Origin of the sequence: Nocardioides fonticola (genome assembly GCF_039536805.1) — a bacterium.
GTDB lineage: Bacteria > Actinomycetota > Actinomycetes > Propionibacteriales > Nocardioidaceae > Nocardioides > Nocardioides fonticola.
On record NZ_BAAAZH010000017.1, the window covers coordinates 53268 to 110793 of the forward strand.

49 protein-coding genes, 1 tRNA gene and 1 riboswitch (1 of these 51 running past the window's edge) are annotated in these 57526 nt (G+C 73.0%); of the genes, 23 read left to right on the forward strand and 27 right to left on the reverse strand.

Going from position 1 to position 57526, the window contains the following annotated elements; genetic code table 11:
- From ABD671_RS12580 to ABD671_RS12595, 4 genes are all read left to right on the forward strand, one after another.
- The coding region (locus ABD671_RS12580) for a glycoside hydrolase family 3 C-terminal domain-containing protein (RefSeq protein WP_344733727.1) at positions 1 to 1077 on the forward strand (1077 nt) is incomplete at its 5' end.
- Positions 1078 to 1129: 52 nt separating this feature from the next.
- Positions 1130 to 2587, forward strand: coding sequence for a protein adenylyltransferase SelO (locus tag ABD671_RS12585; RefSeq protein ID WP_344733728.1), 1458 nt, complete (start codon positions 1130 to 1132; stop codon positions 2585 to 2587).
- 67 nt (positions 2588 to 2654) lie between these two features.
- Complete coding sequence (locus tag ABD671_RS12590; RefSeq protein ID WP_344733729.1) at positions 2655 to 3266, forward strand: TetR/AcrR family transcriptional regulator; 612 nt, start codon at positions 2655 to 2657, stop codon at positions 3264 to 3266.
- A gap of 17 nt (positions 3267 to 3283) precedes the next feature.
- A complete protein-coding gene (locus tag ABD671_RS12595) occupies positions 3284 to 4327 on the forward strand; it encodes an NADPH:quinone oxidoreductase family protein (RefSeq protein WP_344733730.1) in 1044 nt (347 codons plus the stop codon).
- A 13-nt stretch (positions 4328 to 4340) separates the two neighbouring features.
- On the opposite strand, the gene ABD671_RS12600 is transcribed toward ABD671_RS12595, so the two are convergent.
- The 4 genes from ABD671_RS12600 to ABD671_RS12615 all read right to left on the reverse strand — a co-directional run bounded on the left by ABD671_RS12600 (position 4341) and on the right by ABD671_RS12615 (position 8717).
- Positions 4341 to 5531, reverse strand: coding sequence for a lipase family protein (locus ABD671_RS12600; RefSeq protein WP_344733731.1), 1191 nt, complete (start codon positions 5529 to 5531; stop codon positions 4341 to 4343).
- A 20-nt stretch (positions 5532 to 5551) separates the two neighbouring features.
- A complete protein-coding gene (locus ABD671_RS12605) occupies positions 5552 to 7135 on the reverse strand; it encodes a M28 family peptidase (protein ID WP_344733732.1) in 1584 nt (527 codons plus the stop codon).
- A gap of 30 nt (positions 7136 to 7165) precedes the next feature.
- Entirely contained in the window at positions 7166 to 7852 is a 687-nt protein-coding gene (locus ABD671_RS12610; RefSeq protein ID WP_344733733.1) for a TetR/AcrR family transcriptional regulator, read from the reverse strand.
- A 97-nt stretch (positions 7853 to 7949) separates the two neighbouring features.
- The gene (locus ABD671_RS12615) at positions 7950 to 8717 is read right to left on the reverse strand and encodes a hypothetical protein (RefSeq protein ID WP_344733734.1); all 768 of its coding nucleotides are present in this window, start codon (positions 8715 to 8717) and stop codon (positions 7950 to 7952) included.
- Positions 8718 to 9010: 293 nt separating this feature from the next.
- Positions 9011 to 9115: riboswitch (TPP riboswitch) on the forward strand.
- Between ABD671_RS12615 and thiM the strand changes: the two genes are divergently transcribed.
- From thiM to ABD671_RS12640, 5 genes are all read left to right on the forward strand, one after another.
- Positions 9104 to 9910 (forward strand): hydroxyethylthiazole kinase, encoded by an 807-nt coding sequence (thiM, locus tag ABD671_RS12620; RefSeq protein WP_344733735.1) that lies wholly within the window; start codon positions 9104 to 9106, stop codon positions 9908 to 9910. It overlaps the preceding riboswitch by 12 nt.
- Positions 9907 to 10563 (forward strand): thiamine phosphate synthase, encoded by a 657-nt coding sequence (thiE, locus tag ABD671_RS12625; protein WP_344733736.1) that lies wholly within the window; start codon positions 9907 to 9909, stop codon positions 10561 to 10563. Before thiM ends, thiE begins: the two co-directional genes overlap by 4 nt.
- The gene (gene thiD, locus ABD671_RS12630) at positions 10560 to 11450 is read left to right on the forward strand and encodes a bifunctional hydroxymethylpyrimidine kinase/phosphomethylpyrimidine kinase (protein ID WP_344733737.1); all 891 of its coding nucleotides are present in this window, start codon (positions 10560 to 10562) and stop codon (positions 11448 to 11450) included. The genes thiE and thiD overlap by 4 nt, the downstream gene beginning before the upstream one ends.
- Positions 11451 to 11461: 11 nt before the next feature.
- Positions 11462 to 12109: a TetR family transcriptional regulator gene (locus ABD671_RS12635; protein ID WP_344733738.1), complete on the forward strand. Its 648-nt coding sequence runs from the start codon at positions 11462 to 11464 to the stop codon at positions 12107 to 12109.
- Positions 12106 to 12672, forward strand: a complete 567-nt coding sequence (locus tag ABD671_RS12640) for a hypothetical protein (RefSeq protein WP_344733739.1) — start codon at positions 12106 to 12108, stop codon at positions 12670 to 12672. The genes ABD671_RS12635 and ABD671_RS12640 overlap by 4 nt, the downstream gene beginning before the upstream one ends.
- On the opposite strand, the gene ABD671_RS12645 is transcribed toward ABD671_RS12640, so the two are convergent.
- Positions 12558 to 13361, reverse strand: coding sequence for a glucose 1-dehydrogenase (locus tag ABD671_RS12645; protein WP_344733740.1), 804 nt, complete (start codon positions 13359 to 13361; stop codon positions 12558 to 12560). The two genes, ABD671_RS12640 and ABD671_RS12645, sit on opposite strands and share 115 nt — an antisense overlap.
- Positions 13358 to 14428 (reverse strand): NAD(P)H-dependent amine dehydrogenase family protein, encoded by a 1071-nt coding sequence (locus ABD671_RS12650; RefSeq protein ID WP_344733741.1) that lies wholly within the window; start codon positions 14426 to 14428, stop codon positions 13358 to 13360. The genes ABD671_RS12645 and ABD671_RS12650 overlap by 4 nt, the downstream gene beginning before the upstream one ends.
- A 568-nt stretch (positions 14429 to 14996) precedes the next feature.
- Between ABD671_RS12650 and ABD671_RS12655 the strand changes: the two genes are divergently transcribed.
- Positions 14997 to 15560: a TetR/AcrR family transcriptional regulator gene (locus ABD671_RS12655; RefSeq protein WP_344733742.1), complete on the forward strand. Its 564-nt coding sequence runs from the start codon at positions 14997 to 14999 to the stop codon at positions 15558 to 15560.
- 7 nt (positions 15561 to 15567) lie between these two features.
- On the opposite strand, the gene ABD671_RS12660 is transcribed toward ABD671_RS12655, so the two are convergent.
- Positions 15568 to 16875 (reverse strand): D-arabinono-1,4-lactone oxidase, encoded by a 1308-nt coding sequence (locus ABD671_RS12660; protein WP_344733744.1) that lies wholly within the window; start codon positions 16873 to 16875, stop codon positions 15568 to 15570.
- Between the two features lie 105 nt (positions 16876 to 16980).
- On the opposite strand from ABD671_RS12660, the gene ABD671_RS12665 reads away from it, so the two are divergent.
- Entirely contained in the window at positions 16981 to 18279 is a 1299-nt protein-coding gene (locus tag ABD671_RS12665; protein ID WP_344733746.1) for an alanine racemase, read from the forward strand.
- A gap of 8 nt (positions 18280 to 18287) precedes the next feature.
- Here the strand turns inward: ABD671_RS12665 and ABD671_RS12670 are convergent, their stop codons facing one another.
- Both ABD671_RS12670 and ABD671_RS12675 read right to left on the reverse strand, forming a co-directional pair.
- Positions 18288 to 19406 (reverse strand): alpha/beta hydrolase, encoded by a 1119-nt coding sequence (locus ABD671_RS12670; RefSeq protein ID WP_344733747.1) that lies wholly within the window; start codon positions 19404 to 19406, stop codon positions 18288 to 18290.
- Between the two features lie 118 nt (positions 19407 to 19524).
- Positions 19525 to 20844, reverse strand: coding sequence for a PucR family transcriptional regulator (locus ABD671_RS12675; RefSeq protein WP_344733748.1), 1320 nt, complete (start codon positions 20842 to 20844; stop codon positions 19525 to 19527).
- A 205-nt stretch (positions 20845 to 21049) separates the two neighbouring features.
- Here ABD671_RS12675 and ABD671_RS12680 point away from each other — a divergent pair, with 205 nt between their 5' ends.
- Genes ABD671_RS12680 through ABD671_RS12690 form a run of 3 tightly spaced genes read left to right on the forward strand, consistent with a single transcriptional unit; the run spans position 21050 to position 25825 of the window.
- A complete protein-coding gene (locus ABD671_RS12680) occupies positions 21050 to 22537 on the forward strand; it encodes a class I adenylate-forming enzyme family protein (protein ID WP_344733749.1) in 1488 nt (495 codons plus the stop codon).
- A 1-nt stretch (position 22538) separates the two neighbouring features.
- Complete coding sequence (locus tag ABD671_RS12685) at positions 22539 to 24416, forward strand: DUF3556 domain-containing protein (protein WP_344733750.1); 1878 nt, start codon at positions 22539 to 22541, stop codon at positions 24414 to 24416.
- Entirely contained in the window at positions 24413 to 25825 is a 1413-nt protein-coding gene (locus ABD671_RS12690; RefSeq protein WP_344733751.1) for a phytoene desaturase family protein, read from the forward strand. Before ABD671_RS12685 ends, ABD671_RS12690 begins: the two co-directional genes overlap by 4 nt.
- A gap of 65 nt (positions 25826 to 25890) precedes the next feature.
- On the opposite strand, the gene ABD671_RS12695 is transcribed toward ABD671_RS12690, so the two are convergent.
- On the reverse strand, positions 25891 to 26802 hold the full coding sequence (locus tag ABD671_RS12695) for an alpha/beta hydrolase (RefSeq protein ID WP_344733752.1): 912 nt from the start codon (positions 26800 to 26802) through the stop codon (positions 25891 to 25893).
- Between the two features lie 120 nt (positions 26803 to 26922).
- On the opposite strand from ABD671_RS12695, the gene ABD671_RS12700 reads away from it, so the two are divergent.
- Positions 26923 to 27468: a TetR/AcrR family transcriptional regulator gene (locus tag ABD671_RS12700; protein WP_344733753.1), complete on the forward strand. Its 546-nt coding sequence runs from the start codon at positions 26923 to 26925 to the stop codon at positions 27466 to 27468.
- 39 nt (positions 27469 to 27507) lie between these two features.
- Here ABD671_RS12700 and ABD671_RS12705 read toward each other — a convergent pair whose 3' ends face one another.
- The 6 genes from ABD671_RS12705 to ABD671_RS12730 all read right to left on the reverse strand — a co-directional run bounded on the left by ABD671_RS12705 (position 27508) and on the right by ABD671_RS12730 (position 34720).
- Complete coding sequence (locus tag ABD671_RS12705; protein WP_344733755.1) at positions 27508 to 28386, reverse strand: hypothetical protein; 879 nt, start codon at positions 28384 to 28386, stop codon at positions 27508 to 27510.
- A gap of 142 nt (positions 28387 to 28528) precedes the next feature.
- Entirely contained in the window at positions 28529 to 29149 is a 621-nt protein-coding gene (locus tag ABD671_RS12710) for a TetR/AcrR family transcriptional regulator (protein ID WP_344733756.1), read from the reverse strand.
- 112 nt (positions 29150 to 29261) lie between these two features.
- Complete coding sequence (locus tag ABD671_RS12715) at positions 29262 to 30749, reverse strand: bifunctional 3-(3-hydroxy-phenyl)propionate/3-hydroxycinnamic acid hydroxylase (RefSeq protein WP_344733757.1); 1488 nt, start codon at positions 30747 to 30749, stop codon at positions 29262 to 29264.
- A complete protein-coding gene (locus tag ABD671_RS12720) occupies positions 30746 to 32632 on the reverse strand; it encodes an acyl-CoA synthetase (protein WP_344733758.1) in 1887 nt (628 codons plus the stop codon). Before ABD671_RS12720 ends, ABD671_RS12715 begins: the two co-directional genes overlap by 4 nt.
- Before the next feature lies 1 nt (position 32633).
- A complete protein-coding gene (locus tag ABD671_RS12725; protein ID WP_344733759.1) occupies positions 32634 to 33581 on the reverse strand; it encodes a fumarylacetoacetate hydrolase family protein in 948 nt (315 codons plus the stop codon).
- Positions 33578 to 34720, reverse strand: coding sequence for a VOC family protein (locus ABD671_RS12730; protein WP_344733760.1), 1143 nt, complete (start codon positions 34718 to 34720; stop codon positions 33578 to 33580). Before ABD671_RS12730 ends, ABD671_RS12725 begins: the two co-directional genes overlap by 4 nt.
- A gap of 129 nt (positions 34721 to 34849) precedes the next feature.
- Here ABD671_RS12730 and ABD671_RS12735 point away from each other — a divergent pair, with 129 nt between their 5' ends.
- From ABD671_RS12735 to ABD671_RS12750, 4 genes are all read left to right on the forward strand, one after another.
- Complete coding sequence (locus tag ABD671_RS12735) at positions 34850 to 35509, forward strand: TetR/AcrR family transcriptional regulator (protein WP_344733761.1); 660 nt, start codon at positions 34850 to 34852, stop codon at positions 35507 to 35509.
- Between the two features lie 253 nt (positions 35510 to 35762).
- Positions 35763 to 35954, forward strand: coding sequence for a hypothetical protein (locus ABD671_RS12740; RefSeq protein ID WP_344733762.1), 192 nt, complete (start codon positions 35763 to 35765; stop codon positions 35952 to 35954).
- Between the two features lie 156 nt (positions 35955 to 36110).
- Positions 36111 to 38303 (forward strand): HAMP domain-containing methyl-accepting chemotaxis protein, encoded by a 2193-nt coding sequence (locus ABD671_RS12745; RefSeq protein ID WP_344733763.1) that lies wholly within the window; start codon positions 36111 to 36113, stop codon positions 38301 to 38303.
- Between the two features lie 340 nt (positions 38304 to 38643).
- Complete coding sequence (locus tag ABD671_RS12750; RefSeq protein ID WP_344733764.1) at positions 38644 to 39462, forward strand: hypothetical protein; 819 nt, start codon at positions 38644 to 38646, stop codon at positions 39460 to 39462.
- On the opposite strand, the gene ABD671_RS12755 is transcribed toward ABD671_RS12750, so the two are convergent.
- A tRNA-Thr gene (locus ABD671_RS12755) sits at positions 39428 to 39503 on the reverse strand. The genes ABD671_RS12750 and ABD671_RS12755 overlap by 35 nt on opposite strands.
- A gap of 158 nt (positions 39504 to 39661) precedes the next feature.
- On the opposite strand from ABD671_RS12755, the gene ABD671_RS12760 reads away from it, so the two are divergent.
- Positions 39662 to 40603 (forward strand): TauD/TfdA dioxygenase family protein, encoded by a 942-nt coding sequence (locus ABD671_RS12760; protein WP_344733766.1) that lies wholly within the window; start codon positions 39662 to 39664, stop codon positions 40601 to 40603.
- Positions 40604 to 40639: 36 nt separating this feature from the next.
- Here the strand turns inward: ABD671_RS12760 and ABD671_RS12765 are convergent, their stop codons facing one another.
- The 7 genes from ABD671_RS12765 to ABD671_RS12795 all read right to left on the reverse strand — a co-directional run bounded on the left by ABD671_RS12765 (position 40640) and on the right by ABD671_RS12795 (position 50358).
- Positions 40640 to 42217 carry an alpha/beta hydrolase gene (locus ABD671_RS12765; protein WP_344733768.1) on the reverse strand — a complete coding sequence of 526 codons (1578 nt, stop codon included), beginning with the start codon at positions 42215 to 42217 and terminating at the stop codon, positions 40640 to 40642.
- Complete coding sequence (locus ABD671_RS12770; RefSeq protein ID WP_344733770.1) at positions 42214 to 43401, reverse strand: DNA polymerase III subunit delta'; 1188 nt, start codon at positions 43399 to 43401, stop codon at positions 42214 to 42216. Before ABD671_RS12770 ends, ABD671_RS12765 begins: the two co-directional genes overlap by 4 nt.
- Positions 43398 to 44066, reverse strand: a complete 669-nt coding sequence (tmk, locus tag ABD671_RS12775) for a dTMP kinase (protein ID WP_344733771.1) — start codon at positions 44064 to 44066, stop codon at positions 43398 to 43400. The genes ABD671_RS12770 and tmk overlap by 4 nt, the downstream gene beginning before the upstream one ends.
- Before the next feature lie 183 nt (positions 44067 to 44249).
- Positions 44250 to 46136, reverse strand: coding sequence for a CocE/NonD family hydrolase (locus tag ABD671_RS12780; RefSeq protein WP_344733772.1), 1887 nt, complete (start codon positions 46134 to 46136; stop codon positions 44250 to 44252).
- A 164-nt stretch (positions 46137 to 46300) separates the two neighbouring features.
- Positions 46301 to 47719, reverse strand: coding sequence for an adenylosuccinate lyase (gene purB, locus ABD671_RS12785; protein WP_344733773.1), 1419 nt, complete (start codon positions 47717 to 47719; stop codon positions 46301 to 46303).
- A 46-nt stretch (positions 47720 to 47765) separates the two neighbouring features.
- Positions 47766 to 49028: a phosphoribosylamine--glycine ligase gene (purD, locus tag ABD671_RS12790; protein WP_344733774.1), complete on the reverse strand. Its 1263-nt coding sequence runs from the start codon at positions 49026 to 49028 to the stop codon at positions 47766 to 47768.
- 31 nt (positions 49029 to 49059) lie between these two features.
- A complete protein-coding gene (locus tag ABD671_RS12795; protein WP_344733775.1) occupies positions 49060 to 50358 on the reverse strand; it encodes an adenylosuccinate synthase in 1299 nt (432 codons plus the stop codon).
- A gap of 173 nt (positions 50359 to 50531) precedes the next feature.
- Between ABD671_RS12795 and ABD671_RS12800 the strand changes: the two genes are divergently transcribed.
- Positions 50532 to 51464 carry a diacylglycerol/lipid kinase family protein gene (locus tag ABD671_RS12800; RefSeq protein ID WP_344733776.1) on the forward strand — a complete coding sequence of 311 codons (933 nt, stop codon included), beginning with the start codon at positions 50532 to 50534 and terminating at the stop codon, positions 51462 to 51464.
- Positions 51465 to 51547: 83 nt separating this feature from the next.
- Here ABD671_RS12800 and ABD671_RS12805 read toward each other — a convergent pair whose 3' ends face one another.
- Entirely contained in the window at positions 51548 to 52543 is a 996-nt protein-coding gene (locus tag ABD671_RS12805; protein WP_344733777.1) for a LuxR C-terminal-related transcriptional regulator, read from the reverse strand.
- Between the two features lie 142 nt (positions 52544 to 52685).
- Here ABD671_RS12805 and lysS point away from each other — a divergent pair, with 142 nt between their 5' ends.
- Complete coding sequence (gene lysS, locus ABD671_RS12810) at positions 52686 to 54410, forward strand: lysine--tRNA ligase (RefSeq protein WP_344733778.1); 1725 nt, start codon at positions 52686 to 52688, stop codon at positions 54408 to 54410.
- A gap of 156 nt (positions 54411 to 54566) precedes the next feature.
- On the opposite strand, the gene ABD671_RS12815 is transcribed toward lysS, so the two are convergent.
- The gene (locus tag ABD671_RS12815; RefSeq protein WP_344733779.1) at positions 54567 to 54989 is read right to left on the reverse strand and encodes a DUF3151 domain-containing protein; all 423 of its coding nucleotides are present in this window, start codon (positions 54987 to 54989) and stop codon (positions 54567 to 54569) included.
- 57 nt (positions 54990 to 55046) lie between these two features.
- Here ABD671_RS12815 and ABD671_RS12820 point away from each other — a divergent pair, with 57 nt between their 5' ends.
- Entirely contained in the window at positions 55047 to 56561 is a 1515-nt protein-coding gene (locus tag ABD671_RS12820; RefSeq protein WP_344733780.1) for an MFS transporter, read from the forward strand.
- Between the two features lie 91 nt (positions 56562 to 56652).
- Here the strand turns inward: ABD671_RS12820 and fbaA are convergent, their stop codons facing one another.
- Positions 56653 to 57526, reverse strand: partial view of a class II fructose-bisphosphate aldolase gene (gene fbaA / locus ABD671_RS12825; protein WP_344733781.1) — the 3' portion only. 161 nt of this gene lie beyond the right edge of the window; 874 of the gene's 1035 nt are visible here — the last part of the coding sequence; its start codon lies off the right edge, out of view; it ends in the stop codon at positions 56653 to 56655.

A 57526-nucleotide genomic window follows, 5' to 3' on the forward strand; every position in this document is an offset into this window, starting at 1 on the left:
CTGAAGAACGACGGCATCCTGCCGCTCGGCGACGGCCCGCAGGACGGCGGCCGCACCATCGCCGTCATCGGCTACGCGGCCAACCCGCTCGGCGCCGCCAGCTCCACCGGCGGCGGCGGCTCCTCCCACGGCTCCGGCCTGCCGCCCCGCATCGTCTCGCCGCTCCAGGGGATGCTCGACGAGGCCGCCACCCACGGCGACCGCATCATCTACGCCGACGGGTCGACGATCCTCGACGCCACCATCGCGGCCTCGGTGGCCGACCTCGCGATCGTCGTGGCCGCCGACGGCTCGAGTGAGGGATCGGACCGCTCCGACCTGTCGATGTCGCCCGCGGCCTGCGTGACGCTCGTGTGCCAGGACCTGCCGATCGATCAGGAGCGGATGATCAACGCGGTCACCGCGGCCAACCCGAACAACGTCGTCGTCCTCGACACCGGTGGGCCGGTGCGGATGCCGTGGCTGAAGAACGCAGCCGCCGTCCTGCTGCCGTGGTTCGGCGGGATCGAGCACGGGCGCTCGCTCGCACGCATCATCTACGGGGCCGACGAGCCCGGCGGCCGGCTCCCGCAGACCCTCCCGCGCGACGAGGCGCAGCACCCCTTCGCCGCGGCAGCCTATCCCGGGGTGAACGGGGTGGCGACGTACGCGGAGAAGCTCGAGGTCGGCTACCGCTGGTACGACGCGCAGGACGTGAAGCCGCTCTTCCCGTTCGGCTTCGGCCTGGGGTACACGACCTTCTCCTTCTCCGACCTCCAGGTGACGCGCGAGGGCGACGGCGCCGTCGTCCGGCTGCGGGTGCGCAACACCGGCGACCGGGCCGGTGCCGCGGTGCCGCAGGTGTACGTGTCGTCCCCGGACGCTGCCGGGGAGCCTCCGCGGCAGCTGAAGGGCTTCACGAAGATCCGGCTGAAGCCGGGCGCCTCGCGGGTGGTGACGATCCGACTCGACCGGCGCGCGTTCTCGCAGTGGAGCGTGGCGCGGCACGGGTGGATCGTCACCCCGGGCTCCTACGGCATCCTCATCGGCTCGTCCTCGCGCGACCTGCCGCTGCGCGATGCGGTGCGGATGGGCTGAGCCTGCATCCGGGAGACGGGGACATCCGACCGCGCCTGCGTAGGCTCGGAGCATGTCCCCGGCGCCGACGACCCTCGCCGTCCTCCAGCACCGTTTCGCCGACGAGCTGCCCGAGCTCGCCGTCCCGGTGCGGGCGGCGGCCCCACCGCAGCCGCAGCTGGTGGTGCTCAACGAGCCGCTGGCGCGTGAGCTCGGCCTCGACCCCGAGCGGCTCCGCTCCCCCGAGGGGCTCGGTCTGCTCACCGGCACCGAGCCGCCCGCGGGCGCCTCGCCGGTGGCGCAGGCCTACGCCGGCCACCAGTTCGGCGGGTTCGCACGTCTCGGCGACGGCCGCGCCCTGCTGCTCGGCGAGCTCGAGGACGCCGAGGGGCGGCTGCGCGACCTGCACCTGAAGGGATCGGGCCGCACCCCGTTCGCCCGCGGCGGCGACGGGTTGGCCGCGCTCGGCCCGATGCTGCGCGAGTACGTGATCAGCGAGGCCATGCACGCGCTCGGCATCCCGACCACGCGGTCGCTCGCCGTCGTCGCCACCGGGCGGGCCGTGCAGCGGGAGGAGACGCTGCCCGGCGCCGTCCTCGCCCGCGTGGCCTCCAGTCACCTGCGGGTCGGCACGGTGCAGCACGCCCGCGCCCTCGACGACGTCGACCTGCTGCGCCGCGTCGTCGACCTGGCCATCGCCCGGCACCACCCGGAGGCCGCCGACGACGAGCGTCCGGCCCTGGCGCTGTTCCGGGCGGTCGTGGCCGCCCAGGCCGACCTGGTGGCCCGCTGGATGCTCGTGGGCTTCGTGCACGGGGTCATGAACACCGACAACATGACGCTCTCGGGCGAGACCATCGACTACGGGCCCTGCGCCTTCCTCGACGCCTTCGACCCCACCACCGTCTTCAGCTCGATCGACCGCGACGGCCGCTACGCCTACCGCAACCAGCCCGGCATCGCGGCGTGGAACCTCGCCCGGCTCGCCGAGGCGCTGCTGCCGCTCGTCGACGAGTCCGAGGAGACCGCCATCGCGCTGGTCACCGAGGCGTTGCAGGGTTTCGGCACCACCTACTCCTCCGCCCTGCGTGCCGGCTACCGCGCGAAGCTGGGCCTGGCCGCAGCCGACCCCGAGGCCGCCGACGCCGTCATCGAACCGCTGCTCGATCTGATGGCGGCCGCGCGCGTCGACCACACCTCGTTCTGGCGCCGGCTCGCCGACGCGGCGCGCGGCGATGCGGAGCCGGCCCGCGGCCTGGTGCTCGACCTCGAGGCGTTCGACGCCTGGCTGGCCACCTGGCGGGCCCTCGGACCGGACGCCGCGGCCATGGACGCCGTCAACCCGGTGTACATCCCGCGCAACCACCTGGTCGAGGAGGCGCTGGCCGCGGCCGAGACCGACGCCGACCTGGCTCCGCTGCACCGCCTGCTCGACGCCGTCCGCTCGCCCTACGCCGCGCGCGACGGCTTCGAGCGCTACGCGGAGCCGGACCCGGCCGCCGCGCCGTACACGACGTACTGCGGCACCTGACCGGCACCCGACCGGCACCCGACCGGCACCCGATAGGTTCCCGCTGACCGATCGGAGTGGAGGAGCGATGGCTGGCAGCGGCGGGAGGCCCCGCGATCCCCAGGCGGACGCTGCGATCCTCGACGCCGTCCGCGCGCTGCTCACCGACGGGGGCTGGGAGGCCGTGACCTTCCAGCGGGTCGCGGCGCATGCCGGCGTCGGCCAGCCGACGGTGTACCGCCGGTGGCCGACGAAGCTGGCCCTGGTCGAGGCCGCGGTCTTCCCCGTCTCCGAGTGGACGCCACCGCGGCCGACCGGCGACCTGGAGGCCGACCTCGGCCGCCTCGGCGCCGATCTGGTCGAGAGCCTGCTGACGCCGGTGGTGCGGGCTGCGCTCCCCCAGATCCTCGCGGCCCACAGCGCCGACCTCGACGGCGCCGGCGAGCGGGAGTTGCGCGCGTGGGCGACCGATCCGGTGCGCGACGCCTACGCGGCCATCGTCACGGCAGCGCTGCCCGGGGTGGCCGACCGGCCCGATCTGATCGATCCGACCTTCGATGCCTTCCACGCGAGCCTCACCTATCCGGCCCTGGTGCGCAGCCCCGCGGAGGCGCGCGCCGGCGTCGCGGCGACCATCGCCGTGGCGGTCCGGACCGCGCGGGCGACCTGGTCCCCCTCCCTTGTTACGGAGACTCCGTAACGATACGGTCCCGCTGCATGGAGCAGATCAGTGCGCGCGCCTGGGTGGCGACCGCCCTCGGCGATCCCACGGCCGTCCTCGAGCAGCAGACCGTTCCGGTCCGGGCCCCGGGTCCCGGCGAGGTGAGGGTGAAGGTGGCGGCGTTCTGCGTGAACCTCAACGACGCCGACGTGGTGCGCGGGCGCTACGTGATGATGCCGCTCCCGCCCCCCTTCGTGCCCGGCATGGAGTCGGTCGGCGTCGTCGAGTCGGCCGGCGCCGGAGCCGAGCACCTCCTGGGACGCCGCGTGCTCGGCATCCCGGTCTTCGCGCACGGCGGCTTCGCCGAGTACGCCGTCGTCGACGCCGCCACCACGCAACTCGTGCCCGACTGGATGAGCGACGCCGAGGCCGCGGCCCTGCATTACCCCTTCCACCTCGGGTGGTTCGCCCTCACCGAGCGGGCCCGCCTCCAGCCGGGCGAGACCCTCCTCGTGCACGCCGCCGCCGGCGGCGTGGGATCCGCCGTCGTCCAGCTCGGCAAGGCGCTCGGCGCACGGGTGATCGCCACGGCGGGCGGCCCGGAGAAGGTGGAGTTCGCGCGCTCGCTCGGAGCCGACGTGGTCATCGACTACCGCAATGGCGGCTTCGCGGACGCCGTCAACGACGCGACCTTCGGGCACGGCGTCGACGTCGCGCTCGACACGATCGGCGGCGAGGTGACGACCGAGACCTTCCGCTGCATGGGGATGAACGGCCGGCACCTCATCGTCGGCTACAGCTCCGACATCACCCTCGACGGCCAGCCGATCGCGATGTCTCCCGCGCTCTACGGCAACTTCTCCCTCGTCGGCGTCTGCCTGGTCTACACGAACGATCCGCTCGGCACGAGGGCGACGCTCGGCTTCAACTGGCCCAGCCGCGCCGACGGACAGATCGCTCACCGGAAGCTGTTGGAGCTCATCGCCGCCGGCACGGTACGGACCGTCGTGACGGAGGAGATCGGCTTCGACGACCTCCCGGCGGCGATGGAGCGTCAGGAGCGCCGCGAGACCATGGGCCGCGTGGTGGTGCGCCTCTAGCCGGACCCGGCCCTCATCCCACTCCGAGCCGCGCGAGGATCCAGGCCGCGGCCGCGGGGACCGCGTAGGTTTCGCTGTTGGTGCCCGAATGGTCGGCGGCCCACCGCGCGAGGGTCACATCGACTCCGCGATCGCCGAGTTCGCGCGCCAGCAGTTCGGTGAAGGGAGCCGGGGCGACGGCGTCGAGGAGCCCCTCCTCGATCCGCACCGGCACAGGCCGCAGCGGCAGCCGCCGGACGTCGGTGCGGGCCAGGTGATCGCGCAGCAGCCGCGAGGCCTCCTGACCCCGAGGCCCGAGGATCTCGGCGGGCGCCAGACCACCCCAGGAGTCGGCCTCACCGAGCCCAGCCAGACAGCGTCGCTCGAGGTGCGGCCACACCGCGCGGGCCCGATCGCTCAGCCCGCCCTCCTGCAACAGCAGACGCTTGAAGGCCGGGCTCTGGACCGAGAGTCCCTTGAGCAGCAGTGCGGCCAGACCCGTCAACACCGGCGTCGCCTCGGGAACGACGACCGGCACACCCTGCAGCACCTCGATGAGGCGCTCCATGCGGGTGACCGGGGTGATGGCCTCGATGCCGACGAGCCGCAACCCCGCGGGGGACCGACGACGTCGATCCCCTGCATTCATGGCGGCGACGGCGCCCTCGGAGTGCCCGGCCGCGACCCAGCGCCCCTCGAGCGGCAGGACCCGCGACGTCGCCGCGACCATCGCGACCATCGACTCGCCCAGCGAGCCGCCCATCAGGTAGGGGTGGCCACCAGCGACGCCGAGGCCCTCGAAGTCCGGGCGGGCGACCGCGACCCCAGCAGACAGCAGTCGGGTCGTCAGAGCGTCGCCCTGTTCGGCCCGTCGCAGATCGTCGCCGGGCGGCACGCGACCGCTCGAGGGCGCACATCGGTCGGCCGCCCCGGTGGTCATGTGGCCGTAGACCACCAGTGGCCAACCCGCGGCGGGCATCGGCCCGGGCGGCACCAGCACGAGCCCCGTGGCCGGTCGTCGTCGCCCGTCCGCGGCGTCGACCTCGTAGCGCAGCACGAAGGCGCGTCCCGCACCCTCCGGAACCGTGCCGGGGACGGCGGGCGCAGTGACGCCGGAGGGTGACCAGGACGTCGTCCCGTACGCCGCACCTGCGGGCCGGACGGCGACCGGTGCCGTGACGGCGGCCAGGACGGCGGCCAGGACGGCGGCCAAAACAGCCGCCACCCCCGGGGCGATCCGACCACTCACGTCAGACCCGGGACCGCGGGCAGCAGACCGATCCGATCGGACGGCGTGGCGAGCATCCAGTCCACGATGTCGCGATTGGCACGCAGGACGGGCACGAGCTGGTCCTGGGCGACCGCGTCGAGGTCATCGGCCTCGTCGTAGAGGTAGATCGGCCCGGCGATGAGACTTGCCGTCGGGACGCCGGCCGCCATCACGAACGAGGCATCCGTCGGGATGCCGACCGGTTGGAGCGGGGTGGCGTTGAGCAACGTCGCCGCGCCGAGGTCGTGATCCAGGAGTGCCTGGATGAGCATCGCCTTCCCGGGCAGCGAGAGGTTCTCGAAGTAGCCGCGCGGCTCTGGCTCGTCCAGCAGTTGCAAGGAACGATCCGGGCCGATCCGCCCCTTCTTGGCGACATGCTCGATCGTGAGGTTGGCGACGATCCGGTAGGGGGTCGCGGGGTCCTTCACGTAGGCGTCCACGAAGTGCATGTGGGCGTGATAACCGGTGAAGTGGGTGTCGAAGGTCGTGAACATCAGCGTCTTGCCGCTGCGCCGACCACGCCGGGCCAGGCCGCCGTAGTACTCCGCGAGAGCCACCACCTGCGAGGTGCCGGTGCCGTCCTCGACCGCGCCCGGCCCCAGGGAGTCGTGATGCGACTGCACCATCACCGTCTCCGGCGCCGCGTCGGGCGAACGCTCGGTGCCGTACAGGATGCCGATGGGCTGGCGGGCGACCACCTTGCGTCGCACCGTGGTCATCCGCATCGTCGCGGTCGGCTCCTCGGCCAGCAGTCGGCGCACGCGAGCCGCTTCGCGGCGGGTCACCCACATGCCCGGGATCGTCATGGGCGAGCGGCGGTAGTACTCGTTGTGGTAGCGATCGGACTCGAAGTAGTCGGCCAGAACGCCGATCATGCCCGCCGCGCCCGCGGCCTGCAGGGCGTCGATCGTCTGGGGCAGCGTCGTGATGTAGGGGTTCGGCGAGAGCAGGGTCTGCGCGTCGAGGATGCCGCCGTCGGGGTCGTTGATGAACTCCATGAAGGGAGTGAGGGCGACCAACGGCGTCAGGAACTTCAGGTCGACCATCACGATCTTCCCCGCGACCCCGAGACCCGCGAGGGCGCTCAGCGGCAGGCCGCCGAGATCGACCACCTCGGCCTCGAGACCGCCCGGGCCGAGGGTGCGCCGTCCAGTCGCCTCGGGGCCGCCGATGAAGGAGAACGACACCGGGTGCTGCCGGATGCGTCGGCCCGCGATCTCCAGGCTCGCCTCGGTCGCCTCCCAGGAGTAGGAGACCGAGGGCTCGATGTAGACCTCGTCCAGGCCGGCTCGACGGAACCGCTCGGCGACGTACTCCGCGGCCCGGCGACCACCCGGCGTCCCCGTCGCGCGGGGGGCGAGGGAGACCAGATGCTCGACGGTGCGCATCATCGAGGCCCGGCCGGGGAGCAGACGATCGCGAGGCGCGGTCGCCAGGGCCGCGGAGGACGGGAGGACGGCAGCGCCGAGGGCGAGGGCGCCGAGGGTCGGGACGGCGGCGACGACCCCGCGCCGCGAGAGGGCGGCCGACGGGGTGGTGGCCGGAGTGACGTCGCTCATGTTCTGAGTAACGATCATTACATTCGAGAGCTATCCCTGGTCTGGACCGGCCCCGAACATCAGGCTCACCCAGGCGGTCGCCTGCTCCGCGAGCGCCGGCAGGTCGCTGACGCGTCCCTCCTCGAGCAGATCGGCGGCCAACTGCCGGATGCCGTAGACGCCCGACAGGTAGGCATCGAAGGGGAGCCGACCCACCGCAGCGGGCTCCCAGGCCACATGCTTGTCGTGGAGCAGGCGGGCGATCGCCGAGAGGGCGGCGCGCCGCCGGGCCCGCGCCGGCTCGCCCATCGCGTCCATCTGCACCTGGAAGGCGCGGCCGACGACGGGGTCGGCCTCCAGGGCACCGAGATAGGTCGCCAGGATGGCGCCCATGTAGGCCCGCCAGGACAGTCCGGCGCCATCGATCGCGATCAGCCGCCCGAGCAGTACCTCGATGAATCGGTCGTAGGCGGCGAAGACGCAGGCATCGCGCGAGGGGAACATGGCGTAGAAGGAACTCAAGGAGACCTTCGCCCGTAGACAGATCTCCTTCGGGCCCACCTCGGCCGCCCCCGAGGCCGCGAGCAGTTCCGTGGCGGCGATGAGGATGCGCTCGCGCTGTGCGGCGGCGACCTGCTCGCGCGGAAGCGCGTTGCGACCCCGCGGCAGCGATCCTGGCGCCGTGAAGAACACGCCGTCCGTCACGACGTCGATCGACGCAACGGGGACTCCACTCACGCGGCACATGGTGACATCAGTCCGCCCCGCAGGGTCGAGAACCGCGGTCCCCGCCGGCGTCCGACCCGGCCTCCGACCCCGGCGTCCGACCCGGCGATCAGGCCGACCGGGACGACGAGCGCAACGGCGGGTTCCAGCGCATCGCCCAGCCCTCGGCGGGGTGGTCCTCGGCACGGGTGATCGCCTCGATCAGGGCCTGGCCGAGGTGGCGGTGGTCGGCGGCGAGTCCGGCGATCTCCGAGCGGCGCGGATGGCCGGCCGGGACGACGTCCGGGCGCTCCAGCAGTTCGTGGAGGGGGAGGGCGTGGCTCTGGGCCAGCCAGGCCGCGAACGGAGCCGACCGCACGGGACGGTCGAGCACGGGCAGCGTCTCGCCCCAGCGACCCCGCAGCAGCCGCCGCACCTCGACGAAGGGCTGGCGCGGCTCGGCGGGGAGGCCGACCACGACGACGCCGAGGAGCCGGGGCCCCGCGACCTCGGCGCGCGGGCCGATGTCGACCTCGGCGATCAGCCGCTCGATCGCCTGCGGATCGGGGGCGGTGAGGAGGACGACGTGGTCGGCCACGGCCGCGACCGCCTGACGTCCGGCCGGCCCGGCACCGGTGTCGAGGACCACGAGGTCGGCCGACCGGCCGTGGACGCGCGCGGCGTCGGCCGGGGCGCGCAGCAGCCGCAACCCGGGCCGGACCTCCAGCGGGCCGCCGGTGACGGCGTCCGGGCGCGCGCCGAGGCGTTGCGCGAGCACGCCGTCCTCGACCGCGTCGAGGAGCAGCACGCGGTTGCCGGCACGGGCCGCGAGCGCGGCGACGCCGACCGCGACGCCGGTCGCGCCCACGCCCGGGCGGGCGCCGGCGAACGCGACCACACGACCCGTCGGGACGGCGGGGCCGGAGCTGGGGGCTATGGGGGCTGGTGCTGCGTGGGAAGGGTGGACAGGGGGAGGGGGAGGTGCGGTCATCACGGCTTTCGGGGGGATCCGGGACCAGACCGACGAGGAGCAGTCGTCGGAGGACCAGTATCGCCCCTCGGGAGGTCGCCGGTCACCCGCTCGACGCAGTCGGCGGCGACGCTGCGACCCCGTCCGCACCATCCGTCGCAACCGCCGCAGCCGCCCCATCCCAGGGGACGGCGGGCGGTCACCAGCGCGCGGGTACCGTCGATCTCGGCGCGGGGCGCCGTGCCGGTCGTCGACCGGCAGGGCTGAGAAGCACCCGTCGAACCTGTCTAGGTAGTGCTAGCGAAGGGACGCCCATGACCACCACCGCACCGACCCCTGCCCTCGGGCTGGCCGACGTCGTCGACCGCGTGCGTGCGCACGCACCCCTGGTGCACTGCATCACCAACAGCGTCGTCACGAACGTGACGGCCAACGTGCTCCTCGCCGCCGGCGCCTCCCCGGCGATGGTCGACACCGCGGAGGAGGCCGGCGTGCTCGCCGGTGTCGCCGGCGGGCTGCTGGTCAACCTCGGCACGCTGACGCCGGTGCAGATCGGGGGCATCGACGCCGCGGTGGGCGCCGCGGCCCGCGCGGGCGTGCCGTGGGTGCTCGACCCGGTCGCGATCGGCGTGCTGCCGGTGCGCACGGCGCTGGCCGGCGAGCTGCTCGGACGCCGTCCCGCGGTCGTGCGTGGCAACGCCTCGGAGATCGCCGCACTCGCCGGCGGTGCGGGCGGACGCGGCGTCGACTCGTTGGCCGCACCCGACGACGTCGCCGACATCGCGCGCGACCTCGCGCGCCGTCACACCACGGTGGTGGCGGTGAGCGGGCCCCGCGACCTCATCACCGACGGCGACCGGGTCGTGCGCATCGCGGCCGGGCACTCGCTGATGACCCGCGTCACCGGGGTCGGATGCGCACTTGGGGCACTGGTCGCCGCCTGCGCCGCCGTCGAGGACGACGCCGTGCTGGCCGCCGCCGCGGCGACCGCGTGGCTGTGCGTCGCCGCCGAGGAGGCGGCCGCCGCATCGTCGGGGCCCGGCACGTTCGCCGTCGCCCTGCTCGACCGACTCGCCGCCGTCGACGCCGGGAGCGTCGCGACGCGTGCGGGGTCGGCGTGAGGGCGCGCGTCGTCCTCGATCCCACCCTCTACCTCGTCACCGACACCGCCCTGTGCGGCGGCCCGGACGGCGTCCTGGCCACCGTGCGCGCGGCTGTGGCGGGCGGGGCGACGGCGGTGCAGGTGCGGGATCCGCGGGCGACGACCCGCGAGCTGGTGGCGTTGGGCGAGGCGCTGCTGCGCGACCTCCGGGGCACCGGGGTGCCGCTCATCGTCGACGACCGCGTGGACGTCGCGCTCGCGATCGGCGCGGACGGCGTCCATGTGGGGCAGTCCGACCTCGACCCCGTGACCGCCCGGCGACTGCTCGGCCCCCGCGCCCACCTCGGACTGTCGGTGCACACCCCGGAGCAGGCGCAGGAGGCGAGCGCGCTGCCGCCCGGCACCGTCGACCTGCTCGGGGTCGGGCCGGTGCTGGCGACCGCCTCGAAGCCGGACGCCGCTGCGCCCTGCGGCCTCGACGGCCTGGCCCGCGTCTGCGCGGCCACTCCCCTGCCCTGCGTGGCGATCGGGGGCGTCGACCGCGCCGATCTCGCCGCGGTGCGCGCGGCCGGAGCCCATGGGATCGCGGTCGTCTCCGCGATCTGCGGACGACCCGATCCGGGGGCGGCGGCCGCCACCCTGCGGGCGCGCTGGCGGGAGGCGGCCGCATGAGCGCACGGATGCGGCCGGCCGGCCATCCGGTGGTGGCGCTGACGATCGCGGGCTCGGATCCCAGCGGCGGTGCGGGCATCCAGGCCGACCTCAAGACCTTCGCCGCCCTCGGCGGCTACGGCTGCGCGGTGCTGACGGGGCTCACCGCGCAGAGCACGCTCGGGGTCACCCGGGTCTTCGCCGTGCCCGCCGACGTCGTCGCCGACCAGCTCGCCACCCTGTGCGCCGACGTGGCGCTGGACGCGGTGAAGATCGGGATGACCACCGATGCCGAGGTCGCCCGCGCGATCGCCGCCGCGCTGCGCGAGCTGCGGGCCGGCGCGCGACCGCCGGTGGTGGTGCTCGATCCGGTCATGGTCGCGACCTCCGGCGACCGGTTGCTCGCCGCCGAGGCCGAGACGGTGCTGCGCGAGGAGCTGCTCCCCCTCGCCGACCTGGCGACCCCGAACCTGCCCGAGGCCGCGGTGCTGCTGGGCGCCGAGGTCGCGCGGACGCCGTCCGAGGCCGCCGACCAGGCGCGTGCGCTGCGCGACCTCGGGGTCGGCTGGTGCCTGGTCAAGGGTGGGCACCTGGACGGCGCGGAGGCGGTCGACCAGTTGGCGGGCCCAGACGGCGTCGAGGCGATCTCGGCGCCCCGCGTCGCGACCGCCAACACCCACGGCACCGGCTGCACGCTCTCCTCGGCGATCGCGGTCGAACGGCCGCGACAGCCCGACTGGCCGAGCGCCGTCCGCGCGGCGAAGGACTACCTGACGCGGGCCCTGCGGGCCGCCGATGGCCTCGTGATCGGCGGCACCGGCACGGCGCCGGGCCCCTACACCGGGCACGGGCCGGTGCACCACGGCGTCAGACGCTCCGATGTTGACGGTGACTCCCATCCTGGATGAGGCTCAGGGCCGTGGAGTCCGACGCCGACGACCGGCCGATCCCGCTGCGTGAGCGGCAGCGGCTGGCGCTGCGCGCGGAGATCGAGCAGACAGCGCTGCGCCTGTTCGCCACCCACGGCTACGACCAGGTGACGACCGAGGCGATCGCGGAGGCCGTCGGCATCTCGCCGAGCACCTTCTTCCGCCACGTGCCGACCAAGGAGCAGCTGCTGCTCGGTGCCACGCAGCGCGGGCGGGCGCAGATCCTCGCGCGCTTCCACGAGCGCCCCGACGACGAGGACGCCGCCGCCTCGGTGGCCGCGGCGATCCTCGCCCGCACCTCGCAGTTCGTCGACGACGACGAGTGGGCCGAGCTGTGGCGCCGGGCGAAGGCCTCGGCACCCCTGGAGCTGCGACGGGCCTCGCTGCTCAGCAGGGAGGAGCGCGACGAGCTGATCGCCGCGGTCGCCCGACGGCTCGGTCGCCCCTCCCGGGCCCGGCAGCTGCAGGCAGGGGTGCTCGTGCGCTCCCTGCTCGCGGCCGTCGAGTACGCCTACGAGCTGTGGCTGGCCGACGACGGCGGGCCGTCGCTGCACGACCTCACCGGCAGGGCGCTCGACCTGGCCCGGCACGGGTTCGAGGAGACCGCACCGCGGCGTCCCTCGCGGGCGGCGCGATGACGGCGCGCCGGAGCCGGTGGGACGTCGTCCTGCTGCCGTCCTACGCGCTGGGCATCCTCAATGCCCTGGTGCTCAGCCTCCCGGAAGCGCTGGGGGTGCCGGTCGCTCCGGACAGCCCGTGGCCGCCGCTGCGGGCCCTGCACACGTGGGCCGTCGAGCAGGAACCGCAGCACCTGGTGATGCCACCGACCCTGCAGGCGTCCCTGCTGTACGACGCGTTCGTGCAGTTGCCGCTGCTGGTCGTGCTGCTCATCGGCTACGGCCTCCGCAAGGACTGGCCCTGGCTGCGCACAGCCGCGATCGTCTACGCCGTCAGCGCGATCGTGAACATGTACTTCTACTTCATGCAGACGTTCCTCGGCCCCGACAGCCCGCCGCACCTGGCGACGTACGTGCCGATCAACCTGCCGTGGCTGCTGGTGCCCGTGCTGGTGCTGCTGCGGGTGCGTCAGGACGACGGCCGCAGCGGCGGCGCCGGGACGTCGATCGCCGGGCGCTCGCAGCCCCCGTCGACCTTCATGAGCGACCCGGTGACCCAGGACGACGCGGGCGAGGCGAGATAGAGCGCGGCGCACGCGATGTCGCGCGGGGTGCCGGGACGCCGCATCGGGGTGTTGGCCTCGAACTGCGCGCGCAGCGCGTCGTCGGTGAGCACCACCTCCAGGCCCTGCGTGGCGACGCCGCCGACGAGGATCGCGTTCACACGCACGTGCGGTGCGAACTCCCCGGCGAGGTCGCGGGTGAGCATGTTGAGCGCGGCCTTGCCCGCGCCGTAGGCGGCGAACGAGCCGAGCACCATGTCGGAGGAACGCGAGGAGATGTTGACGATGGATCCGCTGCCCGCGGTGTCGACCATCGCCTGCGCGGCCGACTGACACAGGAGGAACGGCGCGGTGACGTTGAACCGCAGCGCGGTCTCGAAGAACCGCTCGGAGGTGGCCATCGCGGGCCGCGGTCCGGTGCCGCCGGCGTTGTTCACCAGCACATCGAGTCGCCCGTAGGTCTGTACCGCGGTATCGATGAGGCGGCGCCGGTCGTCGTCCACGAGCACGTCGGAGACGACCGCGGTGGCCCGCCCGCCGGCGTCCTCGATGGTGGCGACCACCTCGTCGAGGTCGGACGCCGTCCGCGCGCCGACGACGACCTGCGCACCCGCCTCGGCCAAGCCGATCGCGATGCCGCGCCCGATGCCCTGGCCGCCGCCGGTGACGACGGCGACCCGGCCGTCGAGGCGGAAGTCGTCGAGGATCACCGCCGGCGTCCGGTGCCCAGGTGCGGCGCGGCGCGACCGGCCAGCAGCGGCAGGTCGAGGTAGGTCTTGATGCCGGGCTCGGCGGCGACGACGTAGGGGATCGCGCTCACACAGTGGTTGGCGGTGACGACGATGCCGGGGTTGCGGATCAGCCCCTCCTCGATCGTCTCCGGCTGCAGGCCCTTGAAGGTGAGCAGCACATCGGGGTCGCCGCTGATCTCGACCTCGAACCGCTCGCCGGTCGGCCCGAAGTCCCACGCCGGCTCGAGGTGCTCCTCCCCCATCAGCCAGTTGACGCTCGCGGTGACCACCGGGACGCCGTCCACGACCGCACGCCAGTGGAAGCGACGCGCCGCCACCTGCCCGGGCTCGATGACGCCGACCGGGCACTCGATGGGGGCGGTGGCGACCGCGACCTCCTGCTCGGTGACGAGCTCGGGGTCGGCGTCGAAGCCCATCTCGGCCACGATCATGCGCACCGAGGCCTTGAAGCCCGCACCGAGCAGGCCGACGATCGGCCCGGCCATCGCCTCCTCGGGGCCCACTCCGAAGCCCATGATGTGCCGGACGACGTCGGGAGCGTTGTAGGTGCGCAGGTCGCTGAACTCCTCGGCCCGCACGTGCGTGACCGAGGCGCTGAGCGCGGAGACCATGAGCGGGAACCGCTCGGTGATGCCGCCGGGGTGGATGCCGGTGCCGTGCAGCGTCGTCCCGCCCTCCTCGCAGGCCTCCAGGATCGCGCCGCACGCGGCGAGGTCGGGGTAGATCCAGCCGACCGGGGTGACGACGTCCTTGCCCGAGCGCAGCAGCGCGACGACCTCGGCCTCGTTCGGCAGCAGCGGGCTGTAGACGACGCAATCGGCATCGAGAGCGAGGATCTCCTCCTGGCTCGTGGTGGCCGCGACCCCGACCGGCTCGATGCCGAGGATCTCCCCGACGTCCTTGCCGTGCTTGGCATCGGAATGCACCCACGTGCCCACCAGCTCGAGATCGGGATGCGCCAGCACCGCCTCGATCGCCGCCTTGCCCACCCCGCCGGTCGCCCACTGCACCACTCGGATCGCCATGCGCCGATTCAGACACTTGTGGGAGTCACTGTCAACGGGCAAGTGGCTCCCAGTGGAACGGGCGGTTGAGGTGCGAGCGCAGCGAGCCCACCCGGTGGTTGAGGTGCGAGCGCAGCGAGCCTCGAAACCCCCGCACCCGCACGACCCCCAGTACCGGACGCCGTCCGACTCACCGGGTCTCGCGGCTCGTCGCCAGCGCTCCTCGCACCTCGACCACCGACGCCACCCGGCGGTTGAGGTGCGAGCGCACCCGGCGGTTGAGGTGCGAGCGCACCCGGCGGTTGAGGTGCGAGCGGAGCGAGCCTCGAAACCCCCGCACCCGCACGACCCCCAGCACCGGACGCCGTCCGACTCACCGGGTCTCGCGGCTCGTCGCTAACGCTCCTCGCACCTCGACCACCGACGCCACCCGGTGGTTGAGGTGCGAGCGCAGCGAGCCGAACCGGTGGTTGAGGTGCGAGCGCAGCGAGCCTCGAAACCCCCGCACCCGACCACCCACCGGCACCGGAGACCGCCCACCGACTACCGTTCGCACCAGGCGCCCACGCGCCGAGGGCCAGGAGGTGCGGTGAGCGAGGTACGTGAGCGGATCCTCGCGGTCACGCTCGACCTCATCGGCGAGCACGGCATCGCTGGCCTGAGCAACCGCCTGGTCGCCAAGGCGGCCGGCGTCTCCCTGGGCACGTTGACCTATCACTTCGCCAGCCAGGACGACCTGCTCGCCCGCACACTCGAGGCTTTCGTCGACGGCGAGGTCGCCCGCCTCGAGACGGTGGCGCAGGCTCTGGAGGGCACGACCCTCTCGCTCACGGAGGCCCTCGAGGTGACGCGGGAGATCATCGAGGACCAGGCCGGGCGCCGCGCCCAGATCGCCCAGTTCGAGCTGAACCTGCACGCCACCCGCAACCGCGACCTCGCGGCGGCGTCCGCTCGCTGCTACGCCGCCTACGAGCGGGTGGGGGCAGCGGCACTGCGAGCGATCGGCGTCCCGGACGCCGAGCGGGTGGCGCCGCTGCTCGCGGCGATGGTCGACGGCCTCGAGCTGCGTCGGCTGGCGATCGGCGAGGGCCCCTCGCTCGACGACGCGATCGCGCGCTTCCTCGCCGGCCCGGGCGCCGGCGCGGGCCCCTAGCCCCGGGTCACACGGACGGCGGCCCGAGCACCCGGCGCACGTAGTCGTTGGTGAAGACGCCCTCGGGGTCGAGGTGGGCGCGCACCGCAGCGAAGGCCTCCCAGCCGGGGTAGCGCGGTGCGAGGGTCGCGGCGGTCTGGTAGTGCCGCTTGCCCCAGTGCGGGCGGCCGTCGTAGTCGTCCATGATCGCCTCGACCGCGCGGAAGTAGGTCTCGAACTCCGCGCCGACGACCTGGTGGACGGCGATGTACCCGGTCTCGCGACCGTGCGCAGTGGAGAGGAACGCGTCGTCCGCGGCGGTGAAGCGCACCTCGATCGGGAACAGCACGGGCAGGCGGCGATCGGCGATCACCGCCATCACCCGACTGAACGCCTCGGCGAGGTGCTCGCGCGGGATCGCGTACTCCATCTCGGTGAAGCGCACCCGCCGGTCGTGGGCGAAGACGCGGTGGCTGGCGTCGAGCTGCTCGTAGCGACCAGCGACGCGCGCCATGAGCCGGGCGATGCGCGGCACCTGCGTCGGCACGCGGCGGCCGAGTCCGGCGAGAGCGCCGACCACCGTGTTGGGCACGAAGTCGTCGTTGAGCCAGGCCTCGAAGCGGCCGGGCGGGTCGGCCGGCTCGTCGGTGCGGCGCGAGGCGAGGGTGAGCGCGGTGTCGGTGTGCGGCAGGGCGAGCATCTCGAAGTGGTCGTGGCCCTCGACCAGCTCGTCGAGGTGCGCGAGCACCTCACGGATCGGGCGCGGCTCGTCGATGCGGTGGATGCGGAAGGCGGGCACGCACTGCAACGTGTACTGGGAGATGACGCCCAGGGCGCCGAGGGAGACCCGGGCCGCGCGCCAGGCGTCGGGGTCGCTGGCCTCGTCGATCTCGAGCACCTCGCCGGAGGCGGTGACCAGGCGGCAGCCGAGCACCTGCGCGGAGAGGTTGCGGAAGCGGGCGCCGGTGCCGTGGGTGGCGGTGGCGAGCGCGCCGGCGAGGGACTGGGCGTCGATGTCGCCCTGGTTCTCCAGAGCCAGGCCGTGGCGGGCGAGCTCGGCGGTGAGGGTGTGCAGCTTGATGCCGGCCTCGACGGTGACCCGGCCGGTGGCGGTGTCGACGTCGAGGAGGCGCTGCATGTGGGTCTGGTCGATCATCACGCCGTCGGTGAGACAGGTGTCGGTGAAGGAGTGGCCGCTGCCGACGGGGCGCACGCCGCGGCCCTCGGCGGCGGCCTTCGCGACGGTCTCGGCGAGCTCGTCCTCGCTGCCCGGCCGCTCGACGCGCGCGGGCGCGCACACCTGCTGTCCGGCCCAGTTGCTCCAGAGCTCGCCCATCGTCTCCCCTTCTCGGTCGTTCGAACGAACGGGAGGATGCTACCCTCCCTCATCGCCTCGCGACAGCCCCACGTCGGAGGCGCGACCCCCAGCTGGAGGCTGTCGATGACCCCGTCCGCCGCAACCCCGTCGCTGCCCCTGCGCACGCTGCGCTTCGCCGACGGCGGTGCGGCAGCGCCGACGCTGTCGCGACGATCCGAGCCGCTGGCGCGCGCCGTCCGGCTCGAGCAGCTGGCCCGGGCCACCGCCGACCTCGACCCCACCTACGCCGTCCTCGACCTCGACGCGCTGCACGCGAACGCGCTGGCCATGCGCGAGCGGGCGGCCGGCACGCCGATCCGGGTGGCTTCGAAGTCGGTGCGGTGCCGGGCGGTCCTCGACGCCGTCCTCGGCCTCGACGGGTATCACGGCGTGCTCGCGCTGACCCTCGGCGAGGCGCTGTGGCTGGCCTCGGGACCGGCGCCGATCGAGGACGTCGTCGTCGGCTACCCCTCGGCCGACCGCGCCGCGCTGCGGCACCTGGCGGCCGACCCCGACCTCGCCGCGCGGGTCACGATCATGGTCGACGACGTGGCCCAGCTCGCGTTCATCGAGCGCGAGGTCGGCACGCCCGCCCGGCCGCTGCGCGTCTGCCTCGACATCGACGCCTCCCTCGAGCTGCTCGGCGGACGCGTGCACCTCGGCGCGCTGCGCTCTCCGGTGCACAGCGTCGCGCAGGCCGAGGCGCTGGCGCGGGAGGTGGTGCGGCGCGACGGGTTCGAGCTGGTCGGCCTGATGTCCTACGAGGGACAGATCGCGGGCCTCGGGGACGCCGCGGGATCACGCCTCACGCAGGTGCAGATCCGCGCGATGCAGCGGGCATCGGTGCGCGAGCTCGCCGCGCGCCGGGCCGCGATCGTCGCCGCCGTCCGCGCGATCGCGCCGCTGGAGTTCGTCAACGGCGGCGGCACCGGCAGCCTGGAGACCACCTCCGCCGAGGACGCCGTCACCGAGATCGCCGCCGGCTCGGGCCTCTACAGCCCGGCGCTCTTCGACCACTACCGCGCCTTCCGGCACCTGCCCGCCACCTTCTTCGTGACCTCGGTCGTCCGTCGTCCCGATGCCGCGACGGCCACGGTCGCCGGCGGCGGGTGGCCGGCGTCCGGGGCGGCGGGAGTCGATCGCCTGCCCACCCCCTGCTGGCCGCCCGGCCTGCGGCTCACGCCGCGCGAGGGTGCCGGCGAGGCTCAGACCCCGCTCGTCGGCCCGGGCGCCCGCGGGCTCGCGGTGGGCGATCGCGTGTGGTTCCGCCACCCGAAGGCGGGTGAGATCTGCGAACGCACCGACACCCTCCACGTGGTCTCCGGCGAGCAGCTCCTCGGCGGCGTCCCGACCTACCGGGGTGAGGGGAAGGCCTTCCTCTAGGCGAGCTCCTATCCCGCCAGCAGGTCGATGATCTGCGGGATCGCCCACCGCATCATCGGGTCGAAGTAGGGCCAGTTGTGGGCGCCGCCGACCGCGATCCGGGCGCGATAGGGCACGTCGTGGGCGGTGAGCTGGGCGAGGAAGCCGCGGTGGGTCTCCCACAGGCTCTTCTCGAAGTCGCCGGTGAAGACCGCGTCGGAGTTCGGGTCGCCGGTGTAGCCCGTACCGCAGGTGACGAAGAGCGAGACGTCGCGCAACGCGTCGACGTGCAGGGTCGGGTTGTGGGCGTCCCAATTGGCCCGGTCGAGCACCGGGTCGCCCCACACGCGACGCAGGTCCGGCCGCTCCGCCGGCGTCCCGAGCACCGACTCCTGGGCGAGCAGGGTGGTGTCGGGAAGACCCGAGACGCTCAGCACGGCGCGGAACAGGCCCGGGTGCCGGATGGCGTAGTTCAGCGCGCCGATGCCGCCCATCGAGGCGCCAGCGGACGCGCGGGCCCCGGGGATCGTGCGGTAGTGCTCGTCGACCCAGGGCACGAGCACCTGGGTGTGGTAGGTCTCCCAGTCCCAGGTGCCGTCGGCCCAGTCGCTGAACATGCCGGCCTGCTCCAGCTTGCCGCCGGCCGGCATCACGAAGATCGCCGGCCACGCGCGGGAGTCCCGCAGGATCTCGGTCTTCAGCGTCCAGGCGTCGTGGTCGTTGCGCACGCCGTTCCACAGGAAGATCACCGGGTAGCGGCGGTCGCGGTTGCGCGGCGCGCGGTAGCCGACCGGCAGCAGCACCCGTACGAGGTTGCTGGTGATCTGCACCCCCGGCGGCACCGGCACCCGCCGATCGGAGCAGCGCGGCGGCGGGCAGTCGTCCGCGCCGGTGGCCAGCGGTGCGGAGGAGCGCGGCCGAGCGCCGCTGTCGATCGACGGGAGCGCCATCAGGCGTGCGTAGTCGACCGCCGCGGACAGGGGCCGGTCGGAGGCGGTGCTCACCAGGGTGACCGGACCCTCCTCCGCCGGCGCCACACGGTCGGCCGCCGCGCCCATGGGCGCGAGGGCCAGGGTGAGCAGCATGGCGAGGCTTCCGGCGCCGACCACGCCGAGTGCACGGCGGCGCCACCTCGTGCGAAGCCCCATCGCTCCCGGTCCTCTCCTTCTGCCGCGATCGCTCGGCGACCACCCGCCACACGGTCGTGGTCCGACGAGGATGACACGGACCGCCGCCTGCCATCCGCCGTTCGTTCCCGAGCGGACCTCAGGAGCCCGTGCGCTCAGGACGCGCCTGGCCGTCCGTGCGGCGCAGGACGGCGGCTCCGAGCCACCGGCAGCCCACGAGCGCCAGTTCAAGGTCCAGCCGATCCTCCTCCAGCGGTCGTCCGCGCAGCGCGACCGCCCGGTCGACCCGGTACTTCACGGTGTTCTTGTGCACGTGCAGGCGCCGTGCGGCGGCCAGGTAGCTGCCGCGCTCGGCGAGGAAGACCGCGAGGGTCTCCCGCAGGCGGGCGACCGGCTCGGAGTCCTCGGCCAACCCACCGAGCGCTCCGGCCACCAGCTCGCGAGCAGCCTCGAGGTCAGCCGCGAGCAGGCCCGCGGCGCGCAGCCCCGGATCGAGGTGGCTGACGACGGCGTCCCCGCGCTCGCCCGCGGTCGAGGCGACGGCGAAGGCCCGCAGGGCATCAAGGTGGGTCGTCCGGAAGCCGTTCACACCGGACGCCGGGGCACCGAGCGCCACGCGGACCGATCTACCGATCGCCGCCCTCACCCGGGCGAGCGCGACGTCGTCGAGCACGACGGCGGCGTCCAGCGGCACCCAGGCCCAGCCCGAGGACGCGTCCTGCGGTACGAAGAGGGGCGCGCCCACGGCGCCCACGGCGTCCGCGACGGCGTCGGCGGCGTTCTCCAGGCGTCGCAGCTCGTGGGTGGAGCCGTCGGCGTCGCGGCCCCAGACGACGAACCCGAGATGCTGCTGACGTAGCCGGTAGCCCAGCGCCCGCTCGCCGGCGGCGACATCGACCTCGTCGCCGTCGACGAGGGCCGCGAGCAACGCGGCCCGCACAGTGTTGCGGTTGGCGAGCCAGCGGTCGCGCTCGGCCTCGTACTCGGCCACCACCTGCTCGGCCATCCGGTCGACGTAGTCGAAGGAGATCGCCTGCATCACCTGCACCGCGGCCATCGCCACGACGGGGTCGGCCTCCTGCCGGGCGATCTCCTCGAAGGTCCAGTCGAGCACTCGCTGCTGACCGACACGGTAGGAGCGCACGAGGGCATGGGAGGAGATGCCCCGCTGCGCGAGACGGCGGGCGTACTCGACGGCCGCCGACGGCGGCCGCAGCTCGGCGACGTCGAGGGTGTACTGCGCCATCCGGAAGAAGGACTCGACGTTGCTCTCGGTGCTCGCGCCGAACAGTTCGACGATCGTCGGATCGCCGCGCAGCTCGGGGACGGCCTCGGCCAGACCCGCCTTGAGGGCCGGTGCCCGAGCAGGCAGGCCTACCAGCATGGCCGCAGCCACGGCCGACACCCGGACCCGGGCCGCATCGACCACTTCGACGTCCTCCTGCACCGCTGCCGCCACCTCTCGTTCCTCGGGCCAGACTGGGCGCTCGCACCAACATCGCGGACGACCAGGGCCGCTGCTGGGCCTCCCACCACGAAACCGGACGCCGTCTTTGGTCTGCGCGCACAGTGTCACACGTCACGTCCGCCTTCTAAGTTCGGGCTCCGACACCCCGTCCGCCCCGACCGGACCCATCGGGCCGGGCCGACCCGAGAGGCGCCCCATGACGATCGCCCCGCAGAGCTACCTGCCATGGAGACAGCCCGCCGGCGGCCGCGCCGATCGGCCCTGCATGCGCGATGACCGCATCGAGTTGACCTATGCGGAGTTCGCCACCCGCGTCGAGGCAGTGGCCGAGCAGTTCGCCGAGCACGGTGTGGGCACGGGGTCGGTGGTGGCGATCATGCTGCCGAACCGCGTCGAGCTCCTGGTGTCCCTGGCCGCTGCCTGGCGACTGGGGGCCGCGGCCACGCCCGTCAATCCGGTCTTCACCGCGACCGAGGCGACCTACCAGATCGAGGACGCCGACGCCACGCTCGTCGTGGCCGCCACCGACGCCCTCGCCGGCGTGCGTCCGGTCCTGCTCGTCGACCACCTGCGCGCGTCGCCGCACACCTCGACCGCACCGCACCGCACTCGGGACGACGACCTCGCGCTGCTCATCTACACCAGCGGCTCGACGGGCCGTCCCAAGGGCGTGATGCTCGACCACGGCAACATCGCGGCGATGGCCGGATCGATGGTCGAGGCGCTGCACCTCGACGACTCCGCCCACTGCCTGCTGGTGCTTCCGCTGTTCCACGTCAACGCCATCTGCGTCAGCTACCTCGCCACGATGATCGCCGGCGGGCAGCTCTCCGTGCTCGCGCGCTTCCACCCGGTGGAGTTCCTCGAGGCGATCGCGCGCCTGCGCCCGACGTACTTCTCCGCCGTCCCGACGATCTACGCCCACTTGCTCGCCCTGCCCGATGGCGTCGAGGCCGACACCTCCTCGGTGCGATACGCCATCTGCGGCGCGGCGCCGGCGTCGGTGCAGGTGCTTCGCGGCATCGAGGAACGCTACGGCTTCCCACTGCTGGAGGGCTACGGGCTCACCGAGGGCACCTGCGCATCGACCGCCAACCCCCTGGCCGGCCCGCGCAAGCCTGGCACCGTCGGAACCGCACTGCCCGGGCAGATCGTGGCGATCATGGGGAAGGACGGCGCCCTGCTGCCCGCCGGCGAGCGCGGCGAGGTCGTCGTCCGCGGACCGAACGTGATGCGCGGCTATCTCAACCGCCCCGAGGCGACGGCCGAGACGCTCATGGACGGCTGGCTGCACACCGGCGACGTCGGCATCCTCGACGAGGACGGCTACCTGCGCCTGGTCGACCGGATCAAGGACATGATCATCCGCGGCGGGGAGAACATCTACCCCAAGGAGATCGAGAACGTCCTGCACGGTCACCCCGCCGTCCTGGAGGCGGCCGTGGTCGGTGCACCCGACGAGGTGTACGGCGAGGTGCCGGTCGCCGTCGTGGCGTTGCACCCCGAACGGCAGGCGGATGTCGAGGAGCTGCTCGGCATGTGTCGGGAGCACCTGACCAAGGTGAAGGTGCCCACCGCGATCCGCATCGTCGGGTCCATCCCGAAGAACCCCGTCGGCAAGATCGACAAGCCCACCCTGCGTGCCGACATCGCCGGCCACGCCCGCGCCCACCACGGAGCCTGACATGGGATTCCTCGTCCCCTCCCCTCCGCCGGTACCGCCCGCCGAGTTCGTCCGGATGCCACTGCGCGAGCGGCTGCGGATCCTCACGACCACCTGGGTCGACGAGGGCTTCGGCACACCTCGTGCCCTGACGTTCGTCTACATCGTCAAGATGCTCGGGCTCTACTTCGCCGTCGGGCTGCTCATCACCTCCCGGACCACCGAGTTCGTCGAGTTCGCCTCGCCCACCACCTGGTTCGACAACATCGTCGTCTACCAGAAGCTCGCCATCTGGCTCATGCTGCTCGAGGTGGTCGGCCTCGGCGGAGCCTTCGGCCCGTTGTGCGGCCACTTCATGCCGTTCCTCGGCAACATCCGCTACTGGCTCCGGGCGGGCACCATCCGGATGGCGCCGTGGCCCGCCCGGGTCCCCGGCACCGGCGGCGACGAGCGCACCGTGCTCGACGTCCTGCTGTACCTCGGCGTGCTGGCCTCGCTCGCATTCCCCCTCCTGACCCCTGCCGAGCAGGTACGCGAACTGCCGGCCGGCACCGGGACGCAGGAGCTGGTCCCCGCGCTGGCCTTCGTGCCGATCCTGGTGCTGATGCCCCTGATGGGCCTGCGCGACAAGGTCGTCTTCCTCGCGGCCCGCTCCGAGCAGTACCTGCCGATCATGCTGTTCTCGGCCGTCTTCGGCGGCCTCGCGCTCGCCGACGACGCGACCAGTGCGGACTTCGTGGACCTCGTCGTGGTCTTCAAGATCGTCATCTGCATCGTCTGGCTGGGAGCCGGGTTCTCCAAGCTGGGTCTGCACTTCGAGAACGTCGTCCCGCCAATGGTCTCCAACAGCCCCGGGATCCCGAAGGCATGGAAGCGTGCGCACTACCGCGACGCGGCGGGTGGGGACCTACGGCCGAGCCGCCTGGCGTGGTTCATGGCGCACGTGAACGGCACGACCGTCGAGCTCGGCATTCCGCTCGTCCTGCTGCTCACGGTCGACGACACCCTCGCCCGGATCGCGGCCGTCTGCATGCTGATCTTCCACATCTACATCACCTCCACGTTCCCGATGGCGGTGCCGCTGGAGTGGAACGTCTACTTCGGCTACATCGCGATCGTCCTGTGGGGCGGCTTCGGGGACGGCTTCGACGCCTCCGCCTACAACATCTGGGACTTCTCCGAGCCCCTGCTGCTCATCCCGGTCGTCGCGCTGCTGGTCCTCTGCCCGATCTGGGGGACCCTCCGACCCGACCAGATCTCCTTCCTCCCCGGGATGCGGCAGTACGCCGGCAACTGGGCCACCGGCATCTGGGCGATGCGTCCCGGCGTCGAGGACCGGCTCGAGGAGATCCGGTGCGTCGAGACCCAGGGCCACCAGCTCGAGCGGATGCTCGGCATGCCGTACGAGCACGACGACGCGGAGATGACGCTGCAGAAGGTCAACGCCTGGCGAGCCATGCACAGCCAGGGCCGCGGCCTGTACTCCGTGCTCTATGAGCACCTCGACGACATCGAGGAGCGCACCGTCCGCGAGGGCGAGTTCATGTCGAACGTCCTCCTCGGCTGGAACTTCGGCGACGGCCACCTCAACGACGAACGCCTGGTGGCGGCGGTGCAGCGGCGGTTGCAGCTCCGGCCGGGGGATCTGGTGATGGTGTACGCGGAGTCCCAGCCGACACCCTGGCGTCACGCCCGGCCGCAGCACTACCGCGTCATCGACGCCGCGCTCGGCGTCGTCGAGCGCGGCACCTGGGACGTGCGCGACTGCGTCGCCGCGCAGCCCTGGCTGCCCGACGGCCCGGTGCCGCTCACCGTCACCTGGTCGGCGCCCGGCTTCGCCCGCCAGCAGACCCTCACCCGTGGCCCGGCCCCGGATCCGGCCCAGGAACAGCCCGCGTGACCTCGGCCGTCGTGGTCGGCAGCGGACCCAACGGTCTCGCTGCCGCCCTCACGCTGGCCGCCGAGGGAATCGAGGTCACGGTGCTGGAGCGGGCCGCGACCATCGGGGGCGGCACTCGCTCGGGCGAGGCCACCCTGCCCGGGTTGCTCCACGACGAGTGCAGCTCGGCCCATCCCCTGGCGCTCGACACCCCGTTCAGTCGGCGCTTCGACCTCGCGGGGGCGGGCCTACGCTTCGCCTCCGCTCCGATCGAGCATGCACATCCGCTGGACGGCGGCCGCGGTGCCGCCGCGCTCCGGTCGGCGGCCGACACGGCGACGTCCCTCGGCCCGGACGCTGGCGCCTGGCGTCGGCTGTTCGGCACGCTCGATGCGCGGTTCCCGCGGATCGCCGAGGACTTCCTGCGCCCGATGCTGCATGTTCCGGCCCACCCGATCCTCCTCGCGCGCTTCGGCGCCTACGCCGCCCTCCCCGCGACGGCGATCGCCCGACGCTTCGCCACCGACGAGGGACGGGCCCTGTGGGCCGGGCTCGCCGCTCACGCCTTCCGCCCGTTGAACGCTCCGTTCTCCTCGGCCATCGGCGTCGCGCTCGGCACCGCCGCGCACACCTACGGTTGGCCGGTGGCCGTGGGCGGGTCGCGCTCGATCACCGACGCGAGCGCGCGCCTCCTCCGGCAGCACGGCGGACGCATCGAGACCGGCGTCGAGGTGACGTCGCTCGACGAGCTCGGCGGGTACGACGTCGTCCTGCTGGACACCTCGCCGCGGGCTGCCGCCGGGATCCTCGGCGACCGGGCGCCGCACCGCGTCGCCCGCGCGTACCGGCGCTTCCGGCACGGCACGGCGGCCTTCCAGGTCGCGCTGGCGGTCCAGGACGGCGTCCCGTGGACCTTCGAACCAGCCCGACGTTCGGCCACCCTGCACCTGGGCGGGACGTTCGAGGAGGTGGCGCGCTCGGAGCAGGAGACGTGGCAGGGCCGGATGCCCGAGCGACCGTTCGTGCTGCTGAGCCAGCAGTACCTGGCCGATCCCTCGCGGTCGCAGGGATCGGTGCACCCGATCGACGCCTACGCTCACGTTCCGCATGGGTTCACCGGCGACGCGACCGAGGCGATCCTCGGCCAGATCGAGCGGTTCGCCCCCGGCACCCGCGAGCGGATCGTCGCCCTGGCGATTCGCACCACCACCCAGATCTCGACGCTCAACCCCAACTACGTCGGCGGCGACATCACCACCGGCGCCAACCTCGGTCGTCAGCTCGTGCTGCGCCCGCGCGCCGCACTCGACCCGTACACGACCGGCGTCCCAGGGGTGTACCTCTGCTCGGCCGCCACCCCGCCGGGAGCCGGGGCCCACGGCATGTGCGGCTACAACGCCGCGCTCTCGGCGCTGCGGCGGTTGGGCTGACACCGCCGAGCCGGGTCACCGTCTGAGAGTCCCGCCCCACGGCGCGACATCGGGCCGGGTCACCCTCAGCCCCAGCCCGGCGGCACGTGGGTCGCCAGGAACTCGATCTGGTCGGAGACGACGGTGTCGAAGTACGGGTCGAGGTAGGGCTCGAAGTGCTGGCAGTCGTAGGTGACGACCTCGCCCCGGGGCAGCCGACGGGCGGCCTTCATGGCCACCTCGAACGGGGTCACGGTGTCGCGCTCGGCGATCTGCACGAGGGTCGGCGCGGTGATCCTGCGGGCGAGTCGGCCGGGAGAGTAGAACGGCACCCGCAGCGCGATGCGGGCGGCGACGTCGTTCTCGGGCAGCAGCTGCTCGTAGAGGTCGCCGGCCAACCGGATCGCCATCGGCGCGGCGTCGGGCGAGGTCATCATCGCCAGGTCGCCCGGGTAGCCCGCCGCTGCGACGCGGTACGGCTCGCGTCCGAGGGCTGCTCGCGCCTGGTCGCGGAGGCCGGCGGCGATGAGCCGCGCGACCAACCGAGGCGGCTGGGAGAACGCGGAGGCCGGGCCGCTGATGTGCGGCACCTGGGCGACGACGGCCGCGACGCCGAGGTCCTCGGCGGCGAGGTGCAGCGCATGGCCGCCGCCGAACGACGTCCCCCAGAGCACGAGCCGGGTCGCGTCGACGCCGTCGAGGCTGCGGGCGTAGGCGACGGCGGCCCGCCAGTCCCGGTGTTGGGCGCGGATGTTCAGCACACGCCGCGGCTGACCGGCACTGTCGCCCCAGCCGCGGTAGTCGAAGACGAGGACGGCGTAGCCCGCCGCGGCGAAGCGCTCGGCATAGGCGTCGAGCCGCAGCACGCGGATCGCGGCGAAGCCGTGCGCCATCACGATGATCGGCGGATCGACGACGCCGGTCGGGCGGTAGAGCCAGGCGGCGCACGGCGTCCCGTCCGAATCGAACGTGACGTCCTCGCGGGTGTGGGTGCTCACGGCGGATCCTCATCGGCTGTTGAACGGCATTCAAGAACTGTGCGAGGACGACCGTAACCCTTTCTTGAACAGTGTTCAAGAAAGGGTCGGCCGGGCCGATCCCGCCGGTAGGGTCGCCCCGTGCCCGCGAACAAGCGCCGCCAGGACCGCGAGGAGAAGCGCGCGGAACTCCTCGCCGCCGCCCGTCGACTCTTCGTCGAACGCGGGTACGAGGAGACCTCCATGGCGGCGCTGGCCCAGGAGGCCGGCGTCGCCGGGAACACGCTCTACTGGTACTTCACCGACAAGGACGACCTCCTGCTGGCCGTGCTCGACGCCGTCGTCGGCGAGGCGCTCGCCGACTACGAACAGCTCGCCGACGCCCCGTTGGAGGACCGGCTCGTCTGGGTCGTCGACCGCCTGCAGCAACTGCACCGCCTCGTCAGCACGGTCCACAGCCGCGCCGCCCACTCGGAGGCGATCGACGCGTGGCACACGGGCTTCCACCTGCTCACCGAGGGCATGTTCCGCGCCGTCCTCGAGGAGAACGGCGTCGACCACGCCCACCTCGACGCCGAGATCAAGATCGGCGTGTTCGCCGTCGAGGGCCTGCTCAGTCATCGGCTCGAGGAGGCCGAGCAGCGGGCGATCTGCGCGCGGCTCGCCGCCCAGTGGAGCGGGGCCTGATCGGCGAGCCGCCCCGACCACCAGGCCCGACCCTCCGCTTCAGACGCCGCTCTCGCGCGCGTAGGCCTCGACCCAGTTGGAGAACTCGCACGCCAGGTGCCAGCGGTGCTCGGAGACGAACCAGAACGGGAGGGTCCGCGGGAACGCCACATTGAGCGAGAGCTCGAATCCTCGGCGGAGGTCGCGGGCCTGATGCGAGACGCTGCCGATCACCGTGCCGCCGGCGTTGGCGCTGCCGACGATACGGCGCGGATAGCGCGGGTCGGGTGGCACCGACACATGATCCGCGTCGTCGTAGGCGACGACGAAGCGGCTGGCGAGCATCGAACCGCCGGTGACCTCCACGACCTCCTGCCCGCCGTCGGGCGACGTGGCCAGGCGGTAGTGGTCGGGACACGCGACCAGGCCGTCCATCGGCCGGTTCCTGAGCACCATCTCCCGGTACCACCGCACGAAGCCGGCGGCCGACCCACGATCCGAGGCCAGCTCGATGTGGCTGATCGACCACCTCCCCACGGCGGCGGCGAGCGGAGTGACCGCGCCGGAGACGGCGAGATCGGTTGACACCGCCCGCATCACGGCGTCGTCCCCCATCTCCAGCTTCGACTCGGCCAGCCGACGCCGATCGCGGACGACGTCCGCCGTCGAGGTCGCACGTCGGAGCACGAGGGCGTCGAGGTCTCCCAGCAACGCTCCCACGGCCTCGCCCCGCAACTTGCGGGCGGCGACCTGGATGCGACGCGCCTCCCACTGGAGGACCTCCTCGCGCGGGCGCCAGCGGCCGCCGATGCGCGCCCGCAGCACAGGGACCGGATCGACCGACGCGCGACGCGGGCCGGCGGCCGACGCAGCGCCGAACGAGGTCGCGCCGGACAGGCCCGTGACCGCAGCCCCGAGGATCATCGTGCGCCGCTTCATCGTCTGCTCCGGAGCCGCGCGGAGGCCTCCGGGCCGCCGCACACCTCGATGGTCGTGCTCATGCCGGCACCTCCCGGTCGCGCAGATCCGCTCGGACGGCGTCCGTCGGTGCACTGACTATCGCAACTCCAGTTGCTTTATGTCAATCGTCATCCGCCTCCCGCCGCCTCGAGGCGTCCCGCCGTGCGAGCGCCGCGAGATCGACGTCGTCGACGTCCTCGCCGATGACCAGGGTGCGGAGGTAGAGCGGCCCGAAGATCTGCTCGAGGTAGCGGCGGGGATCGGTGTCGGTCGGCAGCTCGCCGCGACCGATGGCCCGCTCCACGATGATCGAACTGCGCGCGTACCGGTCCTCCCAGAACGCTGCGCGGGCCGCGCTAGTGCCCTGATCGGCCCGGTCGAAACCGATCGCCGCCCGGATGATCTCGACGACAGCGCGCGTGCGCAGCACCCCGGCGACCTCCCCCAGGAGCACCTCGAGGTCGCCGACCAGCGTGCCGGTGTCGGGGGTCGACACCCCGAGCGCGACGAGGTCGCCGAGCAGCTCCGCGACGAGGTCCTGCTTCGTGGGCCAACGCCGGTAGACCGTCGTCTTGTTGACACCTGCGCGAGCGGCGACATCGGTCAACAGCAGCCGCTCGTACCCGACCTCCTCGAGGAGCCCGACGGCCGCCTCCTGCACCGCCGTCCGGACGATCGCCGACCGTCCACCCGGACGACGCTTGACGACGGTCGCGTCCGGCTCGGGCTCCGGGATGGTCATGCCGGGATTCTCCCCCACCTGTCCCCGGGCCGGCCCGCCCTCCGACGCGACGGCGGCGGGGCGACGCACGGCCCGGGATCGACGGGCCCGACGGCTGCCGCCGCGAACCCCCTCAGCCCCCGGCAGGCAGGACGGCGTCGGCCGCCCGCGGTCGCAATGCCACCAGCGTCCCGTGAGCGCCCGGCGGCCCGGACTCCGCGACGACGCCGTCCGGGCGCAGGCGCACCCAGGCGGCGCGGCCCATCCAGGCCACCAGCTCGCGGTGTCCCGCGACGTCGACGACCGGGCAGCCGTGCGGCGGCGGGGCGCCCCGGCGGACGAGGGTGCGGTGGCCGGGGGCGTCGTCGAGCCGCGTGCCGTCGAGGAGCGTGACGTTGGGGCAGAGGGATCCGGCGAGCCGGTCGCCGCGGCGGCGGGCGACGAGCGCCGAACGGCTCAACCGCGGGGTCGTGCTGTCGAGCAGGCGCGAGCGCAGTCCGGGTAGGTGCGGGAGCACGGGCACGACGACGCCGCGCAGAAGGTCGCCCACCCGGCCCCCGCCGGTCATGGCGACGCCGACCATCGAGGCGAGGCGGATCATCGCGCGGGCGTGGGGCGCCCGCTCCTGCTGGTAGCTGTCGAGCACCTGCTCGGGCAGGCGGCCCTCGAGGACGTCGGCGATCTTCCACGCCAGGTTGTGGGCATCGCGCAGGCCCGCGCCCATGCCCTGGCCGATGAACGGCGGCGTCAGGTGCGCGGCGTCCCCGAGCAGAAGGACGCGGCCGTTGCGCCAGCGGTCGGCGATCTGCGCGCGGAACTCGTACTCGGCGCAGCGCAGCACCTCCAGACCGTCGGCCGATCCCACCCAGGGGGCGATGAGCGGTTCGAGCCGCGAGACGTCGGCGAAGTCGACGGCGGTCTCGTCGTCGTGGAGGCGGAACTCCCAGCGGTAGCGGCGCTCGCCGATGCGCATGTAGGTGCCGGCCCGGGTGCTGTCGCAGACCTGATGGACGCCCTCCCACTGGCCGAGGTCGCGATCGGTGGCGACGTCCACGACCAGCCAGCGCCGGGCGGGGAAGCCGAGATCGCGCATCGAGGCGCCGATCGCGCTGCGCACCAGGCTGTTGGCGCCGTCGCAGCCGAGCACGACCTCGGGTCGCAGCTCGTGCTCGACGCCGGCCTCGTCGCGGTAGCGGACGATCGGCTGCGCCCCCGCGACGACCTTGTGCACCTGGGCACCGCCGATCAGTCGGACAGCGGGCAGCTCGGCCAGACGGCGTCGCAGGAGGCGCTCGAGCTCCGGCTGGTCGAACATGGTGGCCTGCGGGAAGCCGTTCGAGGTGCGCTGCACGAGGCGGTCGAACTGCGCCAGCGTGCGATGGTCGGGACCCATCAGGCGCAGGCCGGCGCCCGGGCGCGAGACGGCCGCGAACTCCTCGGCCACGCCGAGGGTCGCCAGCAGCCGGTAGACCTCGTCGTCGAGGTGCACCGCGCGCGGTTGCGGGAAGACGTCGGGCCAGCGGTCGAGCACCAGCGTGCGGACGCCGCGCTGCCCCAGCAGGATCGCGGCGGTGACGCCGGTGGGGCCGGCGCCGACGACGACGACCTGCGGCTCGCTCACGCCTGGTCCTCCAGCCGCACCTCGAGCGCGTAGCGGTCGGTGATCGACCGGATGCGCTCATGGACCTCGGCCGGTGCGCGCACGGTGACGACCACCGACCCGTCGACGATCCCGCCGACGACCTGCTTCTCCTCGACGTCGGACCCGAGCGCCTCGGCGAGGGCGCGGGCGGCGGCGTCGGCGCGCAGCGGGAGCTTGAAGGGCTTGCCGACGTCGGTGAGCGGGAGGGCCGGCCACACGGTCACCTCCTTCGGGACGGCGGCCGGCTCCAGGCCGGCGTCGGCGACCCAGCGCAGCAGTTCATCGCCGGTGAGCAACGCCCCGGCGACGAGGCTGACGTAGGCGACCGGCAGCTCGCCCGCGCGCGGATCGGGCCGGCCCACGGCGGCGGCGTCGACCACCTCGGGGTGCTCCAGCAGCGCCGCCTCGATGGTGGCCGGCTCGATGTTGTGTCCGCCGCGGATGATGAGGTCCTTGCTGCGGCCGACGAGGTGGACGAACCCGTCGGCGTCGATGCGGGCGAGGTCGCCGGTGTCGAGCCAGCCGTCGCGGATCGTGCCGAGCGGGTCGAGGCGCCACTCGGTCGCGTCCCGGCCCGTGACGTAGCCGGGGAAGATGGTGGGGCCGCTGATCACGAGCGTGCCGACGCCACCGGGCTCGACGTCGCGCCAGGCGCCGTCGACGTCCCGCACGACCCGCATGCGCTGGTAGGGCAGGCGCTTGCCGACCGACCCGGGGCGCGGATGCTCGACGTACCCGCGCGCGCTGGCGCAGGTCGCCTCGGTGAGTCCGTAGCCCTCGAGCAGCGGCACGCCGACGTGACCCTCGAAGCTCTCGCGGACGGCCTTGGGGAGGGCCGAGGCGCCGACGATCGCGACCCGCAGCGAGGAGATGTCGGCGTCGACGGCGCAGCCGGCGAGGACGGCGTAGACGGTCGGGACGGCGCTCAGGGAACCGACGCGGAAGTGCTCGACGATGCGCCAGATCTCGGCGTACAGCGCGGGGTCGCGGAAGCCGAGGGGCCCGGCCCACACGACGGCGCGGCCGCGCATGAGCGGCGCCAGCAGGGTCACGTGCAGCGCGTTGACGTGGAAGAGCGGCAGGGCGGCCAGGATCGTGGCGTCCGGCTGCGCGTCGAGGGTGGTGTCGGCCGCGATCATCCAGGCGTCGCTGACCTGGTTGTGGTGGGTGTGGGCCGCCAGCTTCGGGACGCCGGTGGTGCCGCCGGTGTGGAAGATCGCGGCCAGGTCGTCGGGGCCGTGGGGGTCGGCGAAGTCGATCGGCCGACCGGCTGTGGCCTCGGCGAGCCAGGCGACGCGCACGCCGGGCAGGATGACCTCGGGGGCAGGGTCGCTGCGGTCGTCGGGCGAGGTCGGGCGCAGCAGCCAGACGGCGTCGAGCAGGCCGGCGGCGGCGAGATCCGCCACCCGCTCCCAGGCCCGGGCGTCGAGGTCGGGCCCGGCGGCGATGACGTGTCGCACGCCGGCGGCCGCCACCAAGCGCGCCAGGACGTCGGGGGCGAGGTTGGCGTTGAGCGGCATGACGACGCCCGCGGCCTGGGCGCCGAGCAGGGCCGGCACCAGTTCGCGGCAGTTCGGCGCGAGCAGCGCCACCGGCGTCGTCGGGCTCACCCCGGCCTCGACCAGCACGTGCGCGACGCGCGCGGTCTCGGCGGCGAGCTCGGCGTAGGTGACCGGCTGGGCCTGCGCCCACCGGGCCGCGTCGGGCATGACGTGGAGGGCGACGGCGTCCGGTCGGCTCCGGGCGGCCAGCCGCAGGATCTCGGTGGTCGTGGCCGGCAGGGGACGCTCGGCCAGCGGGATCCGCTCGATCTCCTCGACGTCGTCGGGTCGGCTCCATCGGGGCCACAGCGCTGCGGTCACCTCACTGCTCCGATCCGGGAGCGAAGCGGACGACGGTGCGCTGGCGTCCGAGGTGCAGCCCGCCGTCGTCGGTGGCGATCTCGAGCTCGACGACCGCGCCGTCTCGCAGGTAGTGAGGGTTCTTGGCCTGGCTCTTGAAGAACGCCTTCCACTTCGTCGCCGGCGGCAGCAGGGCGCCGATGATCTCGATCGGCTTGGGCGGTGCCTTCAGGGCGGTTCCGCCGGGGGTTCCGGTGACGATGAGGTCGCCGGCGGCGAGCGGCTGGAAGCGGTTGAGCGCACGAAGGGTCTCCAGCGGCCGGTAGATCATGTCGTCGGCGACGACGCCGTCCTGGCGCAGCTCGCCGTCGAACCAGGTGCGCAGTCGCAGGGCGCCGAGCCGGTCGAGGTCGCCGTCCTCGAGGATCACCAGGCGCGGCCCGACGGGCGTGAACGTGGGGTAGGACTTGGCCTCGAAGAACTGGGTCTTGGGCAGCTGGAGGTCACGGGCGGAGACGTCGTTGGTGACGACCAGCGCGGCGATCACCCCCTCGAGGTCCTCGATGCCTGCGTCCACGGGAAGGTCGCGACCGATGACCAGGCCCAGCTCGACCTCGTAGTCGAGGAACCGCACATGGGCCGGCTTCACGACGTCGTCGGTGGGGCCGCTGATCGAGTGCGACGTCTTGCGGAAGAACGTGAGCGGCACGGTCGCGGGGTCCATGCCGGAGTCGCGCACGTGGCTGACGAAGTTGGTCATCTGGGCGACGACACGGCACGGCGCGGTGACCGGCGACTGGCGGCGACCGCTCGGGAGGTCGATCGCGGCGGCGGTGACGGCGGCGCCGATCGCCGCACGGTCGGCCAGCAGGGCCGCCGTCGTGGCGGCATCGGTGTCGACCCGGGTGCCGGTGGTCGGGGTCTTCTCGACGTACCACCGGTCGTCGATGCGCAGGACGTTGATGCTCATGAGCGGGCCACCTTCAGCAGCCCGCGCAGGCGGGCCAGGTCGAAGTCGTTGTCGGATCGCAGCGAGGTCACGAGGGAGAAGAGCTCCTCGAGCGACTCGCGTCCCGGGGCGATGCCCAGGAAGTCGGCGGTGGCGGGCGGCCCCCACTGGGCCAGCCCGGAGGCGGTCATCGGCGCCCACCCGGGTTCGAGGGTGGCGTCGAAGAGGTCGCCGTCGGTGAAGTGCTCGACGAGGAAGCCGTGCTCGTCACGCCAGTAGTCGAAGATCTGGCTGCCCTGGATGTGGCGGCCGATGCCCCACGACCGGTCGTACCCGGCGTCGGCGAGGTACTCCCCGCCGGCGGCGAGGACGTCGAGGTCGGCGACCTGGTAGGCCGAGTGCACATAGCGGGTGCGCGGACCGAGCGTCATCGCCAGCGTGTGGTGGTCGGCGGGTTCGGCGCCGCGGTCGCAGCGGATGAAGCTCATCGTGGGCCCCCGCTCGCGCTGACCTTCGTAGTAGAGGAAGTCGCTGACGATGAGGCCGAGGTTCTCCAGGTACCAGTCGAGCGCCGCTCGGTAGCGGGTGGTCTGCAGGACGACGTGGCCGAGCCGCTCGACGGCGGCCGGTGCTCGGGGCGGCCGCTGGGTCGCGTTCAGGCGATCGCGGCGGGTGCCGCGGTTGAGCGGCAGGGGGACCGGGCTCGGCAGCGCCGGCAGCACGTGCTGGCCGGCCACCACCCGCACCCGCGCGCCGCTGGGATCGATCAGGTCGACGGTGGCACCGCCCAACGACTCCGGCAGCGGCGTGACACGGACGCCGTGATGCTCGGCCACTCGCATCAGGTCGGCGTCGGAAGCCGCCTGGAAGGCGGGACCGACGAAACGCGAACGGCGTCCCTGCCGGATGACGACGGCCGGCGGGCCCTCGAGGGTGCCCCGCAGGTGGAGCTCCCCCGGCAGGCGCAGGCTGGTCACGAAGCCGAACGCGTGGGCGAAGGCCTCGGCGCCGTCCAGGTCGGGCTTCTCGAACTCCAGCCAGGCGAGGTCGCGCACCTTGACGACCGGATTGCGCGCCCGGCCCGGGTGTTCGCCGGCGAGCGCGCCGTCCTCGCTGTGCAGGTCGTGGTGGACGTCGTGGCGCCCGGAGACGTCGGTCATGGCACCCCTTCCTCGTGATTGACGAAATCGTCATATACAAAGGAGGGGCACGTCAAGATAGAATGACGAAATCGTCAGATGAGCGGTCGGCCTATCCTCCGGGGGGCGTCCGACGAGCGAAGGGGACCGATGAGCGAGGCCAGGGCGGCATCGGCGCGTGAGCGCGGCGAGCGGCGGCGGGCCCAGACCCGCACGGCCCTCGTCCGCGCCGCCCAGCAGCTGCTCGCCGAGGACCGCACCGCCGTCCCGGTCCTGGAGATCACCCAGCTGGCCGACGTCGGGATGGGCAGCTTCTACAACCACTTCTCCTCCAAGGAGGAGCTCTTCACCGCCGCCGTCGACGACGCGCTGGAACTCCAGGGGGCGCTGCTCGACGCCGCCACCGAGGGCTTCGAGGATCCCGCCGAGGCCTTCGCCCACAGCTTCCGCGTCGTCGGCCGCGTGCATCGCGTCCAGCCGCGGCTCTCACGGGTGCTGCTCAGCCGCGGGCCCGAGCTGATCGCCGCCGACCGGGGTCTGGCGCCCCGCGCACGTCGCGACATCGCCGCCGCGATCGAGGCCGGGCGCTTCACCCTCGCCGACGCCGACATCGGCCTGCTCGTCGCCGGCGGCACCGCGATGACGCTGGGCCAGGCCCTCCACGACGACCCGACGATCGACGACGCCGCCTACACCGACCGGGTCACCCGCGAGCTCCTGGTCATGTTCGGCCTGGCCCCGGCGGAGGCCGACCGCATCTGCGCCCTCCCGCTCCCGGATGTCGCCTCAGGCGCGCACCTCGACGACTGATCCGCAGCGCCTCCAGAACAGCGCCTCTAGTCCAGTGACGCGCGTTACTCGACGTTGGCGCCGTCTCCTGCCAGGCTCGGCCCCGGGCTCGTCGCTGTCGACGGGCCCGGCGCCGTCGACACCACGGGAGCGGTGGACGGCGCCTGGGGGAAGGGATCCGCGACGGGAGCTCGCGGATCCCGGCCGAGCGACCGGTCCGATCCGCTGCGATCGGCCGACGCCTCGGCGCGAGGTACACCCGGGGGGATGAGACGTGGAGGAACGACCGGCAGGAGCGATGGGCCACCTGGTCGCCTGGATGGTGACCATGACGGTCGTCGGACTGTGCCTGGCCGCGTGGTGGGCAGGGATCTGCGCGATCGAGGGGGCCTGGGCCGGGCTGCACGGGAAGTCGACGGTGCCGACGACGCTCCGGGAGGTGGGGACGGCGTGGGGAGGGCCGTGAGGGGCATCAGGCATCCATGTCATTGAAGCACCGCGCCGGGGCGACCCGGCCGGTGCCGTCGTGGACGCCTGACCGGATTGGGAATTCTCAGATAGCACCCCCGCGGACCGATGGAAGGGACTCCAGGCCGACCCGTCGATCGAGGAGACCGCGCCCGTGACCGCCGAAACGATCATCCGTCCCCAGCAGACCGGTGACCCCGTCGTCCAGCGACCACGTCCGCCCCTGCGCAGCGTGGCGCCCGACGGCCCGGATGCGGGCGGGTCCGCCGAGGCGCCGATCGCGTGGCGGCGACGGATCACCATCAAGCAGCGGCTGGTCGCCCTGATCGTGCTCGGTGCCGTGGTGCTGGCCGCCATGACCGTGATCGGCGTCCTCCAGGTCGCCCAGCCGTTGGCCGCGAACGACGCCAACCGCACCAGCGCCCAGGGACTGGCGGCCCTCAACCGCGCCTACGCGTTGTGGATCGCCACCGACGACATGGTGCAGGGCGCCTTGAACTCGCCGGTCATCGAGTCGGAGAACCCCGGCATCACCCAGATGTCGATCGACTACTTCGAGTCCGACTACGAGGCGGCGATGAAGGAGATCGACACCGCGATCAAGGGGGCCGGCGACCCGGCGATGGCCACGGCTCTGGAGAACCTCAAGTCGAAGCTCGTCGCCTACCGGGAAATCCAGCAGAACGCCATCGACGCGATGCAGGCGGGCGACCGCCGACTCGCCTCCCACTGGGGCATCACCAAGGCGTGGCCGCCGTACCTGGAGATCGACAAGGTCTTCCAGGCCCAGCAGCAGGCCGCCGAGAAGCTCGGCAACCAGCGGGCGGACGCCATCCACCACGACCTGAGCCGGTTGCGCATCGCACTGGCCCTGGTCGCCGTCCTCGGCATCGTCCTCTTCGTGGGACTCGGGTTCCTCATCAGCCGCTCGATCTCGCGCCCGCTGCAGAAGGTGGTCGACGCGCTGCGCAACATCGCAGGCGGCGCTCGCGACACGACGGCGAAGGTCGACCACGACAACCAGGACGAGATCGGCGAGATCGCCGGTGCGGTCGACGTCGTGGTGGCCAGCCTCATCAGCGGCGAACAGGCGGCGCGCGAGGCGGTGGCCGCCCGGGAGGCGGCGATGGCAGCTGAACGTGCCGCCGAGGAGACGGCCCGCCAGGCGGAGGCCGCGGAGGCGGAGCGCCGCGCGGAGCTCGAGCGCCAGCAGCGGGAGCAGGCCGCCGCCCAGGCCGAGCAGGAGGCCGCCCGGCGTCGTGCCGAGGAGGCCGCCGAGGCGGAGCGGCAGCGCAAGGCCCTCGCGGAGGAGGCGGAGCGCGAGCGCATGGCGCTGGCCGCCGAGACCGAGCGGCAGCGGATCGCCGCCCAGCAGACCGCGGAGGTCACGGCCGCCGTCCAGGCACTGGAGGCCTACATCGGCCGGGTCGCCGCCGGCGACTTCACAGCCCGCCTCGACCTCGCCATCGATCGGGAGGCCCCGCACCTGGCGAGCGTGGTGCAGACCTCCACGTCGGTGCAGCGGCTGACCGAGACGCTGCGCGACAGCTTCGTGCAGCTGGGCGAGGTCGCCGCCTCGGTGGCGGCGGCCGCTACGGAACTGACCGCCTCCTCGGCGGCGATGGACTCGACCGCGGAGTCGACCTCCGACCTCGCCGGACACGTCTCCCACGCCTCGGAGCAGGTGAGCGCGAACATCGCCACCGTCGCCGCTGCCGCCGAGCAGATGTCGGCCTCGATCCGGGAGATCGCCGCCAACGCGACGTCGGCGTCCTCGATCGCGATGACCGCCGTCGCCTCGGCGTCCTCGGCCCAGGGCACCGTCCACGAGCTCGGCGAGTCGTCGGCGGAGATCGGCGAGGTCGTCAAGGTGATCACCTCCATCGCCCAGCAGACGAACCTGCTGGCGCTCAACGCCACCATCGAGGCCGCCCGGGCCGGTGAGGCGGGGCGCGGATTCGCCATCGTCGCCAACGAGGTCAAGGAGCTCGCCGGCGAGACCGCGCGGGCCACCGAGGAGATCGGACGGCGTATCGAGGCGATCCAGGGCAGCTCGCAGCAGGCCGCCGAGGCGATCCTCGGGATCAGCGAGGTGATCGGCACGATCAACGACATCACCGGCACCATCGCCGGGGCCGTCGAGGAGCAGACCGCGACCACCAACGAGATCGCCCGATCGGTCACCGAGGCCGCGACGGGCGCCGAGGGCATCACCGGCGACATCGGCCGCGTCGCGCACGCCGCCGTCGAGACCAAGCAGGGCGCGGAGGACACCACCCGGTCGGCGAGCTCGCTGTCGGCCATGGCGACGCAGCTCGACACCTTGCTGGGGCGGTTCACCTACTGAGGACGGCGTCGGCGTCGGCGCCCGCGGGCGCTGGGGGTCTGGACCACGGTGCGACAGGCGTCACTGCTGGGGCCGTGCCTCGTTCGACCGTTGCTCGGCACGGATCGGGAGGTGGTGGATGCGCGCGCATCGACGATGGGCACAAACTGTCGTCCTCCTCGCCTCGCTGCTCGTCGCGACGTGTCCGCGACCGGCGTCCGGATCGGACGCCGTTGCCGCCGATGGGAGAGCGGGTGCCGCCCGGGCCGCCGTCGCGTCACCCGCCGCAGTCCCCATCGAAGCCAGTACCCGACTCGTGCATGTAGCGGCCCGCTACCGCAGCCCCGAGCCCGGGAGACGCTTGGGCGGCCCCGCCTTCGGCCGCGCCCTCCCCGACCCGGTGATCGGCTACGCGCTCTCGCGCCTCGACGACGGCCGCGTCGTCGCCGGACGTCTCCGGCTCCGGTTGCTCGAGCAGGATCTCGGGCTGCTCGCCAGCCCGTCGATCGGCGGCATCGACGACGTCCGCCCCGGCCGCTACGCGCTCACCGTGTTCGGCCCGGCGTCACGGGTGATCCCCTCCCTCGACCTGCCTCCCGGCACCCGCCTGGGAACTGCACGCCCCTGGTCGGCGTCCTTCGCCGGCGGGTTCCTGAGCCGCACGGGAACCGAGCTCCATCCGACCTTCGATCTGCGGTTCACCACCACCGACCGGACCTTCACCACCTTCGGCCTTGCTGATCGAGCCGACCTCCCGCTCGCCTACGCCGCGAGCTACACCTGCCTCGTGCCGGCCGCCGACACCTGCGCCGAGCAGGCCCTCCGCGGCGAAGCGACCGGTCTGATGAGCATCACCGGTTCCGGCGGGGGAGGCCTGAGCGCTGCCGACAACCAGCCCGGCGAACTCGCCCCCGGCAGCCACCGACGCCTCTTCGAGCAGGTCCTGGGATCCCTCGGCACCCGGATCGTCGGGTTCTGGCTCGCCTTCGAGGCGCCCACGATGGGATCCGTACCGTCACCGAGCCGGTCCAGCTGCCCCGGCCACGAACTCGGCAGTCACGGCGCGTCCGCCCACGACCCCGGCCGATCTCGACTCGGAACACCACAGCCCCTGACCGCGTCTCTGCAGGTCAGGGGCTGTTCTCTGGAGCCGCCTGTCGGAATCGAACCGACGACCTAATCATTACGAGTGATTCGCTCTACCGACTGAGCTAAGGCGGCGTGCACATCGAGCAGGCTCGCCGTGCGACGCGGGCGAGTGTAGCGACCCGGGTGGGTCGGGACGAAAATGAGGGCAGTGGCCGCCAGACCGGGTGATCCCGGCGGTCCCCACCGGTCCTAAAGTGGAGTGGAACACTCGACTTCTCGGGAGGAAAGCGATGTCCACGACCCTCGACCGTGCCGTGGAGCACGAGGTCTCGGTCCACCAGATCGGCGGGCGCATCGGTGCCCGCATCGACGGCGTCCGCCTCGGCGGCGAGCTGGACGACGCCACGGTGGCGACGATCCGCGCGGCCCTGCTGCGGCACAAGGTGGTCTTCTTCCGCGACCAGCACCACCTCGACGACGCCGGCCACCAGGCCTTCGCCCGCCGGCTCGGCACCCTGACCACCGCGCATCCGACGGTCAACACCGGCGACGCGCACGTGCTCAGCCTCAACGCTACCCAGGGCATGGCGGCCAACAGCTGGCACACCGACGTCACCTTCGTCGACCGCATCCCGGCGATCAGCATCCTGCGCGGGGTGCACATCCCGCCGTACGGCGGCACCACCAACTGGGCCAACACCGCCGCGGCCTACGAGGCGCTCTCGGCGCCGTTGAAGGCGCTCGTCGACGAACTGTGGGCCGTGCACACCAACGAGTACGACTACGCGGCCACCGCCGAGGATCCCGAGAACGAGACCCCCGACAAGGCCGCCCTCGACCAGCGCCAGTTCCGCTCGACCTACTTCGAGACCGAGCACCCGGTGGTGCACGTGCACCCCGAGACCGGCGAGCGGGCCCTGCTGCTCGGCCACTTCGTCAAGCGGTTCGTCGGCCTCAACACCGCCGAGTCGCACGCGATCTTCCAGCTGCTGCAGAACCGGGTGACCAAGCTGGAGAACACCGTGCGCTGGACCTGGGCACCGGGCGACGTGGCCATGTGGGATAACCGCGCCACCCAGCACTACGCCGTCGCCGACTTCGACACCCACCGCCGCGAGGTGCGCCGCGTGACCCTCGTCGGCGAGGTGCCGGTGGCCATCGACGGACGCCGCAGCCGCGTCGTCCAGGGCTCCTCGGAGGCCTACACCCGCCTCGACGAGCTCATCAGCTGATCTGTTCCGTCGGGGCCCGGCCCGGGCCGGCCGACGTCAGCAGCGCAGCCCGTCCTCCGGCACGGTGTCGTCGACGAGGTAGGCCTCGACCGCCTCGTCGACGCACTGGTTGCCGGAGTTGTAGCCGGTGTGGCCGTCGCCGTCACGCGTGATGAGCACTCCGCTCTTCAGCTGCTTCGCGAGCGCCACCGCCCAGGCGTACGGCGTGGCGGGGTCGCGGGTGGTGCCGATGACGACGATCGGCGGCGCCCCGGCCGCGGTGACGGAGTCGTCGGTCTCGGTGGCCTTCACCTGGATGCCGCGGCAGCCCACCAACCCCCAGGCGAAGACCTTGCCGAAGGTCGGCGAGGCCTTCTCGAAGGCCGGCAGCTCGGCCGGCACCTGGGCCGGGGAGATCGAGGAGGGGTCGTCGAGGCAGTTGATCGCGTAGATGGCCTGGGCGCTGTTGTCGGCGTAGGTGCCGTCGGGCAGCCGCGAAGCGTAGGCGTCGGCCAGCGCGAGCAGCACCGACCCGTCGCCCTTGAAGGCTGCGGCGAGCGCCTGGGTGAGGTAGGGCCAGTAGTCGCGGTTGTAGAGCGGGGTGACCAGGCCGTAGAAGGCCAACGCCTCGGTGAGCGGGCGGTCCTGCTGCCCGGTGGGCAGCGGCTTGCTGTCGGTGCTGTCGACGAGATCGGTGATCTTGGCCAGGCCGCCCTCGACGTCGTCGCCGAGCGGGCAGCTCGCGCTCTGCACGCAGTCGGCGACGTAGGCGCGCAGCGCGGTCTCGAAACCGCGGGCCTGGCCGAGCGCGAGCTGACGGAAGTCCAGCGAGACGTCGACGGCGCCGTCGAGCACGAAGCGGCCGACGTTCTCGGGGAACAGGTCGGCGTAGGTGGCACCGAGCTTGGTGCCGTAGGAGGCGCCGAAGTAGGTGAGGCGGGTCTCGCCGAGCGCGGCCCGCAGCACGTCCATGTCGCGGGCGGTCTCGACGGTGGTGACGTGGCCGATGAGCTGGTCGGAGCGCTGCACGCAGCCGCGGTAGAAGGCCGCGAGGCCGTCGGTGAGCTCCTGGGACTCCGACGGGGTGTCGGGGTCGGGGTCGGTGGCCAGGAACGCGTCGAGCTGGGACGGCGTCAGGCACTCGACCGGGTCGGAGTCGCCGGTGCCGCGGGGGTCGAAACCGACGATGTCGAAGTGCTGGAGCAGCGGCTTGCGGAACACCTGCTCGGCCTGCGCGGCGTACTGGGTGCCGGGCGCGCCGGGCCCGCCCGGGTTCACCACCAGGGAGCCGATGCGCTCGGAGGGGTCGGAGGCGGGGATGCGCAGGAGGTTGAGCTTGATGACCGCGCCCGACGGATCGCGGTAGTCGACCGGCACCGTGAGCGCCGCGCACTCGGCGGGGCCGTCGCCGGTGCAGTCGCCCCAGGCGATGCTCTGGTTGTAGAACCGCTCGAGCGCCGGATCGGGCGCGGTGGTGGCGCCGGGCTGCGGGCGGGTGGTCGGGGCCGGGGTGAACGACGAGCTGCCGCCCATGCCGCCCGCGCCGGTGAGCGCGGCGACCAGGGTGACCGCAGCACCGCCCCCGACCAGCGCGAGGACGACGACGATCGCGATCAGGCGGGTGCTCCGGTTCACCGGTGGGCTCCTCCTCGGCTGGGGACGGATGCGCTCGGGCCCGATCCGGCCGGATCGGTGAGCAACGCCACCATCATCGACTCCAGGGCCAAGGCGGGCGGCACGTTGAACTCCAGCAGCTGCTCGCGAGCCTCGAAGATCGCGGTGATGCGGGCGAGGTTCTGCTCGGGGCTCGAGGCCGCGGCGAGCGCCTCGGCGTCGTCGCGGATCTCCTCGTTGACCAGGCGCCCGGGCGCGCCGAGGCCGAGGGCGACGGCGTCGCGGTAGACCGAGACGAGGTCCATGAGGCCGCGGTCGATGACGTCGAGGTGGCGCCGCTTGGCGCGGGTCTTCTGGGAGCGCTCCATCGCGGCGAGGGCCGGGGCGTACTCGCGGGGACGGCGTCCGCGCTCGACGACCCCGTAGGCGGCGTCGAGGTCGGCCTTGTCCTGGGCGTCGAGTTCGGAGGTGATGGCCGCGGCCTCCTCCTGGGTGACCTCGACGAGGTGCGCAGCGGCGCTCATCGCGCGCCCGATGGAGGTGAGCCGGCTCGGGATCGCCACGATGTCGCGACGGCGGTTGCGGGTGGCCTCGTCGCGGGCCAGCGCCCGGGCGCGGCCGATGTGCCCCTGACTGGCACGCGCGGCGTAGTCGGCCAGGGCCGCCGGGACGCCGTCGGTGCGGGCGAGGAAGCCCGCGACCTCCTCGGTGGTGGGCGTGGTGAGCGCGACCAGGCGGCAGCGCGAGCGGATGGTCGGCAGGACGTCCTCGACCGTGGGCGCGCAGAGCATCCACACCGTGCGCTCGGTGGGCTCCTCGATCGCCTTGAGCAGGGCGTTGCAGGCCTGGTCGGTGAGCCGGTCGGCGTCCTCGACGATGAGGATCTGCCAGCGGCGTCCGACCGGGGCGAGCGCGGAGCGGCGCACGAGGTCGCGCACCTCGTCGACGCCGATGGAGAGCTTCTCGGTGCGCACGACCGAGACGTCGGCATGGGTGCCGGCGAGCACCGTGTGGCACTCGTGGCACGTGCCGCAGCCGGCGTCGGGGCACTGCAGGGCCGCGGCGAGGGCGACGGCGGCGTTGGAGCGGCCCGAGCCCGGAGGCCCGGTGAACAGCCAGGCGTGGCTCATGCCGTGCCCGGACGCCGCCGCGCTCAGCGCCTCGATGGCCGCGGCCTGCCCGACCAGCGAGCTCCAGACGCTCACGCCGGCCCCCCGGCGACGGCCTCGGGGGTGAGCAGCGGCTCGACCCGGGCGCGGACGGCGGCCGCGATCTCCTCGATCGAGGCCCGCGCGTCGAGGACGACGTAGTGCGCCGGGTCGGCCTGGGCCATCGCCAGGAACGCCGCCCGCACCCGCTGGTGGAACTCCAGGGACTCCCCCTCGATGCGGTCGCGCTCGTCGAAGCGCCCCAGCCCGGCCTGCGGTTCGAGGTCGAGGACGACGGTCAGGTGCGGCCGCAGGTCGCCGGTGGCCCAGCGGGCGACCTGCTCGACCTCGGCGACCGGCAGGGTGCGACCGGCGCCCTGGTAGGCCAGCGTGGAGTCGACGTAGCGGTCGGTGATGACGACCTCGCCGCGCGCCAGCGCCGGGGCCACCACGGTGTCGACGTGCTCGGCCTTGTCGGCGGCGTAGAGCAGCACCTCGGTGCGGTCGGAGAGCGCGCCGGTCTCGGGGCTCAACACGATGCGCCGGATCTCCTGGCCCACCGGGGTGTCGCCCGGCTCGTAGGTGAGCAGCACCTGGTGGCCCCGCTCCTCCAGCCAGGCGCGCAGCAGCCGCGACTGGGTGGACTTGCCGGCCCCCTCGCCGCCCTCGAAGCAGACGAACAGGCCGCGCTCGGCGAAGACGCCCTGCCGCTCCGACTCCATGGTCAGAACCTAGCCAGGGGCGCCGACAGGGTCACGTGCGGGGGCGGCGGGCCGCAGCGGCGAGCGGGCCGGCGTCCGATATGCGGAGCCACTTCTCAGGGGAAACTGTCACTTATCAGGTGAAGTTTTCCCTGAGAAGCGCAGGAGTCACCGGTGCACCGGTGACTCCTGCAACCACCCCGCTCACCGTGTCGGCAGCGTCAGCACCTGCCCGGCGACGTCGGGACCGGTCGCGATGGTGACCGGGTTGGGCACCAGGCCGCCGCGGTAGTTCAGCGAGCCGCCGGCCACGACGAGCTGGAGCTGGTGGCCCTTCGCGAAGCGGTGCACGAACGCCGGCATCGCCACCGTGAACGGCTTGCTCGGATCGGCCACCCGCACCGGGGCGATAAGGTCGCGCACCAGCGTCGAGGAGCCGTCGGGGGCGACGTCGAGGATCTTGAGGAACAGCGTCAGCGCGGTCTCGCCGGTCGCGCCGGCCACCGGAGCCAGCGGGGTGTCGACCTGCAGGCGCACCCGCGGCGAGCCGACGACGTCCAGAGGACGACCCAGCGCCGCGGTGGTGAAGGACGCCGTGGTGCCCGGCAGGTCCTGCTCCGGTACGCCGATCGGCACCATGGAGCTGATCAGGTCGGCCGGGTCGAGCGAGCTCGGCAGGCCGGCGATCGGGGTGAGGAACTGCTGGCTGCCCCCGACCACCTGCGAGCGCTTCGCCACGAGCGCGGCGTCGGAGAGGTGCAGCACCCGGCGTCCGGGCAGCGGGAACGCCGGCGCCGAGGCGTACGCCGGCGCGGCGCTGCCGCGGTAGTCGACCCAGTCACGGAAGTAGGCGAACTGCGGACCGGTGGAGACCGGGAGGTCCTTGAGGTGGTGGTCGAACCACGCCGCGAACCGGGTGGTGAGGTACTGCGAGCCGATCTCGAGGTCGTCGGTGACGATCTCGCCGGGCGGGTAGGGCTTGGAGTGGCCGCCGTCCGACCACAGCATCTTCACCGGAGTGCCCTGCGCGCGCAGCGAGCGGTAGGTGGCGATCGCCTCGTTGAGGTTGAACAGGGTATCGCCCTGCCCCTGCGCCAACAGCACGGGGATGCGGATGCGCTTCATGAACGAGACGACCGAGCGGTCGTGCAGCTTGTCGTAGGTGGCGTCGTCGAGGGTGCCGGTGGCGGCGGCGTTGACGAGCGAGGGGCAGACCCAGGACTCGAAGTCGGGGCAGCCGATGAGCCGCTGCGGGTCGGCCTGCGCGTACTGGAGGCCGTTGACGACGCCGAGCGCGGAGAAGCCCGCGGCCCAGATGAGCTTGGCCGCCCCGTGCACCGGCGTGGTGACGCCGGTGGCGACGTCGTCCCCGTTGGCCACGACGTTGTTCGGGGCCAGGGAGTAGCTGAGGTCGTTCCAGGTGATGAGCGGGATGAGGGTGTCGATGCGCGGGTCGACCGACGCGGCCGCGAACTGGGCGCCGCCGCCGTAGGAGCCACCGATCATGCCCACCCGCGGGTCGAACGCCGAGTGACGCCCCGTGTGGTCGAGCGCGTCACGGACGACGACGTCCAGCTTCGGCGCCTTGGTCGTCAGTCCCGCATCGAGGAACGCGTGCCCGCGCTCACCGCCCAGGTAGCTGACCAGGAACCGCGCCGCCTTGCCGTCGCGCTCGGGGCTGTCCAGCGAGATCGGGCACGAGGAGCCGCCGAACCCCAGCCCCGAGTAGGAGAGCACCGCGTAGCCGCGGGACGCGAAGAGCCGGCCGGTGCCGGCCTGGTCGTCCTTCGACCCGCCGAAGCCGTTGGTGGTGAGGATCGCCGGCACCCGGTCGCGGCGCGATGCGGCCTTCGGGAGATAGAGGTCGGCGACGATCGTGCAGTCGATGTCGTCGTCCTCCCCCACCTGCACCGAGAACCACAGCGGGGTCACGGTGTAGGCCGGCTTCGCGCTCGCTGTGCTCCGCGCGAAAGAGGCGGGCTCGGGCTGCGCCGCGGACGCCGGGACGCCGGGGACGCCGAGGGCGGCGCCGGCGAGCGCCGTGCTGAGGACGGCGGCGGACAGGCTGGTCAGGAACGGAGGACGACGCACGGGGGGATCAACGACGCTCGCCGTGCGAGGTGACGGTCGTCACGCATTCCCCCCGGGGTGTCCCGCAGAGCGGTCACTGGAGGGGCGAAACCTGATGTTGATGGGCGAAGTTTCGCCCCACAACATCAGGTTTCCCCGGCTGACCGGGGAAACCTGCATCCCCCCTACAGGATCGCCCCCGGCGCATACGCCGCCGCCTCGGGGTGCCGCGAGACCAGCTCGGCGACGCGACGGCACACCTCCTGGGTCTGGGCGACGGCGGCACCGGTGAAGGTGATCGGGTCGGCGACGAGCGCGTCGATCTGCTCGCGGGTCAGGCCGAGGCGGACGTCGCCGGCGAGCCGCTCGAAGAGGTCGTTGACCGCGAGGCCCTGGCGCATCTCCAGCGCCACCCCGACGGCGTGCTCCTTGATGGCCTCGTGCGCCGACTCGCGGCCCACGCCGTTGCGCACCGCGCTCATCAGCACCTTGGTGGTGGCCAGGAACGGCAGGTAGCGGTCGAGCTCGCGCTGGATGACCGCCGGGAAGGCGCCGAACTCGTCGAGCACGGTGAGGAAGGTCTGGAAGAGCCCGTCGGCGGCGAAGAAGGCGTCGGGCAGCGCGACGCGGCGCACGACCGAGCACGACACGTCGCCCTCGTTCCACTGGTCGCCGGCCAGCTCGCCGACCATCGAGAGGTAGCCGCGCACGATGACCGCGAGACCGTTGACCCGTTCGCACGAGCGGGTGTTCATCTTGTGCGGCATCGCCGAGGAGCCGACCTGGCCCTCCTTGAAGCCCTCGGTGACCAGCTCGATGCCGGCCATCAGCCGGATCGTCGTGGCGAGGTTGGACGGCGCCGCCACGAGCTGCACCAGTGCGGAGAGCACGTCGAAGTCGAGCGAGCGCGGGTAGACCTGACCGACGCTGGTGAGCACCCGCACGAAGCCGAGGTGGGCCGCGACCCGCTGCTCGAGGTCGGCGAGCTTCGACTCGTCGCCGTCGAGCAGGTCGAGCATGTCCTGCGCGGTGCCCATCGGGCCCTTGATGCCGCGCAGCGGGTAGCGGGCCAGCAGCTCCTCGACCCGCTCGAGCGCGATGAGCAGCTCGTCGGCGACGGTGGCGAAGCGCTTGCCGAGCGTGGTGGCCTGGGCGGCCACGTTGTGCGAGCGGCCGGCCATCACCGTGGTCTCGTGCTCGGCGGCCAGCCGCGCGAGCCGGGACGCCGTCGCGACGCCGCGGTCGCGCAGCAGCGCCAGCGACTGGCGCACCTGGAGCTGCTCGACGTTCTCGGTGAGGTCGCGCGAGGTCATGCCCTTGTGGATGTGCTCGTGCCCGGCGAGCGCGCAGAACTCCTCGATGCGCGCCTTCACGTCGTGGCGGGTGATGCGCTCGCGGGCCGCGATGGAGGCGAGGTCGACCTGGTCGACGACCGCCTCGTAGGCCTCGACGACACCGTCGGGCACCTCGATACCGAGGTCGCGCTGGGCCTTGAGCACAGCGATCCACAGCTGCCGCTCGAGCCGGATCTTGTGCTCGGGGCTCCAGATCTCGACGAGGTCGGCGGCGGCGTAGCGGGTGGCCAGGACGTTGGGGACGGTCACGGGATCCTCGTTCTCGGGGTGCGGGGAGAGCGGACGGCGGTCGGCGTCAGCGCAGCGAGGCGCCCTCGACGACGCCCAGCGGTTCGGCGGCGATGTCGGAGCGGCGCTGCTGGCCGGCGAAGGTGATGTGGTCGGCGGCGGCGTAGGCGCGAGCCCGGGCCTCGGCGACGTCGGCGCCGACGGCGCGCACGGCGAGCACCCGTCCGCCGGCGGTGACCAGCTCGCCGTCACGCAGCGCGGTGCCGGCGTGGATGACGTCGGCGCCGGTGGCGGCGGCGTCCTCGACCCCGGTGATGACGTCGCCCGAGGACGACGACTCGGGGTAGCCGGCCGAGGCCAGCACGACGCTGACAGCGGCGGCGTCGGCGAAGCGCGGCGACTCGACCTCGGCGAGGCGGCCGTGCGCGGCGGCGTCCAGCAGGACGCCGAGCGGGGAGTCGAGCACGGCCAGCACCGGCTGGATGTCGGGGTCGCCGAAGCGCACGTTGAACTCGATGACCCGCGGGCCGGACGCCGTCAGGGCGAGGCCGACGTAGAGGCAGCCGACGAACGGGACCCCGCGCGCGGCCATCTCGGCCAGCGTGGGCCGCACGACCTGCGCCATGACGGTGTCGACGAGGTCGGGGTCGGTCCAGGTGAGCGGGGTGTAGGAGCCCATGCCGCCGGTGTTGGCACCGCGGCCGCCGTCGTGGATGCGCTTGAAGTCCTGCGCGGGCTGCAGCGGGTAGCCGGTGGTGCCGTCGCACACGACGAACAGCGAGCACTCGGGGCCGTCGAGGAACTCCTCGACGACGACCCGCCGGCAGGACGCCGCGTGGGCGATCGCCTCGGCCCGGTCGTTGGTGACCACTACGCCCTTGCCGGCCGCCAGAGCGTCGTCCTTGACCACGTGGGGGGCGCCGAACTCGTCGAGCGCCTCGGCCACCTCGGCCGGGGTCGTGCACACGCGCGAGCGGGCGGTGGGCACGCCGGCGGCGGTCATGACGTCCTTGGCGAACGCCTTGGAGCCCTCGAGCTGCGCGGCGGCACCCGAGGGACCGAAGACCGCGATGCCACGGGCACGGACGGCGTCGGCGACCCCGGCGACCAGCGGCGCCTCGGGGCCGACGATCACGACTTCGGCGCCGATGCTGCCGGCCAGCTCGGCGACGGCGTCGGGGTCGAGCGGGTCGACCGGGTGCAGGGTGGCGATCGCACCGATGCCGGGGTTGCCGGGCGCCGCGTGCAGCTCGGTGACCGCGGGGTCGCGGGAGAGCGCGATCGCCAGCGCGTGCTCGCGTCCGCCGGTGCCGATGACGAGGGTCTTCACGAGGCGTCCTCCTGCGGAGCCGGGTGGCGGATCAGATGAGCGGGTGGACAACGACCGAGGCGTCGCGCGAGGGGCCGACGCCGATGACCGAGATGCGCGCCCCGGAGAGCTGCTCGACGTACTTCACGTAGTCCTGGGCGTTCTTCGGCAGCTCGTCGAAGGAGCGACAGCCGCTGATGTCCTCCCACCAGCCGGGGAGGTACTCGTAGATCGGGACGGCGTGGTGGAAGTCGGTCTGGTTGACCGGCATCTCGTCGTGGCGCACCCCGCCGACGTCGTAGGCCACGCAGACCGGCACCTGCTCCAGGCCGGTGAGCACGTCGAGCTTGGTGAGCACGAAGTCGGTGACGCCGTTGACGCGCGCGGCGTAACGGGCGATGACGGTGTCGTACCAGCCGCAGCGGCGGGGGCGGCCGGTCGTCGTCCCGTACTCGGCGCCGACCTTGCGCAGGTGCTCGCCGGCGTCGTCGAACAGCTCGGTGGGGAACGGGCCCTCGCCGACACGGGTCGTGTAGGCCTTGACGATGCCGATGACCTGGTCGAGACGGGTGGGCGGGATGCCCGAACCGGTGCAGGCGCCGCCGGCGGTGGCCGAGGACGACGTCACGAACGGGTAGGTGCCGTGGTCGACGTCGAGCAGCGTGGCCTGACCGGCCTCGAGCAGCACGGTCTCCTCGCGGTCGAGGGCCTGGTTGAGCAGCAGACCGGTGTCGGCGACCATCGGCCGCAGGCGGTCGGCGTACTGGAGCAGCTCGGCGACGGTGTCGTCGACCGACGGCGCGCGCCGGTTGTAGATCTTGGCCAGCACCTGGCCCTTGAGCTCGAGCGCGCCGGCGACCTTCTGGCGCAGGATCGACTCGTCGAAGATGTCCTGCACCCGGATGCCGACCCGGTTCATCTTGTCGGCGTAGGTGGGGCCGATGCCGCGGCCGGTGGTGCCGAGGCGGCGCGAGCCGAGGAAGCGCTCGGTGACCTTGTCGAGGGTGCGGTTGTAGTCGGCGATCACGTGCGCGTTGGCGCTGATGACGAGCTTGGAGGTGTCGACGCCGCGGGCCTCGAGGCCGTCGATCTCCTCGAAGAGCACCTTGAGGTCGACGACGACGCCGTTGCCGATGACCGGCGTGCAGCCCGGGGTGAGGATGCCGCTGGGCAGCAGGTGCAGCGCGTACTTCTGCTGGCTGCCGTCGGGCTGGCCGATGACGACCGTGTGGCCGGCGTTGTTGCCGCCGTTGAACTTCACCACGTAGTCGACGCTCGAACCGAGCAGGTCGGTGGCCTTGCCCTTGCCCTCGTCGCCCCACTGGGCGCCGATGATGGCGATTGCCGGCATGTCTTCTCCTCGTCGCTGACCGCTCCGGTGCAGCCGCCGAGGGCGCCTGTGACGCGAAGGAACCCCGGCGCAAGGCACCGGGGCTCTTGCGACGGGAGATTAACAGAGAGCGACCTCCCGGGTCTCCTCGCGGACGAGGGGCGGACCTGGGGCCGACCGGTAGCGTCCGGGGCGTGGAACCGCTGCTGGTGATCCGGAACGCCGACGCCGGCACCGCCGACGAGGCGAACCTCGAGCGTGCCCTGGCCGTGCTGCGGGCCGGCACCTCGGTCGAGGTGGCCGCCACCTCCGACCCGGGCGAGCTCAACGGCGTCCTGCACCGCGCGGCGTCCCGGCGCATCGTGGTGGCCGGCGGCGACGGCAGCCTGCACGCGGTCGTGGCCGCCCTGCACCGGCGCCACGAGCTGTCCGAGCGGGTGCTGGGCCTGCTGCCGCTCGGCACCGGCAACGACTTCGCCCGCGGCCAGGGCATCCCCCTCGACCCCGAGGACGCCGCCCGCGTGCTGCTCGAGGGCGAGGTGCGCCCCGTCGACCTGCTCGTCGACGAGGTCGGCGAGGTCGTCGTCAACGGCGTCCACCTCGGCGCCGGCGCGGAGGCGAGCCGGCACGGCGCGGTGTGGAAGCAGCGTCTCGGCTCGCTGGGGGTCGGTCGGCTCAACCTCGGCCGCCTGGGCTATCCGATCGGCGCGGCCATCGCCGCCCTCGACCCGCCGTCCCTGCGGCTGCGGGTGGAGGTCGACGGCGAGGTGATGGTCGACCTCGACCGGCGGGTGCTGATGGTGGCCGTGGGCAACGCGCCGTCCGTGGGCGGCGGCACCGAGCTGACCCCCGGCGCCGACCCCGGCGACGGCCTCCTCGACGTGCTGGTCTCCCTGGCCACCGACCCGCTCGACCGCCTGGGGTACGCCGCCGGCGTCGCCCTGGGCCGCCATGCCGAGCGCGACGACGTCCTCACCGCCCGCGGCCTCTCGGTCACCGTCGCCGGCGAGGAGTTCTGGTGCTCCGCCGACGGGGAGCTCTACGGACCCGAACGCATGCGCACCTGGCACCTCGAGCCCGCGGCGTACCGGATGGTGCTGCCGGCGCGGGGCGCCGGACGCTTGTAACGCGGGGTTACACACCACTAGGCACCCCTTACAAGGGTCGGGTAGTGGTGGCTAACTGCGCGTTACAAGCCAGCCGCGCGCGCTCACAGCCACCCCCGCCGGGCGGCCTCCACACCGGCCTGGAACCGCGACTCCGCGCCGAGTTCGGTCATCAGATCGGCGATCCGACGCCGCACGGTGCGCAGGGAGACGCCGAGCTGGCGGGCGATCTGCTCGTCCTGGGCCCCGGCGGCCAACTGCTGTAGGACGAACCGGCGCAGGTCCAGACGGCCCGGTTCGGGCGCCACCTCACCGGACGGCAGCGGCTCGGCGTGGGCCCAGACGGCCTCGAACCACAGGATCATCGCCTCCACCAGCCCGCGCTGACGCACCAGCGACCGCGGCTCGTCCTCGAACCCCAACGGCTCGGGCAGGATCACGTGGCTCGTGCCGATGATGAGCATCCGGGTGGGCAGGTCGGGCACCAGCCGGATCTCCTCGCCGATGCCCGCCCGGTGGGTCAGGGTGTCGGGGATCTCCGAGATCGCCCGCATCGGGTAGATCGCCCGCGACCGGCGTCCCTCGGCGATCATCCCGCGCAGCACCTCGGCCATCGGGTCGTAGTCGGGCGAGCGCCACTGGTCGGGGCGGAACCACAGGAGTTCGCCGTGGCTCTCCATCAGCAGCTGGGCGACCAGCTGCACCCGGTCGCCGCCGCGGCTCAGCTCGCCATCGAGCGGCACGAGGTCGGCGGTCTCCTGCTCGACCGGCCGGATCGGCGCCGGGGAGAGCAGCGGCATCGCCCGGACGACGTCCTCGAGGCGCTGGTGGGCCGAGGCGGCGGTGCTCGCGGTCTCGCGCAGCACCGCGACCACCACCTGGTCGGGCGCCAGCACCCGCAGCACGCCGTCGGCGAGGGTGACGACGTGGGCGTCGAGGAGGGGGCCGAGCTCGCGGCGCAGATCCTCCGGCGCGCGCAGCAACGCATCGGCGACCGCCTCGAACGGGCGACCGTCGTGGCGCCGCACCTGCTCGTAGAGGCGTGCGACCGGCCGGGAGAAGCCGAGCGCGGTCATGACCGTCTGCGACTGGGCGACCATCCCCGCAGGCTAGGGCATCACCGCACCCCTCCGGGACGGCGCTCGCGACGGCGTTCGCGACGGCATCGCGGCGTCGGGCGGACGTCGGGCGGACGTCGGGCGGACGTCGGGCGGATGTCGGGGGTCCCGTAGCATCCGGCCCATGGCCCGAGGCAGCGACGCAGGAGCACGCACGGCCGGGGACCCGAGCGACTGGGTGACCCGTGCCGCCGACGACGCCATCCGGCACGCGGGCGAGCTGAAGCCGGGTCAGGTCATCACCTGCGCCTCCGGTGCCAGCCCGTCGGGTCCGGTGCACCTGGGCAACCTGCGCGAGTTCCTCACCGTGCACTTCGTGGCCGAGGAGATCCGCCGCCGCGGCCTGCCCGTGCGCCACCTGCACAGCTGGGACGACTACGACCGGTTCCGCAAGGTGCCGGCCGGCATCGACCCGTCGTGGAACGAGCACATCGGCCGTCCGCTCTCCGCCGTCCCCGACCCCTGGGAGTGCCACCCCTCGTGGGCCGAGCACTTCAAGGAGCCGCTCCAGCGCTCGCTGGCGGAGATGGGCGTGGAGATGCAGGAGGTCTCCCAGACCGAGATGTACCGCGCCGGCACCTACCGCGAGCAGATCCTGCTGGCGGTGGAGAAGCGCGCCGAGATCGAGTCGGTGCTCGCCCGCTACCGCACCAAGAAGCCCGCGGCGGACGCCGAACCGGCCCCCGAGGGACACGAGTCGACCGCCGAGGACGACGGCGAGGAGCTCGCCGCCGACGCCGGCGACCTCGCCCGCTTCCCCTACAAGCCCTACTGCCGGCAGTGCGGGCGCGACACCACCACCATCACCGCCTACGACGACGCCACCACCGACCTCTCCTACACCTGCTCGGCCTGCGGCTTCGCCGGTGTCACGAACCTGCGCACGCAGGACGAGGGCAAGCTGGTCTGGAAGGTCGACTGGCCGATGCGCTGGGCCTTCGAGGGCGTCGACTTCGAGCCCGGCGGCGTCGACCACGCCAGCCCCGGCTCCTCCTACACCGTCGGCAAGGACGTCGTGAAGATCTACGGCGGGCGGGCGCCGTCCTTCGTCGGCTACTCCTTCGTCGGCGCCGGCGGCCAGGTGAAGATGTCGTCCTCGCGCGGCGGCGTGCCCACCGCCGCCGACGCCCTGCAGATCCTCGAAGCACCGGTGCTGCGCTGGCTCTACGTGCGCCGCGCACCCAAGCAGGCCTTCACCGTCGACTTCGGCGCCGAGGTCGTGCGGCTCTACGACGAGTGGGACGCGTTGGGCAAGAAGGCCGCCGACCCCGCGAAGCGCGACGCCCAGGTGCTGGCCTGGGAGCGGGCCTCGGCGACGGCGTCCGCGGGCACCCTGCCGACGCCGCAGGTCGTCGTCCCGTTCCGACTGCTCTCCTCGGTCGCCGACGTGACCGCCGGCTCCGCGGAGCTGATCAGCCGCATCGTCGGCGAGGTCGGCCACCCGCACACCGCGGTCGCCGACCTCGAACCGCGCCTGGGCAAGGCGATGACGTGGATGAGCGACTACGTGCCGGAGTCCGACCGCACCACCGTGCGCGAGACGCCCGACGTCGACCGCCTCGCCGCGCTGGACGAGGACGAGGAGCTGTGGCTGCGCAACCTGCTCGACCGCATGCCCGACAAGCTCGACCTCGACGAGATCACGACGCTGATCTACGGCGTCCCGAAGCTGGGCCGCGGCCTGGGCCTGGACGACGCGCCGACCGAGGAGGTCAAGGCCGACCAGAAGCGCTTCTTCCGGCTGCTCTACGAACTCCTCGTGGCCGCCGAGCGCGGCCCGCGACTGCCCACCCTCTTCGTCGCGCTCGGGGCGGGGAAGGTGCGGGAGTTGCTGACGCCGGTGGGGTGAGGGCCAGTTTCCCCGGCCGGCCGGGGAAACTGGCCGAAAACCCGGCGGATCCGGCCCGAAACGGCCAGTTTCGCCTGTCCGTCGGGGCCGGTGTGACGCCTGAGGCGTTCGCGAGCGAGCGCCTCAGCCTGAATCCACCGGTGCGCCGCGTAGCGGTCAGCCCAGCAGGACGTCGAACGCCTCGGGGCTGGAGTCGCGCAGGAAGGTCGAGCAGCGCTCCCACTCGGCGTCCTCGCCGATCGCGCGGGCGGCCTTGGCCAGCAGCGCGAGGCAGGTGAGGAAGCCCCGGTTGGGCTCGTGCGACCACGGCACCGGGCCGTGGCCCTTCCAGCCGTTGCGCCGCAGCATGTCGAGCGAGCGGTGGTAGCCGACCCGGGCGTAGGCGTAGACGTCGACGACGTCGGCGTCGTTCTCGACCGCCTCGCTCGCCAGCGCGGCCCACGCCACCGGGGAGTCGGGGTGCGCCCGGACGGCGGCGCGCGGGGTGACGCCGCCCGCCAGGTCGGCGGCGGCCGGGTCGACGGGCAGGTGGGTGGGCGGCGGACCCGCCATCAGGTCGCGGTGCAGGTGCTCGGACATGCCACCCATTGTGGTGTGCCGGGATGAACTGTCGGTGCCCGGGTGTTGAGTCGACCCATGAGCACCGAGCTGTCCTCCGGGGCCTCCCCCGCCGACGTCACCGCGGACGCCGCCGGCACCACCGCCCCCGCCGCGGCCAAGGACCCGTGGCCGGCGCTCTTCGCGCTGTGCCTGGGCTTCTTCATGATCCTCGTCGACTCCACGATCGTCTCGGTCGCGACCCCGGCGATCATCAGCGACCTCGACGCCGACGTGAACAGCGTCGTCTGGGTCACCAGCGCCTACCTGCTCGCCTACGCCGTCCCGGTGCTCATCACCGGGCGCCTGGGCGACCGGTTCGGCCCGAAGCGGCTCTACCTCGCCGGCCTGACGGTCTTCACCCTCGCCTCGCTGTGGTGCGGCCTGACCACGACCGTGGAGGGTCTCATCATCGCCCGCGTCGTGCAGGGCCTCGGCGCCTCGATGATCACGCCGCAGACGATGGCGATCATCACCCGCATCTTCCCCGCCGAACGACGCGGCAAGGCGCTGGCCCTGTGGGGTGCCACCGCCGGCGTCGCCACCCTGGTCGGCCCGATCCTCGGCGGCGTCCTGGTCGACGCGCTGAGCTGGGAGTGGATCTTCTTCATCAACGTCCCGGTCGGCCTGCTCGGCTTCGCGCTCGCCTGGCGGCTCGTGCCGAGCCTGCCCACCGGCCGGCACCGGTTCGACTGGCTCGGTGTCGCCCTGAGCGGCGCCGGCATGTTCCTGCTCGTCTTCGGCATCCAGGAGGGCCACCAGAAGAACTGGGCCGCCTGGATCTGGGCCATGATCGCCGCCGGCCTGGCCGTCTTCGCCCTCTTCGTGCTCTGGCAGGCCCGCAACCGTCAGGAGCCGCTGGTCCCGCTCGGCCTCTTCCGCGACCGCAACTTCTCACTCGCCAACATCGCCATCACCACGATGGGCTTCGCGATCACCGCGCTGGCCTTCCCGCTCATGCTGTGGGCGCAGGTCGTGCGCGGGTTGAGCCCCACGCGCGCAGCGCTGCTGCTGGTGCCGATGGCGATCATGTCGATCGTGCTCGCCCGGTTCGTCGGCGGGCTCACCGACCGCGTGCACCCGCGCCGCATCACCGGCGTCGGCTTCGCCGCGGCGATCGTGGCGCTCCTGTGGCTCTCACGGGAGATGAGCCCCACCGACTCCCTGTGGAACCTCGTGCCGCCGATGGTGCTCCTCGGCATCGGCAACGCCTTCATCTGGGCACCCAACAGCGCCACCGCGACGCGCAACCTCCCCGTGCACCAGGCCGGTGCGGGGGCGGGCGTCTACAACGCGACGCGTCAGGTCGGCGCGGTGCTCGGCTCCGCGGCCATCGCCGTGCTCATCGACGCGCGCCTGGCGGCCGAGGGGCTCGGCTCGTTCCAGGGCAGCCCCGAGACGGCCGGGTCGAGCGGTCCGATCCCGGCCCAGGTGGCCGACGCGTTCTCGACCGCGATGTCGCAGACCATGCTGCTGCCGGCCGCCGTCCTGGTCGCCGGCCTTATCGCCGTCCTGTTCTTCGAGCGTCCCCGGCACGCGGGCTTCGGCGGCTGAGCCACCCCGTCACGGACGAAGGGCCCCGGAGCGATGCTCCGGGGCCCTTCTCTTGCTGGGCGCGTGCTGGGCGCGTGCTGGGCGCGTGGCGTCAGCCGGCGAGCGAGGTGCCCGCCGAGCGCAGGTTCTGGCAGGCCTCGACCACGCGGGCGGCCATGCCGGCCTCGGCGGCCTTGCCCCACGCACGCGGGTCGTAGGCCTTCTTGTTGCCGACCTCGCCGTCGACCTTCAGGACGCCGTCGTAGTTGCTGAACATGTGGGCGGCCACCGGACGCGTGAAGGCGTACTGGGTGTCGGTGTCGATGTTCATCTTCACCACGCCGTAGTCGACGGCGGCCGCGATCTCCTCCGGGGTCGAGCCCGAGCCGCCGTGGAAGACCAGGTGGAAGGGCTTCGAGCCGGCCTCGAGGCCGAACTCGGTCACGACCGCCTCCTGCGCGGCCTGGAGCACCTCGGGGCGCAGCTTCACGTTGCCCGGCTTGTAGACGCCGTGCACGTTGCCGAAGGTCAGCGCGGTCATGTAGTAGCCGCGGTCGCCGTAGCCGAGCGCCTTGGCGGTGGCGATGGCGTCCTCGGGGGTCGAGTAGAGCTTGTCGTTGATGGCGTTCTCGACGCCGTCCTCCTCGCCACCCACGACGCCGACCTCGATCTCGAGGATCACCTTGGCGGCCGCGCACTTCTCCATGAGCTCCTGCGCGATGACGAGGTTCTCCTCCAGCGGCACGGCCGAGCCGTCCCACATGTGCGACTGGAAGTAGGGCAGACCGCCGTTCTTGACCCGCTCGGCCGAAAGGGCCAGCAGCGGACGCACGAAGCCGTCGAGCTTGTCCTTGGGGCAGTGGTCGGTGTGCAGCGCGATGTTGACCGGGTAGTTCTTGGCAACCTCCGCGGCGTAGGCGGCGAAGGCGATCGAACCGGCGACCATGTCCTTGACCGTGGGGCCCGAGAGGTACTCGGCGCCACCG

Excerpts from the sequence above, each read along its gene's own strand:
- thiD (WP_344733737.1), top strand. The coding sequence starts at position 10,560 with ATGAGCGCACGGATGCGGCCGGCCGGCCATCCGGTGGTGGCGCTGACG.
- ABD671_RS12585 (WP_344733728.1), top strand. The coding sequence starts at position 1,130 with ATGTCCCCGGCGCCGACGACCCTCGCCGTCCTCCAGCACCGTTTCGCC.
- ABD671_RS12665 (WP_344733746.1), top strand. The coding sequence starts at position 16,981 with ATGACCCCGTCCGCCGCAACCCCGTCGCTGCCCCTGCGCACGCTGCGC.
- ABD671_RS12605 (WP_344733732.1), bottom strand. The coding sequence starts at position 7,135 with ATGAGCGACGTCACTCCGGCCACCACCCCGTCGGCCGCCCTCTCGCGG.
- ABD671_RS12795 (WP_344733775.1), bottom strand. The coding sequence starts at position 50,358 with ATGCCGGCAATCGCCATCATCGGCGCCCAGTGGGGCGACGAGGGCAAG.
- ABD671_RS12640 (WP_344733739.1), top strand. The coding sequence starts at position 12,106 with ATGACGGCGCGCCGGAGCCGGTGGGACGTCGTCCTGCTGCCGTCCTAC.
- ABD671_RS12685 (WP_344733750.1), top strand. The coding sequence starts at position 22,539 with ATGGGATTCCTCGTCCCCTCCCCTCCGCCGGTACCGCCCGCCGAGTTC.
- ABD671_RS12710 (WP_344733756.1), bottom strand. The coding sequence starts at position 29,149 with ATGACCATCCCGGAGCCCGAGCCGGACGCGACCGTCGTCAAGCGTCGT.
- ABD671_RS12650 (WP_344733741.1), bottom strand. The coding sequence starts at position 14,428 with ATGGCGATCCGAGTGGTGCAGTGGGCGACCGGCGGGGTGGGCAAGGCG.
- ABD671_RS12705 (WP_344733755.1), bottom strand. The coding sequence starts at position 28,386 with ATGAAGCGGCGCACGATGATCCTCGGGGCTGCGGTCACGGGCCTGTCC.
- ABD671_RS12805 (WP_344733777.1), bottom strand. The coding sequence starts at position 52,543 with ATGGTCGCCCAGTCGCAGACGGTCATGACCGCGCTCGGCTTCTCCCGG.
- ABD671_RS12820 (WP_344733780.1), top strand. The coding sequence starts at position 55,047 with ATGAGCACCGAGCTGTCCTCCGGGGCCTCCCCCGCCGACGTCACCGCG.
- ABD671_RS12595 (WP_344733730.1), top strand. The coding sequence starts at position 3,284 with ATGGAGCAGATCAGTGCGCGCGCCTGGGTGGCGACCGCCCTCGGCGAT.
- ABD671_RS12730 (WP_344733760.1), bottom strand. The coding sequence starts at position 34,720 with ATGACCGACGTCTCCGGGCGCCACGACGTCCACCACGACCTGCACAGC.
- ABD671_RS12660 (WP_344733744.1), bottom strand. The coding sequence starts at position 16,875 with ATGGGCGAGCTCTGGAGCAACTGGGCCGGACAGCAGGTGTGCGCGCCC.
- lysS (WP_344733778.1), top strand. The coding sequence starts at position 52,686 with ATGGCCCGAGGCAGCGACGCAGGAGCACGCACGGCCGGGGACCCGAGC.
- tmk (WP_344733771.1), bottom strand. The coding sequence starts at position 44,066 with ATGGAGTCGGAGCGGCAGGGCGTCTTCGCCGAGCGCGGCCTGTTCGTC.
- ABD671_RS12815 (WP_344733779.1), bottom strand. The coding sequence starts at position 54,989 with ATGTCCGAGCACCTGCACCGCGACCTGATGGCGGGTCCGCCGCCCACC.
- ABD671_RS12735 (WP_344733761.1), top strand. The coding sequence starts at position 34,850 with ATGAGCGAGGCCAGGGCGGCATCGGCGCGTGAGCGCGGCGAGCGGCGG.
- ABD671_RS12680 (WP_344733749.1), top strand. The coding sequence starts at position 21,050 with ATGACGATCGCCCCGCAGAGCTACCTGCCATGGAGACAGCCCGCCGGC.
- ABD671_RS12670 (WP_344733747.1), bottom strand. The coding sequence starts at position 19,406 with ATGGGGCTTCGCACGAGGTGGCGCCGCCGTGCACTCGGCGTGGTCGGC.
- thiM (WP_344733735.1), top strand. The coding sequence starts at position 9,104 with ATGACCACCACCGCACCGACCCCTGCCCTCGGGCTGGCCGACGTCGTC.
- ABD671_RS12590 (WP_344733729.1), top strand. The coding sequence starts at position 2,655 with ATGGCTGGCAGCGGCGGGAGGCCCCGCGATCCCCAGGCGGACGCTGCG.
- ABD671_RS12760 (WP_344733766.1), top strand. The coding sequence starts at position 39,662 with ATGTCCACGACCCTCGACCGTGCCGTGGAGCACGAGGTCTCGGTCCAC.
- ABD671_RS12725 (WP_344733759.1), bottom strand. The coding sequence starts at position 33,581 with ATGAGCATCAACGTCCTGCGCATCGACGACCGGTGGTACGTCGAGAAG.